The organism is Corynebacterium sp. MSK297 (genome assembly GCF_030232885.1).
GTDB lineage: Bacteria > Actinomycetota > Actinomycetes > Mycobacteriales > Mycobacteriaceae > Corynebacterium.
In genome coordinates, this window is record NZ_JASPGD010000001.1 from 261,399 (window position 1) to 319,069 (window position 57,671).

General features: G+C 56.5%; 51 protein-coding genes and 1 CRISPR repeat array (1 of these 52 only partly in view). Of the genes, 18 read left to right on the forward strand and 33 right to left on the reverse strand.

The genetic code is table 11. From position 1 onward, the window contains the following. On the reverse strand, nucleotides 1–531 hold a 531-nt coding region (locus tag QP888_RS01210), incomplete at its 3' end, for a hypothetical protein (RefSeq protein WP_284811606.1). A 447-nt stretch (nucleotides 532–978) separates the two neighbouring features. Between QP888_RS01210 and QP888_RS01215 the strand changes: the two genes are divergently transcribed. Further along, on the forward strand, nucleotides 979–2,238 hold the full coding sequence (locus tag QP888_RS01215) for an amidohydrolase (RefSeq protein WP_284811608.1): 1,260 nt from the start codon (nucleotides 979–981) through the stop codon (nucleotides 2,236–2,238). 18 nt (nucleotides 2,239–2,256) lie between these two features. Here the strand turns inward: QP888_RS01215 and pyk are convergent, their stop codons facing one another. The 16 genes from pyk to QP888_RS01295 form a co-directional block, all read right to left on the reverse strand. Further along, on the reverse strand, nucleotides 2,257–3,681 hold the full coding sequence (gene pyk / locus QP888_RS01220; protein ID WP_284811610.1) for a pyruvate kinase: 1,425 nt from the start codon (nucleotides 3,679–3,681) through the stop codon (nucleotides 2,257–2,259). An 11-nt stretch (nucleotides 3,682–3,692) separates the two neighbouring features. Next, nucleotides 3,693–4,610: a prolipoprotein diacylglyceryl transferase gene (gene lgt, locus QP888_RS01225; RefSeq protein WP_284811611.1), complete on the reverse strand. Its 918-nt coding sequence runs from the start codon at nucleotides 4,608–4,610 to the stop codon at nucleotides 3,693–3,695. Between the two features lie 22 nt (nucleotides 4,611–4,632). Continuing rightward, the gene (locus QP888_RS01230) at nucleotides 4,633–5,487 is read right to left on the reverse strand and encodes an indole-3-glycerol phosphate synthase TrpC (RefSeq protein ID WP_502869065.1); all 855 of its coding nucleotides are present in this window, start codon (nucleotides 5,485–5,487) and stop codon (nucleotides 4,633–4,635) included. Between the two features lie 122 nt (nucleotides 5,488–5,609). Next, nucleotides 5,610–6,317 carry a TIGR02234 family membrane protein gene (locus QP888_RS01235; protein WP_284811613.1) on the reverse strand — a complete coding sequence of 236 codons (708 nt, stop codon included), beginning with the start codon at nucleotides 6,315–6,317 and terminating at the stop codon, nucleotides 5,610–5,612. A 1-nt stretch (nucleotide 6,318) separates the two neighbouring features. After that, nucleotides 6,319–6,714 (reverse strand): phosphoribosyl-AMP cyclohydrolase, encoded by a 396-nt coding sequence (gene hisI / locus QP888_RS01240; RefSeq protein WP_284811614.1) that lies wholly within the window; start codon nucleotides 6,712–6,714, stop codon nucleotides 6,319–6,321. Then, nucleotides 6,711–7,517 carry an imidazole glycerol phosphate synthase subunit HisF gene (gene hisF / locus QP888_RS01245; protein ID WP_284811616.1) on the reverse strand — a complete coding sequence of 269 codons (807 nt, stop codon included), beginning with the start codon at nucleotides 7,515–7,517 and terminating at the stop codon, nucleotides 6,711–6,713. Before hisF ends, hisI begins: the two co-directional genes overlap by 4 nt. A 17-nt stretch (nucleotides 7,518–7,534) precedes the next feature. Continuing rightward, on the reverse strand, nucleotides 7,535–8,356 hold the full coding sequence (locus QP888_RS01250) for an inositol monophosphatase family protein (RefSeq protein WP_284811618.1): 822 nt from the start codon (nucleotides 8,354–8,356) through the stop codon (nucleotides 7,535–7,537). A gap of 12 nt (nucleotides 8,357–8,368) precedes the next feature. Beyond that, entirely contained in the window at nucleotides 8,369–9,130 is a 762-nt protein-coding gene (priA, locus tag QP888_RS01255) for a bifunctional 1-(5-phosphoribosyl)-5-((5-phosphoribosylamino)methylideneamino)imidazole-4-carboxamide isomerase/phosphoribosylanthranilate isomerase PriA (RefSeq protein ID WP_284811620.1), read from the reverse strand. Between the two features lie 58 nt (nucleotides 9,131–9,188). After that, the gene (gene hisH / locus QP888_RS01260) at nucleotides 9,189–9,821 is read right to left on the reverse strand and encodes an imidazole glycerol phosphate synthase subunit HisH (RefSeq protein ID WP_284811621.1); all 633 of its coding nucleotides are present in this window, start codon (nucleotides 9,819–9,821) and stop codon (nucleotides 9,189–9,191) included. A 15-nt stretch (nucleotides 9,822–9,836) separates the two neighbouring features. Next, a complete protein-coding gene (locus QP888_RS01265) occupies nucleotides 9,837–11,258 on the reverse strand; it encodes an MFS transporter (RefSeq protein ID WP_284811623.1) in 1,422 nt (473 codons plus the stop codon). A gap of 104 nt (nucleotides 11,259–11,362) precedes the next feature. Then, the gene (locus tag QP888_RS01270) at nucleotides 11,363–11,530 is read right to left on the reverse strand and encodes a CG2302 family histidine operon protein (protein ID WP_259816207.1); all 168 of its coding nucleotides are present in this window, start codon (nucleotides 11,528–11,530) and stop codon (nucleotides 11,363–11,365) included. Beyond that, complete coding sequence (hisB, locus tag QP888_RS01275; protein WP_284811626.1) at nucleotides 11,530–12,135, reverse strand: imidazoleglycerol-phosphate dehydratase HisB; 606 nt, start codon at nucleotides 12,133–12,135, stop codon at nucleotides 11,530–11,532. Before hisB ends, QP888_RS01270 begins: the two co-directional genes overlap by 1 nt. Continuing rightward, nucleotides 12,132–13,226, reverse strand: coding sequence for a histidinol-phosphate transaminase (locus tag QP888_RS01280; RefSeq protein ID WP_284811628.1), 1,095 nt, complete (start codon nucleotides 13,224–13,226; stop codon nucleotides 12,132–12,134). The genes hisB and QP888_RS01280 overlap by 4 nt, the downstream gene beginning before the upstream one ends. A gap of 3 nt (nucleotides 13,227–13,229) precedes the next feature. Further along, entirely contained in the window at nucleotides 13,230–14,606 is a 1,377-nt protein-coding gene (gene hisD / locus QP888_RS01285; RefSeq protein ID WP_284811630.1) for a histidinol dehydrogenase, read from the reverse strand. Between the two features lie 22 nt (nucleotides 14,607–14,628). Further along, the gene (locus QP888_RS01290) at nucleotides 14,629–15,210 is read right to left on the reverse strand and encodes a hypothetical protein (protein ID WP_284811632.1); all 582 of its coding nucleotides are present in this window, start codon (nucleotides 15,208–15,210) and stop codon (nucleotides 14,629–14,631) included. 3 nt (nucleotides 15,211–15,213) lie between these two features. Next, entirely contained in the window at nucleotides 15,214–15,984 is a 771-nt protein-coding gene (locus tag QP888_RS01295) for a hypothetical protein (RefSeq protein ID WP_284811634.1), read from the reverse strand. A 248-nt stretch (nucleotides 15,985–16,232) separates the two neighbouring features. On the opposite strand from QP888_RS01295, the gene QP888_RS01300 reads away from it, so the two are divergent. The 5 genes from QP888_RS01300 (at nucleotide 16,233) to QP888_RS01320 (ending at nucleotide 24,054) form a co-directional block, all read left to right on the forward strand. Then, nucleotides 16,233–16,895, forward strand: a complete 663-nt coding sequence (locus QP888_RS01300; protein ID WP_284811635.1) for a TetR family transcriptional regulator — start codon at nucleotides 16,233–16,235, stop codon at nucleotides 16,893–16,895. Between the two features lie 3 nt (nucleotides 16,896–16,898). Then, nucleotides 16,899–18,302: a DNA polymerase III subunit epsilon gene (locus QP888_RS01305; RefSeq protein WP_284811636.1), complete on the forward strand. Its 1,404-nt coding sequence runs from the start codon at nucleotides 16,899–16,901 to the stop codon at nucleotides 18,300–18,302. Between the two features lie 119 nt (nucleotides 18,303–18,421). Beyond that, entirely contained in the window at nucleotides 18,422–20,221 is a 1,800-nt protein-coding gene (locus tag QP888_RS01310; protein WP_284811638.1) for a BCCT family transporter, read from the forward strand. 75 nt (nucleotides 20,222–20,296) lie between these two features. Then, complete coding sequence (locus QP888_RS01315; RefSeq protein ID WP_284811639.1) at nucleotides 20,297–23,218, forward strand: FAD-binding and (Fe-S)-binding domain-containing protein; 2,922 nt, start codon at nucleotides 20,297–20,299, stop codon at nucleotides 23,216–23,218. Nucleotides 23,219–23,598: 380 nt separating this feature from the next. Further along, nucleotides 23,599–24,054, forward strand: coding sequence for a hypothetical protein (locus QP888_RS01320; protein ID WP_284811640.1), 456 nt, complete (start codon nucleotides 23,599–23,601; stop codon nucleotides 24,052–24,054). A 47-nt stretch (nucleotides 24,055–24,101) separates the two neighbouring features. Here the strand turns inward: QP888_RS01320 and QP888_RS01325 are convergent, their stop codons facing one another. From QP888_RS01325 to lspA, 9 genes are read right to left on the reverse strand one after another with little or no spacing between them, the layout of a single operon-like run. Further along, the gene (locus QP888_RS01325) at nucleotides 24,102–24,500 is read right to left on the reverse strand and encodes an RNA-binding S4 domain-containing protein (protein WP_284811641.1); all 399 of its coding nucleotides are present in this window, start codon (nucleotides 24,498–24,500) and stop codon (nucleotides 24,102–24,104) included. Between the two features lie 7 nt (nucleotides 24,501–24,507). Then, on the reverse strand, nucleotides 24,508–24,744 hold the full coding sequence (locus tag QP888_RS01330; protein WP_284811643.1) for a hypothetical protein: 237 nt from the start codon (nucleotides 24,742–24,744) through the stop codon (nucleotides 24,508–24,510). Nucleotides 24,745–24,750: 6 nt separating this feature from the next. Beyond that, nucleotides 24,751–25,407 (reverse strand): IMPACT family protein, encoded by a 657-nt coding sequence (locus QP888_RS01335; RefSeq protein WP_284811645.1) that lies wholly within the window; start codon nucleotides 25,405–25,407, stop codon nucleotides 24,751–24,753. Continuing rightward, entirely contained in the window at nucleotides 25,407–26,708 is a 1,302-nt protein-coding gene (gene ilvA / locus QP888_RS01340; protein WP_284811647.1) for a threonine ammonia-lyase IlvA, read from the reverse strand. The genes QP888_RS01335 and ilvA overlap by 1 nt, the downstream gene beginning before the upstream one ends. A gap of 59 nt (nucleotides 26,709–26,767) precedes the next feature. Then, nucleotides 26,768–30,346: a DNA polymerase III subunit alpha gene (dnaE, locus tag QP888_RS01345; protein WP_284811649.1), complete on the reverse strand. Its 3,579-nt coding sequence runs from the start codon at nucleotides 30,344–30,346 to the stop codon at nucleotides 26,768–26,770. A gap of 23 nt (nucleotides 30,347–30,369) precedes the next feature. Further along, complete coding sequence (locus tag QP888_RS01350) at nucleotides 30,370–30,561, reverse strand: hypothetical protein (protein WP_284811650.1); 192 nt, start codon at nucleotides 30,559–30,561, stop codon at nucleotides 30,370–30,372. Between the two features lie 11 nt (nucleotides 30,562–30,572). Continuing rightward, complete coding sequence (locus tag QP888_RS01355) at nucleotides 30,573–31,157, reverse strand: hypothetical protein (RefSeq protein ID WP_284811652.1); 585 nt, start codon at nucleotides 31,155–31,157, stop codon at nucleotides 30,573–30,575. Between the two features lie 21 nt (nucleotides 31,158–31,178). After that, on the reverse strand, nucleotides 31,179–32,114 hold the full coding sequence (locus QP888_RS01360) for an RluA family pseudouridine synthase (protein ID WP_284811654.1): 936 nt from the start codon (nucleotides 32,112–32,114) through the stop codon (nucleotides 31,179–31,181). Further along, nucleotides 32,104–32,643: a signal peptidase II gene (lspA, locus tag QP888_RS01365; protein ID WP_284811655.1), complete on the reverse strand. Its 540-nt coding sequence runs from the start codon at nucleotides 32,641–32,643 to the stop codon at nucleotides 32,104–32,106. Before lspA ends, QP888_RS01360 begins: the two co-directional genes overlap by 11 nt. Before the next feature lie 64 nt (nucleotides 32,644–32,707). On the opposite strand from lspA, the gene QP888_RS01370 reads away from it, so the two are divergent. Then, nucleotides 32,708–33,820, forward strand: a complete 1,113-nt coding sequence (locus tag QP888_RS01370) for a hypothetical protein (protein WP_284811657.1) — start codon at nucleotides 32,708–32,710, stop codon at nucleotides 33,818–33,820. Nucleotides 33,821–33,863: 43 nt separating this feature from the next. On the opposite strand, the gene QP888_RS01375 is transcribed toward QP888_RS01370, so the two are convergent. Next, a complete protein-coding gene (locus QP888_RS01375; protein WP_284811659.1) occupies nucleotides 33,864–35,669 on the reverse strand; it encodes an HNH endonuclease signature motif containing protein in 1,806 nt (601 codons plus the stop codon). 707 nt (nucleotides 35,670–36,376) lie between these two features. Here QP888_RS01375 and QP888_RS01380 point away from each other — a divergent pair. Continuing rightward, nucleotides 36,377–38,050: an L-lactate permease gene (locus QP888_RS01380; RefSeq protein ID WP_284811661.1), complete on the forward strand. Its 1,674-nt coding sequence runs from the start codon at nucleotides 36,377–36,379 to the stop codon at nucleotides 38,048–38,050. A gap of 64 nt (nucleotides 38,051–38,114) precedes the next feature. After that, nucleotides 38,115–38,288: a hypothetical protein gene (locus QP888_RS01385; protein ID WP_284811664.1), complete on the forward strand. Its 174-nt coding sequence runs from the start codon at nucleotides 38,115–38,117 to the stop codon at nucleotides 38,286–38,288. A 13-nt stretch (nucleotides 38,289–38,301) separates the two neighbouring features. Here QP888_RS01385 and QP888_RS01390 read toward each other — a convergent pair whose 3' ends face one another. Next, a complete protein-coding gene (locus QP888_RS01390; RefSeq protein ID WP_284811665.1) occupies nucleotides 38,302–38,928 on the reverse strand; it encodes a WKL family lipoprotein in 627 nt (208 codons plus the stop codon). Nucleotides 38,929–39,067: 139 nt separating this feature from the next. Here QP888_RS01390 and QP888_RS01395 point away from each other — a divergent pair, with 139 nt between their 5' ends. Further along, the gene (locus QP888_RS01395; protein WP_284811666.1) at nucleotides 39,068–40,054 is read left to right on the forward strand and encodes an asparaginase; all 987 of its coding nucleotides are present in this window, start codon (nucleotides 39,068–39,070) and stop codon (nucleotides 40,052–40,054) included. Here the strand turns inward: QP888_RS01395 and QP888_RS01400 are convergent. The 5 genes from QP888_RS01400 to QP888_RS01420 form a co-directional block, all read right to left on the reverse strand. Next, entirely contained in the window at nucleotides 40,051–41,490 is a 1,440-nt protein-coding gene (locus QP888_RS01400) for a DNA polymerase IV (RefSeq protein ID WP_284811668.1), read from the reverse strand. The genes QP888_RS01395 and QP888_RS01400 overlap by 4 nt on opposite strands. Nucleotides 41,491–41,570: 80 nt before the next feature. Then, nucleotides 41,571–42,284, reverse strand: a complete 714-nt coding sequence (gene cas5e / locus QP888_RS01405; RefSeq protein WP_284811670.1) for a type I-E CRISPR-associated protein Cas5/CasD — start codon at nucleotides 42,282–42,284, stop codon at nucleotides 41,571–41,573. Then, nucleotides 42,277–43,362 (reverse strand): type I-E CRISPR-associated protein Cas7/Cse4/CasC, encoded by a 1,086-nt coding sequence (cas7e, locus tag QP888_RS01410; protein ID WP_284811673.1) that lies wholly within the window; start codon nucleotides 43,360–43,362, stop codon nucleotides 42,277–42,279. Before cas7e ends, cas5e begins: the two co-directional genes overlap by 8 nt. 20 nt (nucleotides 43,363–43,382) lie before the next feature. Continuing rightward, a complete protein-coding gene (locus QP888_RS01415; protein ID WP_284811675.1) occupies nucleotides 43,383–44,024 on the reverse strand; it encodes a type I-E CRISPR-associated protein Cse2/CasB in 642 nt (213 codons plus the stop codon). Continuing rightward, nucleotides 44,021–45,598, reverse strand: a complete 1,578-nt coding sequence (locus QP888_RS01420; RefSeq protein ID WP_502869068.1) for a type I-E CRISPR-associated protein Cse1/CasA — start codon at nucleotides 45,596–45,598, stop codon at nucleotides 44,021–44,023. The genes QP888_RS01415 and QP888_RS01420 overlap by 4 nt, the downstream gene beginning before the upstream one ends. A 316-nt stretch (nucleotides 45,599–45,914) precedes the next feature. On the opposite strand from QP888_RS01420, the gene QP888_RS01425 reads away from it, so the two are divergent. The 8 genes from QP888_RS01425 to QP888_RS01460 all read left to right on the forward strand — a co-directional run. Next, nucleotides 45,915–46,601 carry a type I-E CRISPR-associated protein Cas6/Cse3/CasE gene (locus QP888_RS01425; RefSeq protein ID WP_284811678.1) on the forward strand — a complete coding sequence of 229 codons (687 nt, stop codon included), beginning with the start codon at nucleotides 45,915–45,917 and terminating at the stop codon, nucleotides 46,599–46,601. Further along, complete coding sequence (cas3, locus tag QP888_RS01430; RefSeq protein WP_284811680.1) at nucleotides 46,598–49,273, forward strand: CRISPR-associated helicase Cas3'; 2,676 nt, start codon at nucleotides 46,598–46,600, stop codon at nucleotides 49,271–49,273. Before QP888_RS01425 ends, cas3 begins: the two co-directional genes overlap by 4 nt. 1 nt (nucleotide 49,274) lies before the next feature. Continuing rightward, entirely contained in the window at nucleotides 49,275–50,210 is a 936-nt protein-coding gene (cas1e, locus tag QP888_RS01435; RefSeq protein ID WP_284811681.1) for a type I-E CRISPR-associated endonuclease Cas1e, read from the forward strand. Beyond that, the gene (gene cas2e / locus QP888_RS01440; protein WP_272722830.1) at nucleotides 50,211–50,522 is read left to right on the forward strand and encodes a type I-E CRISPR-associated endoribonuclease Cas2e; all 312 of its coding nucleotides are present in this window, start codon (nucleotides 50,211–50,213) and stop codon (nucleotides 50,520–50,522) included. It begins immediately after the preceding gene. Nucleotides 50,523–50,543: 21 nt separating this feature from the next. Continuing rightward, a CRISPR array of direct repeats spans nucleotides 50,544–53,440; the repeat unit is 29 nt; unit sequence CTCTTCTCCGCGCATGCGGAGGTAATTCC. Between the two features lie 548 nt (nucleotides 53,441–53,988). Beyond that, nucleotides 53,989–55,026 carry an HtaA protein gene (locus QP888_RS01445; protein ID WP_284811682.1) on the forward strand — a complete coding sequence of 346 codons (1,038 nt, stop codon included), beginning with the start codon at nucleotides 53,989–53,991 and terminating at the stop codon, nucleotides 55,024–55,026. 773 nt (nucleotides 55,027–55,799) lie between these two features. Continuing rightward, complete coding sequence (locus tag QP888_RS01450) at nucleotides 55,800–57,068, forward strand: hypothetical protein (protein WP_284811683.1); 1,269 nt, start codon at nucleotides 55,800–55,802, stop codon at nucleotides 57,066–57,068. A gap of 22 nt (nucleotides 57,069–57,090) precedes the next feature. Then, nucleotides 57,091–57,663, forward strand: coding sequence for a hypothetical protein (locus QP888_RS01455; protein ID WP_284811684.1), 573 nt, complete (start codon nucleotides 57,091–57,093; stop codon nucleotides 57,661–57,663). Nucleotides 57,664–57,666: 3 nt separating this feature from the next. After that, on the forward strand, nucleotides 57,667–57,671 hold the beginning of the coding sequence (locus QP888_RS01460; protein ID WP_284811685.1) for a hypothetical protein. 574 nt of this gene lie beyond the right edge of the window; only the first 5 of its 579 coding nucleotides appear in the window; it begins with the start codon at nucleotides 57,667–57,669; its stop codon lies off the right edge, out of view.

A 57,671-nucleotide genomic window follows, 5' to 3' on the forward strand; every position in this document is an offset into this window, starting at 1 on the left:
CGACGGAGCAAAATACTCCGGATACAGCTCACGCTCTTTCTCCGAGACTAACTGACGGAACTCAGCCTTCCACGCATTTTCATTATTAACACTAAGAAGGCCACTTCTTTTCAGTTCGGCAGCATATTTCTCCACTACTTCATCAGGTGACAGTCCTTCAGAATCATTAGCCGGGCGTAAAGCAGCTGCAATTCCTTCTTCATGAGACTCGAAATAGTCTTTGGCAGATGGGAGGGAGTATCCAGGGGCTAGGTCAACTTCATCGTTTGCAACCAGAGTGGCGAATTGCTCCTTCACTTTCCGCTCAAGCTGCCATTCAAACTGATTAAAAGCTCCTGCGTCACTACCAAATTGAGATTTGAACTTGCCTGCGACCTCTTGCGCAACTGTGACTGGATCCTGGGTCTCTTTTAACCGTACGTTGATAGTCGTCTTTTCAGATTCGAATACTTCATCGACGTTAGGTGCTTTACGCTCTACCTCTTGCGATTCGTTGTCCGCCTCCTGCGCAAATGCATAATTTTCGGGCATGAACCCACTTCCGGCAACTGCAACAACGGTCGCAATCGCAAGTCCACTGCGTTTAACGGATCCTATAGTTGGCTTTGGCTTAGAAACTGTCGTCCCTCTCAATAAAGCTCAGCGCCACCAGGGTAGGTAGGCGCTATGATCTGCTTAAAAGCTACTCGGTTGAAACGCTTTCTGTATAATTAAATTCAGCAAGCTCAGAATTATTTTCGTATCTCGGTGGCGAGAAACAAGAAATTACATCTTCGCTCACTTATTGAAATCCGGTCTCAACCATATCTACCTGGAACTATAGAATCGGCTCGATAGCGGAGTGTATCCCCAAACTAAAACCTTCTAGTCTGACTTCACACTGCAGGGGTAAACATTCATTACCCCTACTTACCATCAAGTTTCACATCATTTTCACGTACTTATCCCCTCCAGTCCCATGTAGATACCATTGTCAGCATGTCGCATCAGCCAACCGCTAAAGAACCCAAATACCAGCCACAGTTTCAACCAAGCGCCCAGCACATCACAGACTTGCTCGCCACCCACACCGCAGATCTTTCCTGGCAGCACCCCTTTTATGACGACCTCCACCAACACCCAGAGCTTTCCCACCAGGAAGAACGCACAGCCGCAGCAATTCAGGCCGCACTACAACGTTTCGACGTAGAGGTCACCACCGGCATCGGTGGGCACGGCATCGTCGCGGTTATGCGCAACGAAACAACTACCAATACTCCAACAGCCTTGATGCGCGCAGATTTCGATGCGCTTTACGTCGATGGGAAAAACCTGCACGCCTGCGGGCACGATATGCATACCACTGCCCTGCTCGGAGCACTCGCAATTCTGGATAATCTCCGCGAGCACTGGGCAGGCACCGTCATCGCATTATTCCAACCAGCCGAAGAATCCTCCATCGGTGCCAAGCTCATGATCGAAGACGGCCTCGTCGACAAAATCCCGGCCCCAGATGTGTGCCTGGGCCAGCACGTCATGCCTGGGCGCGCCGGAGAAGTACAAACCCGGCGCGGCCCTCTGATGGCTGGCTGCGATTCCATCAAGGTCACTATCTTTGGAAAATCCGCGCACGCGTCCATGCCGCATAAATCGATTGACCCGACCTACACCGCGGCAATGATCGTCACTCGTTTACAAGCAATTGTAGGCCGGGAGGTCGCACCCGATGATTTTTTCGTAATCTCCGTGGGCACCCTGCGCTCTGGGGATACCAACAACATCATTCCGGATCGCGCAGAGCTAGTGCTCAACACCCGCTATTACGACGAGGAATTGGCAGAACGCGTATACACCGCGCTCAAGCGCGTGGTACAGGCCGAAGTGCAGGCGTCTGGTTCCACGAAAGAACCGGAGTTTCACTTTTATGCCCATGGGGAGGTAGTCGATAATAACGAGGATGTTTTTGACCGTGTGCGCGGGATTTTTGATGCGACCTTCGGCGAGTACAGCGTGACTGCGCAGCGCTCCACTGTCTCGGAAGATTTCACCTATTTGCCGAAGGCGTGGAACACCCCCTATTTGTTCTGGTTCGTGGGTTCGACGCCACGCCAGCTATGGGATGAGGCCGCCGCGCGCGGCACCATAGACACGGATGTGCCGGTCAATCACCAGGCCAACTTCGTACCTGAATACGAACCAACAGTGCACGCCAGCACCCTTGCGGGCGCGGGTGCACTGTTGGGCTTCGTCGCAGTCTAGGGCGTACCGTTTCTAATCTTATGGCGAGATGCGCACGTCTTCGCCAATCGCGTGCACGTGCACCATGTTGGTATTGCCTTCGACCCCCGGTGGGGTGCCGGCGACCAGCACAATCACATCGTCCCGGTGGTAACCGTCGACCTTCACCAGCTGGCGGTCTAGCACGTGCAGCATCTCGTCGGTAGAGGCAACCTCTGGGCACAAAAAGGTTTCCACACCCCAGGTTAGTGACAACTGGGAGCGGACATTTTCGTGTGGCGTGAACACCAACAGCGGCAGTTGAGAGCGCAGACGCGACAACCGCTTCGCGGTATCACCAGAAGTGGTAAACGCCACCAGTGCCTTAGAATTCAAACGCTCCGCGATATCACGCGCGGAATACGCAATCACCCCCCGCTTGGTGCGTGGAATATGCCCCAGATCAGGCAACTCACCAATGGTTTCAGCTTCCAGCACGATGCGCGCCATGGTGCGCACCACGTTGTGCGGGTCCACTCCCACGGACGTCTCGCCGGAAAGCATCACGGCATCCGCACCATCCAACACCGCATTGGCCACATCCGAGGCCTCCGCGCGCGTCGGACGGGAGTTTTCAATCATGGAATCCAGCATCTGGGTAGCCACGATCACTGGCTTCGCGTTCTCACGGGCAATCTGGATCGCCCGCTTTTGCACCAAAGGTACCTGCTCCAGTGGGACTTCCACGCCCAGATCACCGCGGGCAACCATGACCGCATCAAAAGCCAGAATGATCGATTCCAAAGCGTCCACAGCCTCCGGCTTTTCCAGCTTCGCGATCACCGGCAAGCGGCGACCTTCTTCATCCATGATCTCATGGACCAAATCCACATCAGCTGGCGAGCGCACGAACGACAGCGCGATGAAATCCACGCCCAGTCGCAACGCGAAACGCAGATCTGCAATATCTTTTTCCGACAGCGCAGGAACGGAAATATCCATTCCGGGCAGTGACACGCCCTTGTTATTCGAGACCGGGCCGCCCTCAGTCACACGGCACACAACATCAGTGCCGTCGACCTCGACGCATTCCACGGCAACCTTGCCATCATCAATCAGCAGACGATCACCCGGGCGAGCGTCGTCGGCAAGATTTTTATAGGTGGTTGATACCCGGTCATGGGTACCTTCCACATCATCGACGGTGATGCGCACCGTCTCACCGGTTTCCCAATAGGTCTCATTCTCGGTAAACCGGCCCAGGCGAATCTTGGGGCCTTGCAGATCAGCCAACACACCAACGGCCTTACCGCTTTCTGCGGAGGCTTGGCGCACCCATTCATAGTTGCGTTGGTGATCTTCGTGTTCACCGTGTGAAAAGTTCAGGCGGGCAACGTTCATCCCGTCAGCAACCAGGCCCGAAATGGCTTCCTGGCTGGCGACGGCTGGTCCAAGTGTGCATACAATCTTTGTTCGTCTGTCCACGCCTCCCAAGCCTACCCGGTTGCCGCAGCACTAGTCAGGGGTTTCGAAGCAGCCGGTGCCTCCGGGTTCACAACACCATCTTGGACTTGCCTGCGGAAACGCTTGCCCAGAACCACAAACGCGGCAATCGCTAACACGAACGCCACCACAGATACCACCGCGTTGACGCGCACCGCATCAAACAACAAGGTGGCTTCGTCGGCACGCATCAGCTCGATCCAAAAACGGCCCGCGGTATAGCCTGCGACATAGAGCGCGAATACCTGCCCACCGCCTAAACGGAAACGCTTGTGCGCCCACAACAAGAACGCAAAAACCGCGAGATTCCACAGCAGCTCATACAGGAAAGTCGGGTGCACCGTCGCGATGATTTCCCCCGTGGAGCTACCAGCAACCGGCGCATAATCACCGCTTTCATCCACACGACGATAAATTTCTAACGCCCATGGGACATCAGTAGGTCGACCATAGAGCTCCTGGTTGAACCAGTTACCCAAACGCCCGATGCCTTGTGCCAACACAATGGCGGGCGCAGCCGCATCGGCAAAAGCGGCTAGGCGGATCCCGCGGATTTTACACATCACTGCCACGGCAATGGTGCCCAGCGCAATCGCGCCCCAAATGCCCAGACCACCATTGGTAATGCGCAACGCATCAACCGGATCGCAGTCGGCACAAAAATACTTATGATGATCTGTCAGCACGTGATAGACTCGCCCGCCGATCACACCAGCGGGAATCGCCACAATTGCCGCATCCCAGACCACATTCGAATCACCGCCAGCGCGGACATACCGAGCTTGGGTGATATACAGCGCGACAATGATGCCAGCTATGATGCACAGTGCATACGCACGCAGCGGGAGCGGACCTAGTTGCCACACGCCTTGCGGTGGCGAGGGAATATTAGCCAAAAAATCTGTAGCCATGCCTTAGGATTCTGCCATAACCCTAGCCACGCACAGCCGGGCAGGCTGGGTGCCGCCCCGCAGCTACCAAGGCTCGGGCAGTCGCAGCCGGATTCGGTGCTGACATTAACGCCTCACCAACCAAGACGGCATCAGCACCCCACCCGGCATAACGCCACAACTCGCGGGCACCGAGCACCCCGCCCAACCCGATACGGATCACGGATTCCGGCAGGTGCGGCACGATCGCAGCGAAACGATCCGGACTCAACGTGCGCGATTCCAACCCACGGGCATTAATTCCCACCACGCTCACCCCCGCTGACACCGCGCGACAGGCTTGGCCTGGGCTGCGCACCTCGGCCAACACTGTCATACCAAGGCTTTCAATGCGATCCACGAGTGCTTCCAACCGGGCCTGCTCCAGCAGCTCCACCTGCAGCGGAACCATATCCGCGCCGAAAAACCGAGCTTCGTGGATCTGATAAGGATCGACGATGATATCCCGGCACAGCATCGGCACGGAACTAGCAGCACGGGCAGTAGCCATATCCTCCAACGAACCACGGAAACGCAGCTGCTCCGTTTGGCAAGCAATCACTGCCACACCCGCAGATTCAAAATCGTGCGCCAAGCTGGCGACGTCGGCAAGCGTATCCACCGCCCCGAAATCAATAAGAGAATCTGTCTGGCTAGCGCCTGTGGCACACGTGCCGAAAGCATCATCATAGCGTGCGGCAGGTTTCGCCCGTTTAATTTCGGCGATCACGCTACAGCCGGACTGGGACAGCAACGGTAACACTGGACGCGGCGCGGGCACCGCGCGCGACAGAGCCTTGATGTCGGCAAAAGGCAAGCGGGCTTCACGGGCAGCGACATCTGCGAGGATACCTGCCACGATATCCCTCGCTGTCAGTGTCGTGGTGACCACTTGCTCACCCTTCTCTTTGCTGGTTAGGGGCTATGCTTTCTCAGTTTCTTTGAGTATTTCACATCACTATTCAGAAAACCAAGGCGCACCTAATTTTTGGGGCTCTCATTGGAGCCCTGATTGTGGCTTTCCTTGGAGCTTTTATCTGAGCGTTCGCGTGACGGCCGACGATCCTCACTGGGGTCAATATCAGCATCCAGCGCATCCCACAGCACACGGCCGGAATCCGGGCTTTCTGCCAAATCCTGCTCAATTTTGTCCTCACGAGCAGCCTTGCGTTCATACTTATTCGCCGCAACGAGATCAGTGCCAGGCCGCATCGCGAGCAACACCGAGGCAAACAGCACGAGAGCGCAAGCGACCAAGCTCAGCACTGGGCCCACAATCTGCGGTTCCACCGCGACCACGGACGCCCATTCACTGATGCCTTCCGCATTCACCGCGGTCTCATTCGTGGCAGCCGCGCGCAGCACATTGCGGGCATGCTCTGGATCCGGGGTTCCGGCGAGCATGCTCAGCCCCGACCAACTTGCCCCGATCGCAGCCAGCGCAGAAATAATCCCCACCACGCGACGGCCCAGGCGTCGCAAAGCCAACCCAGCGACACAACCAGCGAGCATGACCAGGGCCAATGCGGTGATCTCCATGGACCACTGCCCGCCACTAATCGCAATCGAGCGGCCACCTGCCAGGTCATCTGCGGTATCAGCTATGACCCAATCCATGCGGGAGGCACCCCACACACCGGCAGCACCCAGGCCTATTAACAGCGCAGAAACGCGATGCGAAAACATCATTTTAGGCTAGCAAAACGTCGGCATCGAAACACGTGCGATCACCCGTGTGGCACGCTCCCCCGCGCTGCCGGACGCGCACAAGCACCGTATCGCCATCACAATCCAACGCCACCGATTCCACGTGCTGCGTGTTACCGGAGGTCAAGCCTTTGATCCAATATTCCTGGCGCGAGCGCGAATAATACGTGCCATGCCGCGTCGCCAGCGTGTAGGCCAGCGCGTGGGTATCCATCCACGCAAGCATGAGGACTTCCTCAGTATCAGCAGCCTGGACCACAGCAGGCAGCAGGCCAGCGTCGTTGAGTTTCAGGCGCTTGCCGACGGCTGGGTCCAACTCGTAATCGGCGGGATTATCGCTCGCTCCGCTGCCGGTCTGGCGGTTGTCGGTGGTACTCATTGCCGCACCGTCAATCCTGCATCCTGCATGGTTGCTTTCACCTCATCGATGGCTACTTCTCCAAAATGGAAAATTGAGGCTGCCAACACCGCATCAGCACCAGCCTCAATTGCGAGTGGGAAATGCGCGGCCGCCCCGGCCCCACCAGAGGCAATCACCGGAAGGCTCGTGTGCTCCCGAACCGCGGCGATCAGCTCCAGATCAAAACCTGCCTTGGTGCCGTCACCATCCATGGAATTCAGCAAAATTTCGCCCACCCCGAGTTCTTGGGCGGTGCGTACCCACTCAATGGCATCCAATCCCGCGGACTTCGAGCCACCATGGGTGGTGACCTCAAACCCCGACGGAGCGTAATCTGCTTGCGTTGCTTGGCTTGGTTTACCTGCTTGCTCAGGAACCACTCGGCGCGCATCCACCGAAAGCACAATGCATTGAGAACCAAAGCGGCGGGAAAGTTCCCGCAGAAGTTCCGGACGGGCAATCGCTGCGGTATTAATCGAGACTTTATCCGCACCAGCGCGCAGCAATTCGTTCACATCATCCGCGCTGCGAACTCCGCCGCCGACAGTAAGCGGGATAAACACGTGCTCGGCGGTAGAACGCACCACTTCCAGCATGGTCCCGCGGCCTTGTTTGGAGGCAGAAACATCCAAAAACGTCAACTCGTCGGCGCCTCCTGCTTCATACCGGCGCGCTAGTTCCACCGGGTCACCGGCATCGCGGAGTCCTGCAAAGTTGACTCCTTTGACCACGCGGCCATCGTTGACATCCAAGCACGGTATCACCCGTGTTGCCAGGCTCATGACACTGCCTTTCTTATCTAATTCTCGCGCACCAAACGGTGCAGACGGTGGTGAATATCCGCGCTTCCGGCAATAATGCCATGCGACCGCGTCGTCCACGGCCGACCTTCCAGGTCAGTGACCACCAACCCGGCCTCGGAATTCAGCAGAGCACCAGCGGCGTTATCCCACGGAAACGGCGAGAAATTCATGATGCCATCAAAAACACCTTCGGCGGCAAACGCGAGATCCAACCCCACCGAACCGGTAATACGGGTCGAAAGCCCCTGCGAGACAATATCTTCCAGCATTTGTGCACGCCGGTGTGCGGATACCTGATCTACCGCAGCCGAGCCCACATTCGAAGCACCAATGTGCCCGTGCGGGCGGTGGCGAACAAAATGCTCACCATTGCGCAGCACTCCCCCGCCAGCCACAGCGCTGATACGTTTATGCAACAGTGGCAACGCAATCATGCCGACGACAGGACGGTAATTAGCCACCAGAGCCACATTGATCGCGCACATCGGATTACCCGCCGCGAAATTGGCCGTGCCATCAATCGGATCAATCACCCACGCGGGTTCCTCACCAATCTCACCGCCATGTTCCTCACCGCACACCGTGGCACCGGCAATGCCGTGCAACGTTTCCCGCAAATATTCCTCAATGCTGAAGTCGACGGTCGTCACCGGCGATCCACCGGATTTCCGGCGCGCAGGCGCGGTGCCGAAGCCAGCACGAAACATCTCCTCGGCGTGACCAAGGAGTTTGTCCAACTCAGCTAAATACTGCAGCGACTGTCGTGTCGATAAGCCGTGCGCATGTGCCTCTCGTGCTGTGCTCTCGGATGCATCCATTACACACCGATCCTAGCCGCGTGTGGCCTTGCTTACTAGTCCATTCACCATCTCCAGCGCCGCAGACAAGCTAAAGCGGTCTTCATACAGGGCTTTGCCGATGATCACCGAATCAATTCCTTCATCTGCATGCTTCGCGACGGCGGCCACATCATCCAAACTCGAAATCCCGCCCGACGCGGTAATTTTCGCTTCTGTAGCAGCGCTAACATCCCGCAAAAGCTCAATATTCGGCCCCGCCAACGTGCCATCTTTCGACACATCAGTAACCACAAAACGCTGGCAGCCCGCAGCATCCAACCGCTCAAGCACTTCCCAGAGATCACCACCATCGGTTTCCCAGCCGCGCCCACGGGTACGCCATTCACCGTCACCGTCGCGCAGCACCGCGAGATCCACCGCCACCACGTCGGCATGCGAAGCAAGCACCTGAGCAATCCACTCTGGCTTTTCCAACGCGGCAGTACCGATATTCACCCGGTGTGCACCAGTAGCTAGCGCGCGTTCCAGGGAGGCGTCATCACGAATACCACCGGTTAGCTCAATATTGACGCCGACCTCTGCGACAATCTGCGCCAATAACTCGTGATTGGAACCACGCCCAAAAGCAGCATCCAAATCGACACAATGGATCCATTCCGCGCCCTGGTCTTGCCACCGGCGCGCAGCAGCAATGGGATCGCCGTAAGATTTCTCCGTTCCGGCAGCACCTTGATCCAAACGGACGGCTTTGCCCTCCACAACATCGACGGCAGGCAAAAGACTAAAACTCATGACAGATTCCTTCTCGTTTTGTGTCCCACACGGATTCTTATCTCCCAGACGCGGAACGCTAGAGCGTGTTAATCCAGTTGTGCAGCAACTGCGAACCAGCAGCACCGGATTTTTCTGGATGAAATTGCGTCGCCCACAACGCACCATTGTCAACAGCGGCCACGAAACGATCGCCATCATGCACCGACCACGCTACTTTCGGTGGGGCCGCAAAATCCGTGCTGTCGAGCTCCCAGGTGCGCACCCCGTACGAATGCACGAAATAGAAACGCTCGTCGTCGGCAAGCTCTGCAAACATCGGCGAATCCGGTTGTTGCACGGTATTCCACCCCATGTGCGGCAACACCCGAGCCTGCAAGCGTTCGACGGTACCCGGCCATTCACCGCAACCATCCGCGGCTTCGTCGTGTTCCACACCGTGCTCAAACAACACCTGCATACCGACGCAAATGCCCAGCACCGGGCGTTCACCAGCCAAGCGCTGGCCAATAATGCGGGGGCCGTGCACCTCACGCAACCCCCGCATGCAGGCTGCGAACGCGCCGACACCGGGCACAAGCAGACCATCAGCGTTCAGGCACGTGTGTGGGTCATGAGTGATTTCTACGTCCGCACCGACGTGTTCAAGGGCACGGTAGGCACTGCGGATATTTCCGGAACCATAATCAAGCAGGGCGACAGTCGGGCTCATGCCTGACAGTCTAGGCTATGGCTTCTTACCAAACCGCAAACGGGAAGCACTACGGCGCGAGACCCGCCACGCCCGGCCCGCGGTGCGTGCACCCGGAACTTGGCGCAAACGGCCACGAATATGATGATAATCAGTGGTGCGATGCTTCCCGATATAGGCATCCATGCAGGTCAAGATGATCAGTGCAAAGACGATGCCCGCGGCTGCAAGGTAAGTTCCGCCGTAGCCATATCCGGCGACCAAAGCCCCCAGGGCCAGTGAACCCAAGCCAGTGCCTGCATCATAAAAAATATTCCACACCGCCGAGGCCTCAGAGAATTTGTGCCGTGGCAGGCGATCAAACATAGACAACAAGGCTTCGTTTTGCATGCCGCCGAAAGCAGCACCGAACAACAATGCTGACAAAACCAACCACCAGATGGACCAACCGGCAAAAGTGGCGGTAGCCATCAACAGCATGCTAAACAACCCCAGGAACTGCATGGGGATCATCAACATGCCCGGTTTGCCCGTGCGGTCTGCCACGGTGCCAGAGACCAGGCGGAAGATGAACGTCATCGCGCCAATGAGCGAGAGCATGAAACCAGCCAACACGGCACCGGTTTCTGGGTCGGCTTCACGCACCGAGGCCGGCAAGAAGGCCGAAACCACACCGTAGCTCATAGAAATACTGGTCATCGCCAGCGCAGGCACCAACACCAATTTCCACATCGATACCTGCACTACACCGGAGCTTTCCTCATCCGCGGTGGCTGGGAAAAGCTTCGGTAAACGGATAATCATCGCTACCGCAATCAGCGCCGTCGTGGCTGCCAGGTAGAACACCGTGTGATATCCCCAGGTATCCCCCATCATCAGGCCGAGGGGCATAAACACCATCTGTGCACCGCCAACGAAAACGCCCAGGATGCCAGTGGCTTTGCCTAACAGGCGGATCGGGACGAGCTCCGCGATCAACGCAGACTGCGCCACCGTGAGTGCACCAAACCCAGTACCGCGCAGAGCCGAAAACAACAGCACAACCCAGGGCTCCATGCCTAACAGGTGGCCTAGTGCCGGAACGCCGAGCATGAAAGCCGACGCCATCATCACGGGGTTATAACCAAATTTGCGCACCAACTGCGGGGTGACAATCTGGATGGCCACCGTTGCGGCCATAAAAGAACCGGTAGCACCACCGGCCAAGGTGGCAGAACCACCAGAATCGAGAACCGCCAACGGCAGCACAGGAAGCAACAAAGAAAAAGCACCGAAGGCGGCGGCGATGGCCACCATCGTGGAGGTAAAACCGGGTACTTTCCAAATGGATATCGCCTGCGACTGCACTACCCGTGCGGGTTGCACGTCGACAGACTGTTCTGCAGATTGTGCAGGCTGTATTTGAGGTGCCGATTGTGCAGACTGGTTATTGTTTTCATCACCATGCTGTTGACTCATTGCCGCCATCGCCTCCTCACTGGTACTTCCGTGCGTGCATTAAAACTACACGAACCCCAGGCTTAGTAAAGCCATTGGGCGGGCGGACTACCAAGTAAACACGGCTACGGCATCTGCATCGTCATCATCCACACAGCCAGCACCGCAACCAAGACGGCGGCTACCGCAGCGATAATAGTCCATGCCTTCGCTCCTGCCCGATACGCACTGACCGCACCACCGGCAAGCATTCCTGCGACCAAAAACGTCACCAGTACCGAAAGATTCGCCATTACAGCGCACCCTTCGTCGACGGGATATGACCGGCCTGTTTCGGATCAATGAGCACCGCGGTGCGCAAAGCCCGGGCGACCGCCTTGAATTCCGCTTCGGTGATGTGGTGCGGATCACGTCCATAGTGACAACGCACGTGCAGGGTCAACCCTGCGTGCTTGGCGAAGGTATCAAAAAAATGCTCATTCATCACCGTCGCATAGTGCCCGCCAATAATCTGGTGCACCATGTGCTCTGGCTCGCCGGTAAAGACGCAATAGGGGCGACCGGAAATATCCACCACGGCCTCAACCAACGCTTCATCCATGGGTAACTGCTGCTGCCCAAACCGGGTAATTCCAGCCTTGTTTCCCAATGCTTTCGCAAAAGCCTCGCCTAACACAATCGCGGTATCTTCCACGGTGTGGTGGGCATCAACCTCGATATCCCCACGCGCTGCGACCTGCAGCCCAAATCCGCCGTGCACAGCAAACGCAGTAAGCATGTGATCAAAAAACGGCAACCCTGTCGAAATATCGGCGGCGGCTGGGCCGTCTAGGTTGATCTCTACCGAAATATCGGATTCGCTCGTGCTCCGCTGGTGTGTGCCAGTGCGCAAACTCATCGCTGCACCTCCCGTGCTGCTTGGAGAAAGGCTTCATTTTCTTCTGGTGTACCGATCGTCGCCCGCAGATATCCGCCAACGCCCACGTCGCGGATGAGCACCCCACGGTCCAAAAATTGCTGCCACACATCGTGCTGATCAGGAAAATCGCCGAAGAACACGAAATTCGATTCGCTCGGCATCACCGTATAGCCCTGTTTCTCCAGCTCAGCGACGACACGGTGGCGGCCTTCAATCAGCTTGCCGACGTCAGCCAGCGTCTCATCAGCATGGCGCAGCGCCGCACGTGCGGCCGCTTGTGTTAGCACTGACAGGTGATACGGCAAGCGCACCAGTTGCACGGCCTCCACGAAGGCGGGATCGGCAACGAAATAGCCCAACCGCACCCCGGCAAAATCGAAAGCCTTCGACATCGTGCGCGAGACCACCAGTGTGGCAGGGTATTTCGCGATCAACGTGGTCGCCGACGGGCTTTCGGAAAACTCCGCGTAAGCCTCATCGACAATCACGATGCCGTCGACCCCATGCATGGCGTGGCACAATTGTTCAATTTCGTCCAGGCCGGTCGGAGTGCCAGTCGGGTTATTCGGCGTGGTAACAAACAGCACCGACGGCTGATGCTCAGCAATTGCAGCCAGTGCGGCATCGATGTCAACGGTGAAATCCGCGCGACGCGGAACGTTGATAAATTCTGTGTGCGTACCAGCCGCCAAAATCGGATGCATGGAATACGACGGCTGGAAGCCCAACACGCTGCGGCCCGGACCACCAAATGCCTGCAACAGTTGCTGCAGGATCTCATTGGAACCATTCGCTGCCCAGACGTTTTCGCCGGTGACGTCTACCCCAGTGCGTCGGGTGACGTAATCCGCCAAATCCGCGCGCAGCTGCACAGCATCACGGTCCGGGTATCGGTTCAAGCTGGTAGACAGCCGCTGGATCTCCGCCAACAGCGATTCCACCAGCGCCGGTGATGGCGGATACGGGTTTTCGTTGGTGTTTAACGCAACCGGAACGTCCAGCTGTGGTGCACCATAGGCACGCTGGCCTCGGAGTTCTTCGCGCAGCGGCAAGTGCGAAATATCGACCATCACTTAACCCTCCGGAGTCTCTGTACTGCTGGTATCCGTGTTTGCTGGATCCTCAGCAAACCGCGCCCGGATCGCCTCACCGTGAGCGGGCAACTGCTCCGCCTGCGAAAACGCAATGACGTGTTCCGCGACCGCGCGCAAACCCTTCTGGTCATAATCAATCAGGTTGACTGGGCGCAGGAACGTGTGCGTCGACAAGCCAGAAGAAAACCGTGCCGTGCCCCCGGTGGGCAACACATGGTTGGAACCGGCAACATAATCACCCAATGGCACCGGAGAATACTCCCCGACGAAAATTGCACCGGCATGGCGCACGCGTTCAGCCACCTCGCGCGCATTGTCCGTGTGTACTTCCAAGTGCTCTGCCGCATAAGCATCGGCGACGCGAATGGCTTGCTCGATGTCGTCGACCAGCACAATGCCGGATTGCTGTCCGCGCAGAGCCTGTTCGACGCGCGTGTGGTTGGCGGTGACACCATAACGCTGCGTAATCTCGTCGTTGACGCGTTTCGCAAATTCTTCGTCGGTGGTAATAAGCACGCTAGCGGCCATCTCATCGTGTTCTGCCTGCGAAATCAGGTCATAAGCCACCCACGTTGGGTTCGCGGTGTGATCGGCAATAATCGCGATCTCGGTAGGGCCTGCCTCCGAGTCGGTCCCGACCACGCCCTGCACCAAGCGCTTGGCGGCAGCGACATAAATATTGCCTGGTCCGGTGATCATGTCGACCGGTTCACACGCCACGCCAGCACCATCAGCAGAATCAGAGGCCTCAGAGCCGTACGCCAGCAGAGCAACAGCCTGCGCGCCACCGACAGCCCAAACCTCATCAACCCCGAGCAACTGGCAGACAGCCAGAATCGTCGGGTGCGGCCAACCGCCGCAATCTTCCTGCGGTGGGCTTACCACCACCAGCGATTCCGCACCGGCTTCTTGCGCCGGCACCGCATTCATAATCACCGACGACGGATACACCGCCTGGCCACCCGGAACATACAATCCAACGCGTTCAACGGAACGGAAAACTTCGGTCACCCGCGCGCCGTCGGCAAGAGTGGTGGTGTGGCTGGACGGCTTTTGTTCCCGGTGCACCCGGCGTGTGCGCACAATCGCCTCGTTAATCGCGGCGCGCACATCCGGGTCCAGCCCACCGACAGCGCGGTCCATGATCTCCGCGGGCACACGCACCGAACGCGGACGCACGCGATCAAAGCGCTCACCAAATTCCAAGGCAGCGTCGGCCCCGCCCGATTTCACCGCATCAATAATCGGCGCAACCGTCGGCAAGACCGACGTGATATCAGTTCCGCCGCGCGGCAGACTGCGCCGCAACTGACTGGTGGTGGGCACCTGGCCTCGCAGGTCGATCGTGCTTAACACCGTGGTGGCTCCTTAATGCTGGCTAGGCGTCTTTTAGGTCTTTTTCAACCTTATGGGTCTGCTGGATCTTTTGAACCTTCTGACCGTTATCGTCTGCAGGTTCTGTGGGTTCTGTCGCAGGGCTAAGAACCTGTAACGACCAATACACCAGCATAGCCACGAACGGGGCAACCAGGTAACCCGAAATACCTGGCTTTACAGCAGCCACCGTGGTGATCGTCGTCCCCGGAGCCAGCTGATCAGTCGAACCAATGCCGTGCACACTCATGCCCACGACATCGCCAACCGCCAAAAACGACACCGCCCCGGCCAAGGCCACCACCCCAACCCACAACAGATCCACAAATTTCCGTGAACCTTGCGTGAGATACGCAAAAATCGCCAACACCACAGACAGCACAATGGCGGCTATCACGAAAGAAGCAAAAGCGATGAAGTGGCTGGAATCCGAATAATCCGGAATCATCCGCTCGGCACTCACCACTTCCGCCGGAAACGTTGGGCGCACAAGCCCCCACACTGCCCCGCCGAGGGAATAGACAATCAGCCCCAGTCCAATTAGGCCAGCACGATCACCGAGCCATCGCGGAATTTTCTGTTGCATAAATTACTTACAGAACTTCCACTGTCCGCCTTCGTGCTGAAAGCGATACAGAGCTGTATCAGGGCCCTGCTGGTTGCGTATCGTCACCGTTGCAGAGGCACGATCACCGTTGCGCTGGACGTCAGTGACTGATTCGATGTGTGCGTTAACTGGGGCAACCTGGAAGAGGTTGTCCATCGCCGCACGGGTTGCCGGATCCACGTTTTCTTCCTTGAAAGCATCGGCTCCACCATCAATCTCATCCAAGACGGCACTGCAGCTGTTTTTCGGCATATAGGTGAAAAAGTCTATCGGATTAGTCTGCTCGAATTGGCCGTCGAGCAGACTGCGAATCTCGGCAACCGTCTGCTCGTCAGCAGGCTGACCACCCTCCACAGGCGCGACGTTGATGTCCTGGGGGTTTCCGCCTGCAAAAGGGTTCACCGGCTGGCCGTAATGTCCACCCTGATCAAGGGGGCCACCGTTTGCGGCTTGATCCTGTGGCTTTGGCTGATTTTCGGCAGGCTGATCTTTGGCTTTTTCTTTTTCAGCTTTCTCTTTTTTCTCTTTGTCTTTGTTGTCTTGGTCTTTGTTGTCTTTGTGGTCTTTGTTTTTATCGTCTTTGTGCTCTGGGTCCTCGGTAGAGGTTTCGGTAGCGGTCTGGGAGGTGCTGGTAACCGTTGAAGTATTTTTCGCAGCGGTCTCCTCGTCGGCCGACGAGCACCCAGCCACGATCAGTGGGGCCAGCGCGGCGACAGCCACAATGGCTTTTTTGGGTGTCAGGGACAAAGACATGGATGCTCCTTGCATACTCGGGAATAACACGCCATTCGGCAAAAATTGACTTCTCAGATATAACGTCACGTAATGCTAACAGCCGGAACGTACGGTAAACATGAGAACTCCCTCGGAATATGCTGTGAGCGAAACATGGTGTGCGCGCTGAGCTTTCTCGCATACATTCCAGCCTGCGCACATTAGCGTTTTCTGCAGCATGAACCCGTGAAAGTTTGCTCGAATTAATTACCGTAAACTATGCAGTTGTGCAGCTATTCCGTGAGACCATCATCGACCAGGCCTTAGAGCTTCTCGACGCCTATGGACTGGCTGATATGACGATGCGGCGGGTAGCTAGCTCCCTGGGCGTTGCCGCGGGAACTCTCTATTGGCATATCGCAAACAAACAAGAACTAATTACAGCAGTAGCTCACAAAATCATCGCACCCGTTTGTGAACTTGCCGACGAGCTTGCTAGCGCTGTCGAACCTGTGCCCGCACACCTACTGCCCAGCCCGCAGGAATTCTGCACCACCCTGCACGCGACGCTGCTAGCCCACCGCGACGGTGCCGAACTCGTGCATGCGGCGGCTGCTCAACCCAGCTCACCTGTGTGGTCACAATTGCGCGATAGCTTGTCCGCCACGATCACCCATGAATTAAATCTGGCTGGACACGGCCTTAGCAAAGCCCACACCACCGCGGATATTGCTGCTACTACTTCTTCTGCATTGCACTTGGTCTTTGGCGCGAGCATCATGGAGCAATCGGCCAAACAATTTCTGGAAGCCACCCAACCGGCCAATAAGCCGACACTGCCCGGGACCGCAAGAAGCACGAATCTTCCCGGCAGCGACGACGTCGAACGCGGCATTACCGTGTTATTAGCTGGCTTGCACGCCCGGTTACATGATCAGGAAGGAACTTAAGTCGTGACTCAAGCCCATAACGCCACGTTGACGGTATCGAATGAGGAAATCACGGTGATGCGCAGCGAATTGTCCGCGGCTTTATACCGTGGTTCGCAGTCACGCACCGTGTCCACCATCGCGATTTCCGAGATCACCAGCTTATCCGCAACCGAACCCACCGCTTTCAATTGTGGCAGTGTACGACTGGGTGGCACCGGCGAAGAGATCGTCTTTCCCCCTGGTGACAACGGCCGCAAAGCACTGCAGTCATTCATCACCGATATCCGCGACGCGCAAAAAGGCAATGCCCCGGCGGAAGGCGCAGTAGCAGGCTTGAATTTCGTAGCCTTCGCCGTTACTACTGGCAATGGCGCCGCTGATGCTGGAACCGCGCCGTTGGTCCACGCCACCGAATACACCGATGGCCAAGCCGGCGAAGCGCAGTCTTTCAGCGCAACAGAATTCGCCGAGTATCTACAGTCCACAGATTCGCTTGCCGACGGCTCCAGCCCGCTCATCACACACAACGGATTCGCCCACGCTGCATTGTTACACCGAGCGCTCGTGGACGCCGGTACCAGTGCACCGGAATTCACCTACGGCTGCACGCTCGCACTCGCCCGCGAAGCCAGCACCCGGGCAGTCATTGATGTTCGCGAGCACGATCTGGCCACGGTAGCCCGAGCACTCGGGGTCGCTGACAGCGCAGATGGTGCAGGCTCATCCGGAATCCAATCCCAGGACCGCTCCCAAGTTAGCCCCCAGGCTCGCTCCCAGTCCAAGACTCAGGACACAGATCCGGCCACAGCAGCACGCCTGACTGGCGACGTCCTGGTGCAACTGGCCTTGCGCGAACACCATCGTGGAAGCGTTTCTGAGTTGTTCTCCGGCATAAATTTCGCGCTGGGCCGCATCTCCAACGGCACCCACCGCCCGGTGTTGCGCACCGATCTTAGCCAAACTGCCGGCGGCGGTGCCGAAAAAACCGCCCGCATACATGCCCGGGCAAGCAACAAAAACGAGGACCAGGCGTCGTCGGCAAGCAAAAAATCAGGAAAGAAAGCAGGCAACTCCGGCGGGGGCCAACCCGCCCCATGGCAGGCCGTGGCCACCCCAGATACGGTGCCGGAAGCCAACGACGATGCCGATGCCGACCACCCACTTTTTGGCCAGCACGTCACGCTCACCGGCGAATTCGAGCCCTATGATAAAGGCCGGTTGTGGTCCGATATCGCAGAATGCGGCGGCCAGGTAGGCAAAAACGTCACCAAGAAAACCACCGTGCTGGTGGTCGGTGAATGGGCGAAAAAGACCTCCAAGGAAAAACGCGCCGAAGAGCTCAACGAAAAAGGCCACGATATTGTCATCTGGCCGGCCTCAAAATTGCTGCACGTATTGGGGCTGGACGAACAGCCGCCGTTCTAGGGCTGGCGCAGTGAGTCTAGGGCTGGCGCAGTAAATTACCGGTTGCAACTCTGCCCCTGACGAGGTGGAGCTGAGTATAATCCCAGCTAGACCATTCCCACCTAGCTAGCAGGACACTCATGACAGCACCTTCTACCTCCTCAACTGGGTCCCCGACGGATTCCGCGCATAATAATCGCAGATTCCGGCTGCAGACCGACCCCTTCGTCTTTTTCACGGCCGCCATCTTCGTGGTGGTCTTCGTCGCAGGCACGGTCGCTTTCGGCACCCGGGCCCGTGATCTCTATGGCGCTGTCTCGGATAGTTTGCTAGAAAATTTTGCCTGGTTGTATATCGGCGGATTTTCGGTCATCTTCGTTTTTTTAATCGGTATCTTCGTCTCGAAGTTCGGCAATCTGCGTTTGGGTGACGACGAAGACGAACCTGAATTCTCCCTGCCCGTCTGGTTCGCCATGCTTTTCGCCGCTGGCCTCGGCGCTACCCTGCTATTTTGGGGTGCCGCCGAACCAATCCACCACGCGTATAACCCGCCCCGTGGCGACATGGACTCAATGAGCCGTGAAGCTATCGTCCAGGCTTTCGAATATACCTATTATCACTTCGCCGCACACATGTGGGTGATTTTCGTGTTACCAGGCTTAGCCATGGGATATTTCATCTACAAACGTAAGATGCCCGCCCGCATTTCTTCAGTATTTTCGCCATTTCTGGGAGGTCTAGTTTACCGCTGGCCAGGCAAATTGATCGATGCCATGTCAATCATCGGCACCATCTTTGGTTTGGCAGTTTCTGTCGGCCTTGGTGTGCTGCAGATTAACGCTGGGCTGAACATCATGTGGGGCGTGCCCCTAGTCGGCTGGGTCGAAGTGTTGATTATCGTCGGCATTACCGTAATCGCGTCAATGTCGGTTGCCACCGGCCTAGACAAAGGCGTGAAGATCCTCTCCAACCTGAACATCGTCGGCGCCGTATTACTCATGCTGTTCGTCCTGGCCATGGGACCAACCCTGAAAGTCATTAACCACACCACCGAAGCTTTCGGTTTGTACGCCAGCAGCCTCCCAGAACTAATGTTTTGGGTGGACTCGTACAACGAAAACCCAGGCTGGCTGAATTCATGGACTGCGTTCTACTGGGCATGGACGATCTGTTGGTCTCCATTCGTTGGCATGTTCATCGCACGTATTTCGCGCGGACGCACCGTACGTGAATTCATCGGTGGCGTATTAGCTCTGCCGACAATTTTCGTCATCGTCTGGTTCTCTGTATTTGGTCGCTCCGCCATCGAGATGGAACTGGATGATCCCGGTGTACTCACCGGCCCAGTCGTCGAAGAAGGCAATACCCCAGTTGCACTGTTCGCACTATTAGAGCAGTACCCACTGTATGCCGTATCCGGCACGCTAGCTTTGGCTGTCATCACGATTTTCTTCATCACCTCTATCGACTCCGCGGCTCTTGTCATGGACACTTTTGCCACCGGTGAAGAAAACAAATCCCCTACTTATTACCGCGTGGCGTGGGCAATTGCTGTGGGCGTCGTCACCGCCGCTCTGCTGTTCATCAACGACGCAGGCATTCAAGCGATCCAAGAAGTAGTCACCATCGTCGCGCTGCCGTTTTTCATCATGCAAGGCTTCATCATGGTCTCGCTGCTGAAAGGCATGGGCGATGACTTCGCCGCCGAAAAACGCTTGCGTACCCGCCGCTGGGAAAAAACCGACACCGCAGAAAAACTAGAGAAAGCAGAGAACAAGCCCGCGCCGGGCTACGACAAGTATGGCAACGAGCTGGACACTCCAGAATTCGAATACCAAGAAGGCGATGGGTGGAAGCTCACCGGTAACGTCACCGTGGAAGGTGATGTGGATTCAAATCCTGGAACAGAAAATGACGGAGCAGATGCTGGCAAGAACTAACCGGTTTTCTAGCTTAAGATAGCCAAATTCGTGCCCAGCCCTAAGCGCCAACTCAGGCAATATAAGGTATGGGCTATGAAAAAGCTCCTCACGCCCAACCCACGCAGCTACGGCAGGCCAGAAAACTCCACGCCACAAAGCGATGCCGTGCCCACCTCCCACCTGCGCGCCGATAAACAGCAGCTCGTCGACGATATGAGCGCGATCGTCGGCGCCGAAAACGTGCACGCACGCATTAGTGACGTAGTCCGCTATGCCTCGGACGGCGGCCCGTACCGCTTGCTCCCGCAGGTCATCGTCGCACCCCGCAACACACAGGATCTCTCGCGCGTGATGCGCTATGCCACCGATCATGGCCGTAATATCACGTTTCGGTCTGCTGGCACTTCACTCAACGGCCAGGCACAGGGTGATGATCTACTGGTCGATCTGAAAACCCACTTCACCGGCATGGAAGTTCGCGACGGCGGCAAGGTGTTGTGGTCGCGCCCAGGCGTGATTCTCGGTGATGCCCAGGCGGTACTCGGCCGCGATGGTTTCATGCTGGGGCCGGACCCAGGATCAACGTCGGTGTGCACCATCGGTGGTGTGCTCGCCAACAATGCCGGTGGCATGCGCTGTCGGCTGGAAAACGATAGCTATCACAGCATTCGCCAGGCGGAATTCGTGTTGCCATCCGGCACGATTGTCGACACGCGCGCCGGTGACGCGAAATTCCGTTCCCAGGAACCGGAACTGCACGCTGGCCTGCTGCAACTGCGCGACAAGATCCGCAGCGACGAGCAGTTGGTTACACACTTGCGGGAGAAATTTTCTATCCGCAACACCAACGGACTGCGCTTGGACGCGTTCTTGGACGAAGAAGAACCAGTACGCATCCTGATGCGCCTGTTGGTCGGGTCCGAAGGTATTTTCGGCGCATTCACCGAATGCGAACTTGCTACCGTCGCATTGCCGAAGAAGAAGGCTGTGGCCTGGGTGATGCTGCCCGACCTTTTCCAGGCTGCGAATTACGTCGCCCCGCTGATGGAGACCGGCGCGTGGGCCTGCGAACTATTGGTGGCGCCGGTGCTGAAGAAATCCGTGGAGAATTTCGACCAAGCACCAGACGAGTGGGCAGATATTTCCGACGAGTCCGCTGCCCTGCTGCTAGAAGTCGGTGGCGCCGATGATGACGAGCTTGCCGTGGCCATGGATCGCGTCAAAGATGTGCTTGCCGACGCCGAGCTGGGCGCCGAACTGGAATTTCTCACCAGTGATGCGGACATCCGCGGTGCCTGGGCTATCCGTAATGGGTTATTCGGTCTGCTGGGCGCCGACCGCCCGCAGGGATCGGCGCTGATCACCGAGGACGTGTGCTTCCCACCAGCACAGATCGGTGCAGCTGCTGCCGATTTGCTGCATTTACTCTCACGCTACGGTTACCCGGAAATGGTCATGGGCCATGCCGCCTTCGGTAATCTGCACTTCTTCCTCATCCCGGAATTCGATGATCCGAAAGAAAAGGATAAATACGCCGAGTTCCTGCGCGAACTCGCGGATCTGGTGATCGACAAATACAACGGCTCACTCAAAGCCGAGCACGGCACGGGCATCAACATGGCACCGTTCGTGCGCCAAGAATGGGGTGATGCCGCCTGGAATCTGATGTGGGAGGCCAAACAACTGATCGATCCCACCGCGATGCTGGCCCCAGATGTGAAGCTAACCCACCGCACGGATAACCACCTGCATAACTTCAAATCTTTCCCACGTGTGGAAGCAGAGATCAACCCATGCGTGGAATGCGGTTTCTGCGAACCAGTCTGCCCTTCCCGGCACGCAACAGTCACTCCGCGCCAGCGCATCGTGCTACGCCGAGAGATGGCCCGGCAAGCTCCAGAGTCCCCGGTGTTGCAGCAGTTGCAGAAGGAATACCAGTACGACGCGGTCGATATGTGTGCTGCCGATGGTACGTGTGCTATCCCCTGCCCCATTAGCATTGATACCGGTGCGGTGATGAAGAACCTGCGCGCCAATCAGACCACCCCGCGCGCGGAAAAGGTCGCTTTGACTACCGCCGAAAAATGGGATGTGGTGGAAAAACTGGCCCGGGCGGGCATCATCAGCGCGAACAAGGTCGGCGAAAAAGCTGCTGGGTGGGCTGCCAACGTGGCCCGGAATGTGATTAACCCGGATCTGGTGCCGTCGGTGCCTGGTGCCTTGCCGCAGGCGGCGGACCGTTTGCCAGCTACCGAACGCGCCGGTGCCAGCGCAGTGTATTTCCCGGCCTGTGTGAACCGTATTTTCGGTCGGCCGGCTGGTTCGGATCCCGAATCCGTCGACTTGCCGCGCGCCATGGTGGAACTTGCTCGCCGCAGCGGCCAGTCGCTGTGGATTCCCGACGATGTCACCGGTTTTTGTTGCGGCACGCCGTGGTCGTCGAAAGGCTACCAGGATGGCTTTAGCCACCAGGCGCACGCGATCGTGCGGAAATTCCACGACTGGTCCGATGGGGGCACATTGCCGATCATCATCGATGCCTCCAGCTGCACTCACGGCTTGTTGTCCGGCGTACCCGAGGTGCTGGATGCCGAGACGAAGCAGCTCTACGACGAGCTGCGCATCATCGATATCGTCGAGTGGCTGCATGATGATGTCATCGACTATCTGCCAATCCATCACGACATGGGCACCATCGCGGTGCACCCGGCCTGTTCTACCCAGCACATGAACCAGACTGACGCGCTCGTCGCCGTCGCCAATCGTGCGGGAAGGGCGACTGTTCCGTTCGGTGCGATGTGTTGCGGCACCGCTGGTGACCGCGGGTTGTTGCACCCAGAGTTGGTGGAATCTGCCACCCGCGAGGAACGCACCGGCTTGGATGCTCGGCATTACGACGCCTTCGTTTCATCGAACCGTACCTGCGAGATGGGCTTGGACGTCGTCGCCGGTTATCAGTTTGATTCTGTGGCTGTGCTGCTAGAAAAGGCCTCGCGTCCGGTGGTGACGCCGTAACTTGCCGGTGTTTTTGAATGTGCTGATGTTTCTGACTTTGCTGATGTTTCCGGGAACCCGCGCTGGGTTATGAGAGTCCAATGGTGTGACACTCCAGCGAAAGGGTTCCTATGACGGCAGCTACCATTTCACCAGTTGGACCTGCACCAATTGCACCACCATCAGTTGCACCAACTCCAGTTCCGGCGAATGCACCAGCTCGACCACCAGCTCCCACAACTGCATCGACGCCCAGCCCTCCTGCTTTAGCCGAGTGTGTGCCTGTTATGCGGCCAACTTCGTGGATAGACCAGCGCGGATTAAGTGACGATGGTTTTTGCGATTCCCTGGCTCACCTGCCCTTATCACGCTCCACCGCTGTAACGCTCAGCGTCGATGAGATGACGCTGAGTCACCGCGCATTAGCCGAATTCAATATCGCGATGCGCCGCGCCTGGGATGTCGCCGCCGATAATGTCTTACGCGCAGCGCATACACCGCAAGGCACCGAATTTTGGACGCGGCCAGCAGCGGATCTACTGGGGCCTTCTGCCCCAGCAGGCATTCAGTTGCGTTCCTACCCAGTGCCCGCGACCTGCTGGCTGGCGCATCCACGGTTGCTATCGGTAATGCACGATCATCTCGCGCGATTACTCGGCACTGATGCCCTGATTTTTCTAGCCCCAGATATCACAACATTAGTGGCAGTCACGGAATGCACCATTCCGGCTGCTACCGGTTGGCTGCGGGTGGCAGCAGAAAATACGCAAGCTGTATCCAGAATTGTCGGCCGTCCTGAGTTATTATGCGAATCTCCGCTGGTGGCTGCGCACGGCTTTCCTACCGAATTATGTTGAGCCAGTTCGTCCGCTGTGCGCCATGTGCGCTCTACCCTAGCCCCGACCTAACCGCGGCGCTTACCAGTAAATTTCTCCATGTCGCGGCGTTCCTTTTTCGTCGGCCGCCCCGCCCCCGGATCACGCTTCGGCAGACTTGGTTGCAGTGGTTTCGGTGGGGCGGGTGGCGAATGGTCGATATAGCAATGCTCCGCAATTTTCGCGCCCACGCGCTTGGATACCGTCGCGTTGATTTCTAAGCGGAATTCGCGGTCGTCTTTCCACACGGTAATCCGCAGGCCCGGGACCACCGGCGATGATGGTTTTGCGACCTTGTCACCAATCAACACGTGCCCGGCTTTCACCGCCTTAGTAGCTTCGGCGCGGGTTTTGAAAAAGCGCGTCGACCACAACCAGGCATCGATGCGCACTGGTGCAGCCGAAGGCTCATTGGGTTTCGCAGTCATAAAAACTTTAGTAATGGTCTTTGTGGTTGATGATCTTGCGCACCTTGCTGTAGTTGTAGACGCCACCAACAACGGCCACGATAAAACCCAAAATCAACCAGAACGACGAACTAGAAAACAAAAACGCGAATACTATGCCGCCACCGATGCCTGCGCCCACGCTGATCACACCGTTTTTGGAGTATTTGCGCACGGCCGCCTTGCGCCGTTCAATCGGGTTCTGCGAAGTTGGTTGCATGCTCATGGACGTCTAGTCTACCGCCTTTTCTACCCAGGCAGTCCCCGCTTCGATTAACTGCGCGGCACCTGAAGTCAACGCAGCCAGCTGCGATTCGAGCTGCTCCACACCATCCGGGTCCACCGCCAAGGTATAGGTAACATCAGCCCCGTATTCCGTGTCGGTGATCGTGATATTTTTCGCGCGCAACTCAGATTCGTATTTCTGTGCGTCGGTATGCGAGAAGCGCACGGTATACAAATTGCGCAGGCACCGCCAGCGTCGTTGCACCTGTTCTACTGCCAGCCCCGCGGTCTGCGAATACGCGTGCACCAGCCCGCCTGCACCCAATTTGATGCCACCGAAGTATCGGACGACGACGCACGCGAGATCCTGCATCCCGGAACCATGGACAACATCCAAGATAGGTTTACCGGCCGTCCCGCCTGGTTCGCCGTCGTCAGAAGAACGCTCCACCGGGTTTGCCTGTTCCACCCGGTACATATAGGCCGAGCAATGATGCCGGGCGTCCGGAAATTCTGCCCGCACACGGTCAATAAAATCTCGAGCCTGCGAATCGTCTGACACACGCTCAATGATGCCGATAAACCGTGAACGCTTGATCTCAATCTCGGCGCGAAACGATTCGCCAGCCGCGGGCAATTGATAACAATGATCGTTGTCAGCCATTACTTCACCAAATAGTCATATTCCGCGGTACCCGGCAGCAAACGCTGGCAGTCAATAGACGATTCCTCCATGCGTTCCAGCAATGGCCCCAGATCCGTGGCAGCACCCAATTCCACGCCCACCAGCGCCGCACCAGTTTCGCGGTTATTGCGCTTGAGGTATTCAAACAATGTGATGTCATCATCGGGGCCGAGGATTTCCATCAGGAAATGCCGCAGCTGACCTGGTTCTTGCAAGAAATTAACCAGGAAGTAGTGCTTCAGTCCGCGGTCCACCAAGCTGCGTTCCATGATCTCGGCATAGCGCAGCACGTCATTATTACCGCCAGAGATGATACACACGACCACCGAACCTGGCGCGATATCCATCTGGCCCAATGCAGCCACCGACAACGCACCGGCTGGTTCGGCGATAATGCCTTCGTCTTGGTACAAACTCAGCTGCGCGGTACACACTGTGCCTTCGGAGACCTTAAGGTTCTGGATACGCTCACGGTTGGCAGCAATTACCTGATACGGGTGCGCGCCGATGCGTTTGACTGCGGCACCGTCCACGAACGGGTCGACGTCTTCCAGCGTCACCGGCTCCCCTGCCTCAAACGCGGCATCCAGAGAGGCAGCACCGCGTGGTTCAGCGCCGACGAGACTGGCGTGCGGTGCCATATCCGCGAAATAGCTGGTGATTCCGGACAATAGTCCACCGCCGCCGACGGGTACGACGACGGTATCAAGGCTGTGGCCGCGAGCAGAAAGCTGCGAGAGGATCTCGGCAGCTACGGTTCCTTGGCCGATGATGGTATCGCGGGCATCGAATGGCTCGACGACGGTGGAGCCGTATTTTTCCGCTTCCGCACGGGCAGCAGCTGCCGCCTCGTCGAAGTTTGCCCCAGTGACCACGAGTTCGATGGCATCACCACCGTGGACTTCGATGCGGTTGCGTTTTTGCTTCGGGGTTTTCGTCGGCACGAAAATGCGGCCTTTAATTCCCATGGTGCGGCAGGCATAAGCCACGCCTTGGGCGTGGTTTCCGGCGGATGCGGCCACGATTCCGGCCTCGCGTTCTTCCTGGCTCAGCTTCGCGATCGAATAGTAGGCGCCCCGGATTTTATAGGAACGCACATCCTGCAGGTCCTCGCGTTTCAGAAACACCTCAGCGCCGGTTTCCTGGGATAGCCGGGGACAGTATTGCAGCGGGGTGGGCGCAATGACACTGGAAATTCGCGACTGCGCAAGCTGAATATCAGCAGCCCGGATGGGCTCGAAATGAGCAGGGGAACTAGCGGCAGTCTGCGAGGTCGTCATAGCAACTTATTGTAACCACCCCACACTAGGTCTGCGTCATAACTAGGTCTCCAGCATCACTAGGTCTGTGCCATCACGATGCCGGGGCCCATCGTGGCTTTCAGATCCCCCATCAAGTTATTCGAGCGCTCCACTGTCAAGTGATCTCCCAGTACCAAGACTTCCTCGGCCTCGCCGTGGCTCAGCGTCAAGTACACCTCGGTATCACCCGGGTGATCCAGCAGCACAGATTTCAGCGCGGCAATCGCTTCCATCGAGCACTGCTGCGTGCTCAGGTGCAGGCGCAACGGTAAGCCTGCTCCCCCACCACGTCCCAGTTCGGGCACGCGCATATCGTTACCGATGACTTTCTGGTCACCGTCACCCCAAACCTGGATCTGGGCTTTGAACAGGACGATATTGTCCTCGACGATGTCTTCGGCGACCAGCGAATAAGCCTTGCTAAACACCCACACATCCACCTGCGCGCCATGGTGATCCTCAATGGTGACAATCGCCCAGGGCGAACCGTCCTTTTTGGAAAAACGCCGGTCAACATTCGAAATAATGCCGCCGATGACGACATTTTGCTTCGGCCGCAGCTCACCGGAAACCACCGTCGTCAGCGCGGTATCGGTATAGGCAGCCAGTGCTTGTTCGAAGCCGTCGAGCGGGTGACCAGAAACATACAACCCCAGCATTTCTCGTTCAAGCGCCAATTCGTGCTTGCGCTCCCACGACTCGTCCGGGACGGTAATCGTAAACGCGTTTTGCTCGTTATCATCGCCACCCATACCTGCGAACAGGTCAAACTGACCTTTATCCGCGGCCTTCTTCGTCGATTGCACCGAGTCGACGGCATCTTCCTGGATCAGCATCAACCCCTTACGCGGATGCCCCAACGAATCAAAAGCACCGGCTTTGATCAAGGCTTCGGTAATCCGCTTCGAGCACGGCAACAGCTCAATCTTGTCCAGATAGTCGCCGAACGAACGGTAGGCACCTTTTTGCTTGCGCGTTTTAATAATCGAGTTGACCACTTCCGTACCGACGTTGCGCACCGCGCCCATGCCATACCTAATATCCTTGCCGACAGCCATGAACTCGACATCCGACTCGTTGACATCTGGCGGCATCACCTTGATGCCCAGGTGGCGACAGTCTGCCAGGTAAATCGCGGATTTGTCCTTCTTATCACCCACCGAAGTCAGCAGCGCAGCCATGTACTCCGCGGTGTAGTAGGCCTTCAGGTATCCCGTCCAGAACGAGACCAGCCCGTAGCCCGCCGCGTGCGATTTGTTGAACGCGTAGGACGCGAATGGCTCGATAACGCCCCACAAGGTATCGCAGGCATCTTTGGAATAGCCGTTTTCTGCCATTCCGGAAGAAAACTTCTCGTACTGCTGGGCCAATACTTCCGGTTTCTTCTTACCCATGGCTTTTCGGAAACCATCCGCCTCACCAGCAGTGTAATTCGCGAGTTTCTGCGAAATACGCATGATCTGCTCCTGGTACACGATCAAACCATAGGTTTCTGCCAGAATCTCTTCCAGTGGTTCCGCCAGTTCCGGATGAATCGGGGTAATCGGTTTCCGTCCGTTTTTACGGTCGGCATAATCCAAGTGGGCATTAACACCCATCGGGCCTGGCCGATACAGCGCAAGCGCGGCGACGATGTCTTTAAAGCCCGTCGGGTTCATGCGTTTCAGCAGCTCTTGCATACCCGTGGAGTCCAGCTGGAACACACCCAAAGTTTCGCCACGCGACAGCAGCCGGTACACCTCAGAGACGGCGTCGTCGTCAGGCGTGAGTGTTTCCAGATCAATTTCTTCGCCGCGGTTCTGCCGGATATTGCGCAACGCATCACCGATCACCGTCAGGTTACGCAGCCCCAGAAAGTCCATCTTCAGCAGGCCGATGGCCTCACAAGCCGGGTAATCCCACCCAGTGATGATCGCACCATCCGCGTTGCGCTTCCACATCGGGATGTGTTCCATCAGCGGCACCGACGCCATAATCACCGCACACGCGTGCACGCCGGGTTGGCGCACTACCCCTTCCAACCCGCGGGCGGTGTCGTAAATCTTTTTCACGTCCGGGTCGGATTCGATGAGGTTGCGCACCTCGGTGGCCTCGGAATAGCGCTCGTGCTCCGGATCCATGATGCCCGACAGCGGAATATCTTTCGCCATGATCGGTGCTGGCAGCGCGCCGTTGATGCGGTCGGCCATCTGGAAACCGGGTTGCCCGAAGTGCACCTTCGCCGAGTCTTTAATCGCCTGCTTGGTTTTCACCGTGCCGAAGGTGATCACCTGCGCGATCTTGTCCTCACCCCAGCGTTCTGCGGCATAGGTGATCATTTCTCCGCGCCGGCGGTCATCGAAGTCGATATCGATATCGGGTGCCGACGGACGCTCCGGGTTCAAGAAACGCTCGAACAACAGCCCGTGCTCGATGGGGTCGATATTGGTGATCGTCAGCGCGTAGGCCACCAGTGCGCCCGCAGCCGAACCACGACCCGGGCCCACCCATATGCCCACAGAGCGGGCATATTTGATGATCTCGGCGACGATCAAAAAATACGACGGATAACCTTTGCCGTCAATGACCTCGATTTCATATTCTGCACGCTCAATGTATTCACGAGGCACCTCCTGGCCCGGGAATCGTTCTGCCAGGCCCTCCATGACCTCGTGATGCAGCCAGGTAGTCGGTGTATAGCCTTCTGGCACATCCGCCACCGGCATGCGGTCATGCGAGTGTTCTTCCCACATGGAGGAATAATCACCGACGCGCTCAGCAATCCACAACGTGTTATCGCAACCATCGGGAACCATATGATCCCAGGTTTCGCGCATTTCCGCCGCGGATTTGATGTAATAGCCGTCGCCATCGAACTTGAAACGATCCGGGTCCTGGAACGTCTTGCCGGTCTGCACACACAGCATCGCCTCATGGGCTTTTGCTTGCGATTGCAACACATAATGGCAGTCGTTGGTCACCAGTGGCGGCAAGTCCAGGCGTTTGCCGATCTCTAGCAGCTGATCCCTGGTGCGCTTTTCGATGTCCAGACCGTGATCCATCAACTCCAGGAAATAATTTTCCTTGCCGTAGATGTCCTGCCACATCGCCGCGGCTTCCAAGGCCTCGTTAAATTGGCCCAAGCGCAGGCGGGTCTGTACATCACCCGACGGGCAACCGGTGGTTGCGATGATGCCGTCGGCATGCTCGGCGATCAGCTCGGCATCCATGCGTGGCCACTTACCAAGCTGGCCCTCATAGGATGCCAGCGAGGACAGCTTGAACAGATTTTTCAAGCCCGTAGCGTTTTCCGCGAGCATCGTCTGGTGCAAATAAGCACCGGAGGCGGAGACGTCGTCACGTTTTTGATCCGGGGTTCCCCAGCGCACGCGGTTTTTATTGAAGCGGGATTCCGGGGCCATATAGGCCTCGATACCGATAATCGGCTTGATGCCTTTCGACGTCATGCGACGATAAAACGCATCGGCACCGAACATATTGCCGTGGTCGGTCATGCCGACGGCAGGCATTCCTTGCCGGTTAACCTCTTCCGAAAGCAAATCCACCTTCGCCATACCATCCAACATGGAAAATTCGGTGTGATTGTGCAGATGAACGAAAGAGGAGTTTTTAGCCATGGAGTTATTCTAACGCCAATCGGCTAGGACTCCAGTGCCTGTTCTGCACGCGCGTGAGCTCGTAAAACATAAAAAGCAGCAACCGCACCCAAGAGTGCCGCAAGAAGGCCTGGCCAGGCAAAAGAGCCGTTAAACACGCCAATGACCAAGCTGAAACAGCCCGCAAAAATCGCCAACAGTGCGACGCTAAACGTGATCGATTCTCGCTTCTTCATAGCCCTGAATTCTAGCCGACGTTCGCGGACGGATGGAAGGTAACCTGCGGTGGGCTGATGCCGAACTGCCCGAATACTGCATCAGGCGGCAATACCTCGACAGCATAGACATGCTGGGTGTGCACCAGCGGTGCTAGGCGGCTCGGAGTGTCATAGGCAACGATGGCGATGACACCCGGTGTTGTCGCACCTGAGGAGGCAGCGAGAACATTCGCAAAAACCTCGCCACGAGCGCCTGCCGCACTGTGTGTGCTGGCATCGGTGGGTTCCGGCAGGGCTAGGATCTGTAAATCCTGCGTGATGACAGTGCCAACACGGTGGAGATCCGCGACGAGTTCGCCTGCTTCTGCACTGGTGAGCGGTTCGGTGAAAGACACCATCGCGAAAGCATTATGCCCTGGCGCGCCGGCGAGTGCTGCGGCCAGGGAGTCGTCGGCAAGCGATTGATACTCGGCATCGGTCTGCTGTGCGTGCTGGCCCAGGTGATCGCCAGCGAAAGGCCGCGGGCGGGTGTAATCATCGCCGCCGGCCAACCACAGCAGCCCCGCAAGCAGCGAGGTAACGACGAGCAGTTCGCCGAGAGTGCGGGTAAACATCGTGTGCCCATTTCCCCGCAACTACTGCCGCAGCTTGCCGAGGGCGTCGGCAAGATCATCCGGGTACGGCGCCTCGATTTCCATCCAGTGCCCGTCGGCAGGATGGTGAAAACCAACCTTGACCGCGTGCAACCATTGCCGGTTAAGCCCCAGGCGCTGCGCAAGATTCGGATCGGAGCCATACATAGGATCACCACAACACGGGTGGCCAAGCGCGGACATGTGCACGCGAATCTGGTGGGTGCGCCCAGTTTCCAGGGAGATCTCCAGCAGGCTGGCCTCCCGGAATGCTTCGAGCAAGCGGTAGTGGGTGATGGCTCGTTTGCCGTCGTCGGTGACCGCGAATTTCCATCCGGAACTCGGGTGGCGTCCGATGGAACCGTCCACGGTGCCCTCGATCGGATCCGGCAGCCCTTGCACCAGCGCGTGATAGGTTTTGGAAACAGTGCGCTGGCGAAATGCGTTTTTCAGGCTGCTGTAGCCACGCTCTGAGGCGGCGACCACCATCACCCCCGAGGTGCCGACGTCAAGGCGTTGCACAATTCCCTTGCGTTCCGGCGGGCCGGACGTCGAAATGCGGAAACCGGCCGCAGCTAGGCCTCCCACGACAGTCGGGCCTTCCCAGCCGACGGTGGGGTGCGCAACCACGCCGACAGGTTTGTGCACGGCAATCAGGTCATCATCGAAATAGAGAATCTCCATGCCTTCGACGAGTTCTTCCTTCGGCACCAGTGGTTTCGCCGGTTCCGGGAGCGTGACCTCCAGCCAGGCTCCTTCGTGCAGGCGGTCAGACTTGCCGACGATCGTGCCGTCGACAAGCACGTCCCCGTCCGCGCTCAAGCTGGCCGCGACTGTACGTGAGAGCCCAAGCAACTTGGCCAGCGCGGCGTCGACACGCATGCCGGCTAGGCCTTCCGGCACCGGAAGTGAGCGGGTTTCGCGAGAATTAGTGCTCATCGTCGGCCTCCTGAGAATCAGCCTTACGTGCGCGGCGTTCTTCGGTGAATACCGCGATCAAAAACAGTGCGACGCCGACGGTAATGAATGAGTCCGCAACGTTGAAGATGGCGAAATCACCCACGGAAATGAAATCCACCACGTGGCCGAACCAAAAACCGGGTTCGCGCAGTAGCCGGTCCACGAGGTTGCCACCCGCGCCGCCAGCGACCATGGCCAGCGCGATTGCTTGGAATCGGTCGTCGATGCGCGGTGCTGCGATGAGCACACCGACGAGGAAGACCAGTTGGAAGGTGGTAAACAGCCAGGTCGATGATTCACCGCCCAGCGAGAATGCCGCGCCCGGGTTGTAGACCAGCAGGAAGCGGAACCAGTCGCCGATGATGTGGAGTGCTTGACCGGGTTCTAGTGCAGCTTCGATGGCGATTTTGCTGGCTTGGTCGAACGCGACGACGGCCGCGATGATCAGCAGCATGAGCCGCAGGTAGGGTGCGCGTCGTCGAGTTGGCAACGTTTTTAACCTAGTCACGAGTTTTATTGTTCCTGAAAGTGGGGTTTTACGTGAAATCGCGGCGCTGGTTAGACTGGCGTTCGTGATTTCTGCTGCTGCTATTGTTCGATTCGCTTCCGCCGGACGGACTTCTTCCGGACGGAATTCTTCCCGACGCTCTGGCGCTTCCCGACGCGTCACTGCTGCCTCCTTGCTGACCGCTTCTGCACTGGTGTTGGCTGCGTGCGGTGATGACGGGGCTGGTGCTGACGGTTCCGGTAACCTCGGCAGCGCTAATAGCGCAGGTAGTGCTGGTGAGCGTCGCGGTGCGGCCCCTGCCACAGAGCAAGCGATCGGCTTGCCTATTGACCCTCCACGCATCGAAGTTGCCTCCACTGGTGAGGGTGAACGCGTGGCCTTGGAATATGACGATGTCGACGCCGAGCAGGCAGTTGATGTCGAGGTGTCGGAGGGGTTTGAGCAACTGGTGATGCGTAATGAGCAGTTGGTCACCGAGGCCCCCCAGGCTAGTGAGATGGTGACTACTACCCTGCCGGTTGCTGGTTCCGTGTTGGTTCCGGAGGGATTTGATGAGTCCACTCCGGGCGCGGATTCTTCGCGGCATGTGGATTTCCGGGTACGGGACCCGAAGATTTCTGGTGATTCGGCAGACATTACCTCTGCTGATGGTTTTGGTTTCGGCTGGTTGGCTGAGCCGAATGGCCAGTTGAATACGCTGTTGTTGGCTGCCCCAGAGCGAGCAAGCGATGAAGCCCGCGCGATCATGGAGCAGTCTTTGACGAAGTTGGTCTCTACTCCGGTGGTATTTCCGGAGGAACCGGTTGGCGTGGGTGCGGAGTGGTCGGTGGATTTGCGCGTCGCTGGCGAGGCCACGATGTTGCAGACCACTACGTTTACCGTCACCGAGATTTCTGGCGATGAGGTCACGTTGAATGTTGCCGTCGAGCAGCGCCCTGCTTTGGGTGCATTGTCGTTGGAGGGCCACGCTGGTGCGGAAGGGTTTGCTGATGACACGTTGAACGTAACCAGTACGGATACGCGTTCGACGGGTTCGCTGACTGTTAATGTGCATAAGCCGTTGCCAGTTTCCGGCGAACTCGACTTCACCACTCGCGTGGTGTACGGCAATGACAGCGGCAAGGCCAGCGTCGTACAGGATTCCTCGACTCGCTTGCGCTTTATCAGCGCAGAGTAGGCAGCGAAGTAGGCGGATAAGAAATAGGCGTACGCGCGAATCTTTAGAATGGTGGCTCATCAGAGGCGCTATAGGTTGTGCTAGCCGCAGCTTTCTCCTTGTCCGCGATATAGTCATCTATCCCTTCCGGTCCGAGTGCTTCCAACCACGCTTTTTCTTCCAACAACTCCAGCCGCTCCGTAGCACAGGATTTATCTGTACCCATCCGAGCACGACACCGCGCCAACGAAATATCCAACCAACCCAGTGCCTTATCCCATAACGCTTGCCGACGCTGGGCTTGTTGTTTTTCTTCTTCATTCCGGTACTGCCGATATGTGCTGTCCTGGGCTGCTTCAAACGGATTAATAATCGGACCGGATACAGCACCAAAGCCCGAACCAGCACCAACACCGAAATAGGTTCTCCTCGAAGACTTGCCGTTGTGGGCAGAATCTTGTGCCTGCTCGGTTTTTCGCCGCGCATCACGCTCACGCATCTTCGCCATCCGGTCGGCCTTATGTTTTTCTTGCCGAATCTTGTCCGCTTGGGCTTGTTCCCGGCGCTCTTGCCGGTAGCGTGCAGCCTGGTCCGCCACCGTGCACACCCACTTCCGCTGCGAATTCGCCAGCGGACCATTGGGCTCAGTTGATGACCACGAACCGTCAGCAAACAACCACACCACAGTTCCTGAAGCCGGTTCAAAAATAGGCCGGGCTCGACGATCCGTTTTGATGTTGTGGTGATGCTGGCACAGCGCCACCAAATTCGCAGGTGTAGTTGGCCCGCCCTCGTCGTATTCAATGACATGATCCAACTGCGATGTTGCTGCAGGTTTGCTACAACCGGGATACCGGCACGTGCCATCCCTGCCGACTACTGCCGACCGGATCGCGGGACTAACCCTATAACCGGCCATCTGTAAGGTCAGTGCATCATCGGCATCCACAATTTTGGTTGCCTGACTAGCAAGATCCTCAGCTTGCTTGCCGAATACCACCTCGTAGCCTGTACCAGTCGCAGTCGCTGTATCCGTGGAAACAAACACTGGGGCACCGGGAACATCACTAGCCCGATAGCACTGCAGGCTCACCTTCGGCCCACTAGCGCCAAGGAGTAATTCCACAGTGGCATCACGCATCGAAAGCCCTGTGTCTTTCGCGTGCGCCCGAATCCGCGCATCGATTGTGGCGAATGTTGCCACATCTGTATCGAAGCGGAAACACCGCGCATTATCACCGCTACGCTGACTAATGGGAATATCGAAGTGCTCAAAATCTTTCCGGTCAGCCTGTCGCGGTTTGTCAGCGACCGTAGAATCCAGTGCTTCGATTTCTTTGCTGATTCTTCGCGCAATCGCATTTTTTGTGGGCATCACCTGCCCTGGTTTCTTTGGGCAAAGGTATTTCACCAGCATTGCGTCAATATGCCGGTAAAGGGATGCGTCGGCATCGCCAGCTTTATCCATCGCCCGGTCAATAGAAATCCAGCGCTCTAGATCGATATGCCACATCCGAGTCGCTATCTCATACAACTTTGGCAATTCTCGCATGCGTACAAAAGCATGCACGAGTTGTTCGACCCGGTACGGCGAGAGCCCGGTATCTGCTACCAGGCCGGTAAAAAGCTCATCAACATCACTGTGGTTGGTATCTATCAGTCCATGCCAGAAATAGAATTCCTGCCGCCGCAGCTGTAATCCAGATAACGCTTGCTGGTTATCAGGGTTGCAGTGAGAATAAAACGGTTCCGGAAACCGCGGCAAAGCCGCAACGTCATCGTCACAATCATTGTTGTTGTCATCGCTGCGATTGTTTCTGTGATTGTCACTGTGGTGATCTTTGTGGCTTTCGCTATCGCGACTATACATAATCCCCTCCCCCGAAATCATTTTCTACAAGTAGTAACTTCAGCCTATTTAATGGACTTAGATTAAGCAATAGTGTTCGAAAACGTATTGAGCCCCTAGAAGCAGGACTCAACCGAAGTCTGCACCAAACACTAAAACCATCCCCTCACACCCACCGTCGAAACCATGCACATATATTCGAACGACGTATGTCCGAACAGGAAAAACAAACGAGCGCTCGAATCCACCCATTCGTCGGCAAGCACCCCGTGCCCATGCACCAGCCACGCACACCAGCCACGCATATCAATCCCAGATATCAATCCCTAAGAAGTGGGTTTTGCAGGCAATTCAATTTCGTGAATTACGCTGTGTTAACGTCATTTTCGTGACTTGAATTACCGCTTCAACCCCAGCATCGGGATAACTGAATCGATTTAGCCACAAGCAGTATTTCGAAAGCAGAAACGGAATTCCCGCGTGGCAAGCCTGTTTCTGCTACCAAAACAAATACCTGCCCCCTGGGCTTCAACTACATATCTGATTACGTGCCGGTCGCACACTGCATGCGCTGCTGCATACGCCGCTGTTGCCGCCACCGCATTCGCGTCTCACCACGTAAAACTTCGTACGGAGAGGCCCCAAGGCCCGTTGGCCAGCCTCAGCGCTACGGCCTTACAACCTCACTACGAAGCTTTTTATCCACCTCACAGTTCGGAGTGTCTCCCATGAACCAATTTATGGTTAATACCGAAGCGATCGGAGGAAGCCTCGGGCTCACAGCGCTCGTCTCCGCCGTTCCACTGGTGACCTTCTTCGTCATGCTGTTGTTCGTGAAAGCACGCGCACACACCTCCGGCGCCGCAGCACTGCTGGCTGCCCTGCTCATCGCAATCTTTGGCATGAGCATGCCTGTCGACGCCGCGATTTCCTCGGCATTCCGCGGTGGCCTCTTCGGTTTGCTGCCTATCGTCTGGGTCATTATGATGGCGATCTGGTTCTACCAGGTCACCGTGGCGTCTGGCCGGTTCGAGGATCTACGTCGCACATTCGACGCCCTCGGCAACGGTGATATCCGCATCCAGGCAATCCTCATCGCTTTCTGTTTCGGTGGCTTGCTGGAAGCACTCGCCGGATTCGGCGCACCGGTAGCTATCACCGCTACCATGATTCTGGCCTTGGGAGTCAAGCCGCTCAAGGCTGCGACCACCGTTTTGCTGGCCAACACCGCACCGGTAGCTTTCGGCGCCGTCGCCATCCCGATTACCACCGCAGGTAACGTCGGTGGCCGTACCATCGAGCAGACCGAAAACATCGCCGCTATCGTCGGCCACCAGGCACCATTTTTTGCCTTCTTCGTGCCATTCATCCTGCTGTTCATCCTCGACGGGACCCGCGGTATGCGCGAAGCCGCCCCAGCCGCAGCAGTCATCGGCGGTGCCTTCGCCATCGCACAGTGGTGGGCGTCGAACTTCTTCGCCTACCAGCTCACCGACATCGTCGCCTGCCTGGTCTCACTGGGTGCCGCCTTCGCCTTCCTGCGTGTCTGGCAGCCGAAGGGCATTGCCGCGATGCGCAAGCGCCTCGACATCCCAGAGCGCGAAGACGATGGCGAAGTTCTCACCAAAAACCGCGTGTGGATGGCCATGATGCCGTACGCCGTCGTGACCGTCATCTTCGGCTTGGCCAACCTGGGAGAAACCATCCCAGGAATCCTGGACAAACCAAAGATTTCCTTCGCCTGGCCACTGCTCACTGACCGCCTCGTCAGCGCGACTGGCAGTGTCATCGACACCTCATATACATTCAAGATCATCAACAACCCGGGTACGCTGTTGCTGATTTCTGGCATCATCGTCGCCGTTGCATACGGCATCTTCAACCACAACGGCAAATTCCGCGTGAAAGCAAGCGACGTCGTCAGCGAGCTGACCAGCACCGCATACAAGATGCGCTGGACCGCTCTGACCATCGTGCTGGTCCTAGCACTCGCGTACGTCATGAACTACTCCGGCCAGACCGTGGCTATGGGCACCTATGTGGCCTCGCTCGGCGCAGTGTACGGCTTCCTCGCACCGGTTCTGGGCTGGGTCGGTACCGCGATTACCGGTTCCGACACATCCGCCAACGCGCTATTCGCCAACCTGCAGGTCACCGCCGCAAATAACATTGGCCTGAACCCAGACCTGCTGCTGGCAGCGAACACCACCGGTGGTGTCGTCGGCAAGATGATCTCGCCACAGTCGCTGGCCATTGCCGCTACCGCCGTCAACCTGGAGGGCAAAGAAAGCGCAATCTTCAAGTCCGTCGTCGGCTACTCCATCGTGTTGCTGATCGGACTCTGCACCCTTGTCTTCTTGCAGACCAACATTCTGTCCTGGATGGCGCCCGTCGTGAACTAAAAATCACACAACCAGCAACTGGCAGGCAACAACCAGCAGGCAAGACAATGGCCGCCCGCACACCGTGTACTTGGTGTTGGGCGGCCTTCCGCATATCGGCGTCGCACTTATCAGCGTCTCACGTATCGGCGTCGTGCTTGCCGACGCCATGCGGCAGATTGCCCTGCCGCACGAGCCACGCAAACCGCGTGAGCCGTGTGGCCGTGTGGCCGTGTGGCCTACTCGCCACAAATGCTAGTCCGGAAAGCTAGCTACTGCGCAGGCTGCTCTGCCGGTTGTTCTGCGTGTTCATCGTGCCCCTCAGGATGGCCAGGGTGGCCTTCTTCGATAACTTCTGCCTCGTTTGGTGGCACGTCGACGCCGTCATGCAGACACATCTCCGGCACCTGCTCCGGTTCCACGGTGTTGGTGACCAAGACACAAGCCCATTCGCGCGAGAGCTTCCACTGGCCGTCTTGGTGGATGAACTCGACGTTGTCGGCGGTCTGTGGTTCACGATCCGGCATGGTGTAGCCGACGATGGTCAACGCGGTGTCATCGGTGTATCCAGGGAAAACAGATTGCACTTCGAAGTTAGCCCCAGATTCGACCTTCGCGGCTGCCAACGTGTCAAACAGTTCCGGGAAATTTTCGCCACCTTCGACAGTCTTGGTGCGCTCTTCTGCCGGGAGATTCGGATCAGATGCACGCTGCAAAACGCCGTTGAGCTCTTCTGCAGTTGGCAGATCAACCGGGGCGCTTTCCGCCTTGGTGCTCGATTCTGCGTTGCTGGTGGTTTCGGCGGCGGTGTCCGCATTTTCGGCGTCGTCAGAGCACGCTGCAAGGGTCAATGCCAAACCAATAGTGGCGGCGGTGATGCTCGTTTTCGTGAATTTCACGGTTTATCCTCCAAAATAGACATCGGCGTTATCGAGTACGAAGCCGGAGCGTGCACGCGACAGCGTATGCAGGGGCCACAGCGTTCAGACTCGGAGCGCTCGAAGAAATCTTACCCGTGCGCCTTTTATACTTAAATTTATGACTCGCCAGATCGCCATCATCTGCACCGGAGGCACCATCGCCTGCACCGCCGATAACACCGGGGCTCTCGTGCCGACGGTCAGCGGCAACCAGCTTGTCGACGCCACACGAAATTCGCTTGCCGACGACCTGAGCTTTCGCATCCACGATACGCTGCAGTTAGATTCATCATCGATTGGCCTACCGGAGCTGGACACACTGCTAACCACAATCGCGGAGCAAGTAGCTGATTCGGAAGTCTCGGCGGTGGTGGTTACACATGGCACCGATTCCATGGAGGAATCCGCTTTCGCCACGGCTCTGCTGGTGCACGGCGCCCCGGTGGTTTTTACCGGCGCCCAGCGTGCTTTTGATCACCCGGAGACTGACGGCCCAGCGAACCTGGCAGGCGCTATCAACCGCGCGGTGGAACTGGTAGGAACCAGTGCAGCCGAGGTGCATTTCGCCGGGAAAAACTTGCCTGCTACAGCTGTACACAAACGGCACACATCGGAACTCGAAGCCTTCTCAGCCCACGGCCCCGCGGTGTCACTAGACACAGTGCCACTAGAAATAGTGCCAGCAGAAACCTCGCAGCCGTCTCCGCTGACTTCTACTTCCTCCCCTATACTCCCTGCCCTATCTGGTTATTTTGTGCCCATCATTGCTGGTTATCCTGGTGCCACCCCGGAATTGCTGGAGCACGCTGTGGCAGCCGGGGCCGATGGTCTAGTCATTGCGGCACTTGGTTCCGGAAATATGTCGGCAGAGCTCGGGCATGCCGCCCGGCGCGCTGTGCAGCAGGGCATCCCGGTGGTCGTAGCCACGCGAGTGCCACAGGGTTCGGTGACGTTGGCCTACGGCGGTGGCGGCGGCGGTGCGACCTTAGCCGAGCACGGCGCGGTTTCTGCGCGCACAGTGCACCCAGGTCAAGCCCGCCTGGCACTGATTATTGCCTTGGCTACTAAGACCAACCCGGAAGAATTATTCCGTCGTTTCGACTAAAGCTGACTTTCTGCTAGCCAGTCCTCCCACGCTAGTGAATCGAGCGGGTCCGCCGGCACCAGCTGCGGGTCATCGGCGGCGAAGGTGCGGGTTTTCCCGGGCCCAGTAGCTCGGGTTTCAAAACGCACAGAAACCACCCCGTGCCCGCTGCCTTGGATCCAGCCATGGCCGAAATCCGGGTGGAACACATCCTGAGTTGCGCGCCAGTGGCTGCCGGGAAGCTCAGGCGCACTGGCTTGTTCGGCCGCCGCGTCTTCTACAACCCCCGGAACCGCTCCCCCGTCTGCGCCTGGGATACCGGTGACCATGGTCGGCTCTTCCATACTCAGGCCACCACTCGCGCTTGTTGTGACCTGTCGTTGTGCCGCGCGGTCGAGTTCCGGAAACAGCACGTCTTGCCGGGCGGTTTCTAAGCCGGAGTACCCGACACCGACCAACCGCACCGGCCCGGTTTCTGCCGGATAGCGCACGACCGTCCCGGCGACCGCGCGCAAGGTTTCCGCATCATCGGTGGCATACGGGAGGGTGGCCGAGCGAGTTTCGGTGCGGAAATCCGCCATCTTCAACTTCACCGTGACCGTGCGCGCGCCCCGGCCGTCGGCAAGCAAGCGCTTATGCGCTGATTCTGCGGCCCACCCGACGGCTTCGTCCACCTGCGCGGCGGTGGTCAGGTCTTTGGCGAAGGTTTGTTCCGCCGAATGCGATTTCGCCTCTGCGCGCGGGGCCACCGGGCGCTCGTCGATGCCGCGCGCCAGATGCCACAAGTCCATGCCGACGGTGCTGCCCAATGAGATTTTTACCTCGCGCTCGCTCATATTCGCCAAATCCCCGATCGTCGTCACGCCAATGGACTGCAACTTCGACGCCGTGACTGGCCCGACACCCCACAGCTTGCCGACGGGCAGCGGGTGCAGAAATTCCAGTTCTTCGTCGACAGGAATGATCTTGGAGCCATCCGGTTTCGCCTGGCCTGAGCCGATTTTCGCGAATTGTTTTCCGGAGCCCGCGCCGATCGACGACGGCAAACCGGTGGTATCTTTGATTTCTGCGCGCAGGCTATCCGCCCAGTCTTTGACCTCTGCCGCGGTGGCTCCGATGAGTTCGGCAGGTTCCATGAACGCTTCGTCGATAGAGAGTTGTTCCACCAGGTCCACGCGCTGGTGAATCAGCTCGAATACGCGCTTGCTGGCAGCCGAATACACGGCCTTGCGCGGCTGGATTTGTACCGCACCAAAGCCGATGAGTTGCAGTGCCCGATACGTGGGCATCGCAGACGACACCCCGAATTTGCGGGCTTCATAGGAAGCTCCGGCGACGACTCCCCGGCCATTCATGCCACCGACGATGACGGGGCGGCCGCGCAGAGTGGGCCGGGTCAGCTGCTCGACGGAAGCGAAAAACGCGTCCATGTCGATGTGAATGACCCAGCGCTGCATATACTTCAGTCTAGTGACTGTGCTCGAGTAAGGGCTGACCGTGCGGCGGTTTCTCCTAGCTTCTCACTAGTGGCTTGTCACTAGTGCTGCGTCTGTCGACGGACCAACTCGAATGGACGCAGTTTATCCATCCATTCTGCACGGCTTCGTGCTGCAGGCACCATGGTCTGTGCCGGTGCGGCTGCCTGTCCGAGTGCGTGTTGGTAGAGCTTCACCGAAACTTTTCCATTAGTTATTTTTTGCTCATTACGAGTCAACGCGGGCAGCTGGGTGAGCAAACTAGCATCACCGACTCCCAGATAAAACGGAAAGGATGCTGCGAAAGCTTTGCGCCCCAAATAAATGGAGAATTCGGGGTGTGACAAGGCATAATCGAGTTCCTCAGTGTGTGCTGGCGCTGTTGCCTGCACAAGAAACTCAGCATCGGCGAGGTAGGTGCGCTGGGAAATGACGGTGGCGCCTACCCCAGGTTTGTAAGCTAGTTTTTTCGCCGACCGTGTCGGCAGACCTTGGGTGATGGCCAGACGTCGTCGAAAATCCCATTCGTCCTCACGCGAGCCGATGGTGTGAAAATCATCCACGAACTGCGGCGGGTGATCTTCACGGACTCGGAAATCAATCTCACTGAGCCACGCTGGCCACTGCCCGCGCGGTGCGCCTAAAGCCGCGGCCACCAGTCCTTGCAATGCCGATTGCGTCGGTACTGGATTAGTGCGTACTAGGTTGCCAGTTACCGCTGGTTTCGCCCAGGACTGCACGGGCCCGGCTAGCCTGAGGTAGACAGAACTAGTCATCGTAAACCCATTCAGTAACGGTATCGATAAGTTGATCCAGCCCTACTGGTTCCACACCTGGAAGTGCCCCTGCCAGCTCAGGATAAGTACCCGATAACACCTCGACCGGCCCAAAGTTGCTGGCATCGAAGGAACGTGCCCGTTGGTATTGTTCACCCAACGCGTTCACCGTGGATTCCAGGAAGCCGCCGTTTTCCGCGGCCACCACGGGGGATTCAAAATCATAAGCGGTGCGGTATCGCTGTTCTTCGGCGAGAACGAGTGCTGGCAGCGTATAAGGTGCAGTGGAATTTTCTTTACCACGAGGCTGGCCGTAGACAATGCTGCGCACGAGTTCTTTGACGTTGTCGCGCGAGTCGGGATTATCGAACGCTGCCCAGCTCCGGCGTAACTGAGCTTTATCGATGGTCACTGTACGGTAGAAAACCCCACTGGTGTATTGGCTTACTCCCAAGAAGGTAGCACCAGTCTTGTTTTGTTCTTCGTAGCGGTCGTCGACAGTCGAAAAATAGTCTGTGTCGATGCTTGCAGCGTGTGTGGTTACCGCCGGGGATACGCTCAGCGCAGCTTCTGTGTTGTTTTGCGGAGAGTTGGCAAACATACGGCCAAAAGCAGAAATCGCCAGTGAACCAGTCTTGGTGCCGTTGATGAAATCCTGTACTTCTGCCTTTTCAGCGTCTTCCTGAGGGGTGAGAATATCGACCACGGTCTGTGCGGCGGTCTCAATTTCTTCTTGCGATAACCAAATGGAGCGGTTCGATTCTTTATCAGTCGATTCCGCTTTCGTCAGCTTGCCGACGATTGCTTTCGCTTCTTTTGCGACCTTTTTCTCCTCCAACTCTGCATCGATCTGTTTGGCACGTTCGGCGATGGCTTCGCTGAGTTCGCCGGAGCGCACCGACAAATCCAAAGAAGCGGTTTCATAGGCCTTCCGAATTCCGCGCTTGATGGACTGCGAGGAATGAAGAGCGCGCAAGGCATCTCCTTGGTTCACGCGCTTCGGGGTCCCAGTATCGTCACGGTTCAAGTTACTGAACGGGATGGGTGAAATGATGTGCAGGGTCAAGTGATGAGACATAGCGTGTACCTTTCAGAGATTTAAACAGTGTTTTTCGGTGTTTCGCTGGTGCTGTCAGGGATAACAGAAAAATATTCGCGCAACACTTTGCGTCGTATAGCCTGAGATTCTGGACTGAAACCATTGCCCCAGCGCAGCATCGTATGGAAGAGGTCGAAATAATCCAGTACCGGGACATTATTTTTATCTGCAGCCAGTGCCATAATGCGCCCGATATTGGTGATGGCTTCTTCTGCATCAAGTGCATGAAGAAATTGCAAACGCTTGCCGACAGCATCCATTTTGTCGGGATCAAGGGCAAATTTTTGGCCATTGCTGCTGGCAAGTACAGCAGAAACCCGCTGGGCCCACGCACCCAAGCTGTATTGTTTTCCGCGCTGCTTGGATTTTTCTGCGGCCGGAATCTTGTCGTATTCCGCCACTAACGCGAATAAACGGATGAAGGTAGTTTTCTGTTTATCGTTCGTGTCAGCCGGCAGATACGGCAACACGTGTGGGTAGGCGTAGTACTCGGTAAAAGGAGACAACCCACGGCGTAATTCGGCTCGTTTGCGACGCCACTGCGGCTGGTGTATCTCTCGTGCTGCCTGACGTTGCCGCAAAATTGCGCTTAATTCCTTTTGCCACATTTCCGGTTCGCTATGTGGTGGGTATTCGGTCATGATTTCTCCTGTGAAGTATTTCGGTGCTTATTCGATATCCCCCATAAGCGCCGCTGCAGGTTGCTTCGGACAAAAGCAATTCGGGCTGGTTCTTGCAGGGAATGTGGGTTGACTACTTCATCAAAGGCCTCCAACCCCGCTTGCACGCACCGTTCTGTAAGGTTGTCCGGCAGCTCAAACGGAGATGGTTCATCATCACTACTCTGATGGTTTTGATCACTACTCTGATGGTTTTGCCGGATTTCTTGCAAGATATCAACATAGACAGCGCGAATCTTTCGCCAAAAAGCTTGTTCGATATCACCTCGGCGGTCCGCGAGATCGTCGAGATATACCGATGCCGCTGTAGAATTTGGCTTTCGTCCAAATGGTGCCCGGACGGCGGCATTGAGTTGTTGAATATATTTCGCTTGTGTTTGCACATCACGCCGCAACCAAGGATCGATAGCAAAAGCCCACAGGTTTTGGTTGGTCTCAAAAATTTCACTGGCGCGGATATTGGGTGAACTTGCAGTACCTGCGATGTAGTGACGCACGAAGACAACCGGAACTTCGTCCGGAGCGCGATCCAGGACTCGCGGAAGCCGTGGTTCCAATAACGCTCCGGTCTTACCTTCTGCTGCCCACTCGACTGCTAGTTCTGTGCCATCCCGACCAAAATCGAGGCGTTGTACTTTAAGCTGGCCTTGCTCATCGGACATATACAGATAAAACGGATCATCCTGGTTGCGCGTATCCCACCACTGTTTTCGGGTTTCCTTAGTGGTTCCCATTTCGGATTTGCGATACCACTCCTCCGGGATACCTCCCGTGCGAACGCCGTGGAGTTCTTCGCCTTCCCAGTAACAAGCCGGCGCATTCGAACTCCAGGTAGCACTCCACAGTGGATGGGCCATCTGCATCTCGCCCTCATCAACCAGCGATTGTTCACAGGTACGGTCTGCCCAAGCTGGCAAGCCAACACCTACGACCCATTGTCTGGGGATTAATCGTAACAGCGTTGCGAGATCGGATTCGCCTCGGATAAACGCTTCAGTTGCGGTGTAATCCGCCCCCACATAGCGCATCGCTGGTGAACCCATTTGGCATTTATCACCGTCATAGGAATTATTGCCCGCCATCGACATGTGGTGATACGTCACCAGTTCCAGCACCGCTGCCTCCAGCGGCAATGAGCTCGGTGCGCCCACACCGAGGTTCCAGTACGTCTCTGCTTCATCCGGCGGCATGGACGGCGAAAGCTTTTTCACGGGGTGCTGCTGCGGACCCAGAGCCCGCGCGGTATCTTTTGCCCCTTGAGGCGTTTTTGCCGGACGCTGCATAAATGGCTGCCGTTCAGCAAACAAGTCACTTCCCGGTTCCACGTCCTGCAATGCGGCATCGACGGCATGCTCCGGCAAACCAGACTCAAGCAATGCCCCTGAGCGCACCTTCCGGGGTAGGTTGTCAACGTAACGCAGCGCCACTGCCGCAACGGACGCCGCTAGTCGAAGTTGGGCGGTATAACGAAACCCAGCGATGTCTTTATGCAGCGCCCACTCTGTGCGATGGCAATTCAGTAAATACTCACGCAAGCTTGCGTGCGATTCCTGCGTTACAAGAAACCGCACATCCGTTAAGGCGTTTATCCCCATTTCAGAGATCTCATTTCTTCCAGTTTTTCTGTGAAACACTTCAAGCTTTTCTGATAAACATAAGACTAACAGGATCATAGCCTATCATGAAACTATGAACTATAAGTTACAATAAACGTACCCGGATCTTCCTCCGGTATTTACCTCCGCTAACGCGGAGAAGTAAGTTCAAACCATGAACTATAACGAAACACCTCCGCAGACACGGAGAACTCTTTAAGTATAACGCCAGAGCTCGCCACCAAAAAAGGAAAACATGCCAGCCGAAGTTCACCTCTCAAAAATTCCCGCCCATTCCCTCTTAAGACACAACAATGATCATGGTAGACACGCCTGGGACATCAATTCACCAACATTTCGGCACAGAGCTGTCATGTCATTATTTGGCGCACTGTCAGGAAAATCCGTCCGGAAAGATGCCAACATATTATTCCGCCTGGACACACTGCCAGGTCAAGCCCCATTCTTCCTGGTGCAGTCCTCGGTGGCTCCGGAAAATATCGAGAAATTCGACGGTGCCCTCACCAAACACATCACTCTGCCAAAATTACAGCCCGGTACGACGGTCAGTTTCCGGATTACCGTCAATGCCGTTAGGCGCCGCACAGTTGAAAGTAATGGTAAAAAGCGTGTGCAAGTAACCCCTGTTCCCATTGAAATCGACAAAGACAGCAAGGACACAACCGTCGGCTCGCAGAATCTAGAGATGTGGCTGAGCAACAAACTTGCTGGTGCATTAAATGGAGTGGAGATCACGAACCATGTGCGGGAAGTCTTACAAGACGCCCCGCGCGCACAATCCGGAATGACGCTTCAGCTCGACACAATTGATGGCATCGGAATCGTTGAAGACCCCGAAAAACTTGGTACTTTCCTGTTAGAAGGCGTCGGACGCGAAAAAGCCTATGGCTGTGGTTTCTTAACAGTACGGGCGTTGTCATGAGCACACAATCAGGCGACACCATATGGGCTAAGAGGTACGGACTAGATTCCAGTTATCCGCTTATCCGTCATTTGCTGGACACCGCGGCTATCGCAGAACAGTTGTTTTATACCTGGCTTCGCCCAGGGCTGCAGGAGCAAATTACTCAGGCATTGGGTACAGAGGCGCCACGGATCGTCGCGGCGATAGCGGGTATCCACGACATAGGAAAGGCAAATCCGCTTTTCCAAGGCCAGCTAGCCCAATCTGGAGAAACTTGGCAGGCTGTCCGCGAACAGATTGCACGGGAAGAGAACGTAGATTTTCCTCCCGCCGCGCGGAGTAACAGATGGGCAAAACTTACTGCGCTCCGCAGGCACGAGCAGGTCTCTGCTTTATCGCTGTCGGATATCCGTTTAGACGAGCTGACTACTGGTGAGGCCTGGCACATCCTGCCTGCGCTGGGCCACCATGGATTCTTCCGGCTTCCGTTGAGCAATTCGCGGGACCGTAGGCTGGATAGCGCTACCATCGATGATTGCCTGAACTTTCCAGGGTGGAAGGATAAACGGGAGGAAATTTCCGCTCAGTTTTATAACGCTTTAGGCACCGATCGCGACACTTTCCCGGAACAAGCACCAGTTACGGTGGGTTTATTGCTCAGCGGTTTGACTGTTCTTGCGGACCGCCTGGCCTCCCAAACCAATTGGGTACAACGCTCACAAACCGATCTGCAGCAAGCTACCATTCCAGCAGACGACTATGCAGGCTGGTTCGCCGCACAAAAATCGCATGCACCAGCGCATATTAAACAATTTCTCGGCATTTACGAAGGCTGGCCCAGCCAAGCAGCTGCCCAGGACGCTATCCTCGGTCCAGGCCGTGAGCCATACGAGGTGCAGCGGCTAACACGTGACAATGACGCTGGTCTCGTTGCCGTCATGAGTGCAACCGGCAGTGGCAAGACGGAAGCTGCGCTGCTCCGTCATGCTCGGCGCCACGAACGGCTACTGTTTTTACTTCCGACGCAGGCCACCACGAATGCGCTCATGCGACGTGTGCAAAAGGCGTATTCCAGCACCAGCAACGTCGCTTCACTGGCCCATTCACTGGCATCGATCGAAGATTTCTACACAACTCCCGTAACCACATTCGAGGATGCCACGGATCATGCAGAGCCCTCATTGCAGCACAACGAAGGGCTTTTCCCGTCATCTTTTGTTCGTTCCGGCATCTCGCGACTGTTGGCGTCGGTAAGCGTTGCCACCGTCGACCAATGCTTGAAAGCGGGATTACCCATCAAATGGCTGCACCTAGTGCTGCTCGCACTAGCAAATTCCCACGTTGTCATCGACGAGGTGCACACCCTCGATCATTATCAGATGAAATTGTTGGGCCCCGTGCTCGAATGGATGGGGGCAACCAACAGCCGCGTCACTCTACTGACAGCTACTATGCCGCGATGGCAGTTACGCGAAGCATACCGTGCTTATACCGGAACAGATTTCACCGACGATTTCACTTTTCCAGCCATCGCCTCATCAGCTTCGCCAGCGTCATCAACTCCAGTTCGTAGTAAGTCCACACAAAGTTTTTCCAGCCCTGCCTCGAAGGCTCTACTCGAAGTTGAAAATTCCGGTGCCAACAGTACTGTCGCCGAGCACGTGTCGTGGGCACAGCACCAACGCCAGTCCCACCCTGATGCGCGTATCGGGATTATCTGCAACCAAGTCGCCTGGGCACAAGAGGTCGCACGCGAGCTGGCTGCCGACGGGCACGATGTCATTCTTCTACATTCAGCTATGACGGCCGAGCACCGACGCATCAATGCTGAATGCCTGACCCGCAGCTGCGGACCAAATGGCGTCGGCAAAGGGCTCACTGTGGTGGGCACCCAAGCCATTGAAGCTTCTTTAGATATTGATCTGGATATGCTTTCCACCGACCTGTGCCCCTCCCCGTCTTTGCTCCAGCGTCTCGGGCGCTTATGGCGCCATGCAGATGATCATCGCTGGTCTCGAATCCCGAAAACTCCACATAAACTGGTGCGAATCGTCACTATGGATCTCACCAAAGGCGGCGCTCTTCCCTATTACGAGGCAGAGATGGAAAAGACTCTGCACTGGCTGAACAATCATGAGGAAATTTGTTTCCCCGATGATTGTCAACCGTTCGTCGAAGCCGCCACCGTGAGCATGAAAAACCTAGAAAGCGCAGACGCCACTGCTGCCGAGTACGAGCAAAACGCTGCCCACCTTTTACAACGCTCGAAAGGCAAACAGCGATCGTACTCAATGTCGCAGCTTCTGGATACGGAGCAATGGCTGGATGATTTGTCCCGACAGTTGCGCGCGGAGGAAGGCATGCTTAGCCCAGATGCGGATGAATTACGCACCCGAGATATTGAAGAAGAATCTGTGCAAGTGATCATCGGAAGCAGTGATTCCCAATTACCTGGGGCATGGTCTGGCACCCCAGAAGAGTTATTGAGCGTCGATGGATTCGATAAAACTGCCATCAGGCAAGCGATGAAAGGCTCGATGCCTATTCGTTCTCGTAAATTTGCGCAGATTAGTGAGCATTCGACTTCGCTTGCAGGGGCAAAAACGATTCTTAGCCGTTACGTGTTTGTGCCTGCTGACGGGCTTTACGACGCCTTCCTGGGATTTATCGGCCCCCAGCCGGAGGCATAACATGGCGTATTCGGAGCAAGCGCTCACATTTGCGCAAATTCCCGCTGACCATCAAATCCGTTTGGAAGACCGCGTCAGTTTTCTGTATTTGGAATATTGCCTCATCCGACAAAACCGCACTGGTGTCATAGCGTATTCGCAAGATAATGAGAATAAGCGTGAACAGGCTATTCAGATACCAGTCTCTGGAATCGCGGTATTACAGCTAGGGCCTGGTACTAGCATTTCCGCGGCGGCGATGACCTCGTGTACTCGTGCAGGTGCCACTGTACTTTTCACTGGCGGCGGAGGGATCCCGTCGTATAGCTATTCTGTCCCCTTGACGCAGTCGGCCCGCTGGGCAATCGCACAAGCTAAGCTTGTATCTTCAGAAACGAATCAGCGGAAAGCGGCTGTGTATCTTTATCGTAAGCAGCTTGGTCTTGAACTTGACCCCGAAGAATCCAGCATTAAGGTGATGCGTGGCATCGAGGGACGCATGATGAAAATGAAATACCAAGAACAAGCTCGCAAATATGGCATCAAGAATTTCCGGCGCCGCACCGATGCTGAAGATCCTGTTAATCAGGGTCTTAACCTCGCCAACTCTCTGCTTTATGGTTGCGCTGTGGCAGCGTGTAATGCCATCGGAGTTAATCCTGCTCTGGGTGTGATTCACCGCGGTAATATTCGTTCTTTGTTGTTTGATCTTGCGGATCTTTATAAACCGCAGCTATCAATTCCCGCAGCGTTTGCTGCTGCACAGGAAGACAACCCTACTGAGGCACTACGCCGTCGTGTCAGAACGGAAATTCACCAAAATCAAGTTCTCAAAGAGATGTTGTCTACGCTCATGCATATTCTGGAGCCGCACTTGCCCGCTCGCGATGACGACCGGTTAGTAGCAGGGCGCGGTGACGAGGTTTCGGGACATACTCAATATGGAAAAGATGAATAAGTGTTTTTAGTATTGACTTCTACCTATCTTCCTGACCATTTGCGAGGATATTTGAGCAGATTCCTTATTGAGGTTGATTCCGGTGTTTATGTCGGCAATATCTCCCGCAGGGTACGCGACAATATTTGGAAGCGTTGTGCCGAAGCAATAGATCGCGGCAGCTTAACCATGATCAATAGCGATTCCAGTAGAGAGCAAGGATTCGCTGTGAACACTCTTGGTCCACAGCGCAAAAATATAATAGACTTGGACGGCATGTTGTTACCCGCGACCTTATCGGCTGTAGCGTCGCAAAACGACGCTGACCGTTAAAGTTTTCGCAGGTAACGCAGTCTCTTCTCCGCGCATGCGGAGGTAATTCCTGTTCAAAGCTTTCGTCTGCCAACTGAATTACCTCTTCTCCGCGCATGCGGAGGTAATTCCGGATATCTTGAGTTGCGGATGTGTGAAAATTGCTCTTCTCCGCGCATGCGGAGGTAATTCCCAGCACAGCTGTTTGAACACGGGGGTCGGCAGCTCTTCTCCGCGCATGCGGAGGTAATTCCATCCCTAGCCCCAGCCGATACATACCCGCTGCCTCTTCTCCGCGCATGCGGAGGTAATTCCACAGTAGACCTGAATGGTTTACGGCTTGACAACTCTTCTCCGCGCATGCGGAGGTAATTCCTGTGAGTTCTATGGAATTGAGCAGGACTTAAACTCTTCTCCGCGCATGCGGAGGTAATTCCGGATAAAGACATGAAACTAATCCATGAACTCGCTCTTCTCCGCGCATGCGGAGGTAATTCCAGAACGTAAGCCTTGAGGCCAAAGAGTTCAACCTCTTCTCCGCGCATGCGGAGGTAATTCCGCGTAGGCCCGGCACCAGCCAGCACCGGCAACCTCTTCTCCGCGCATGCGGAGGTAATTCCACGGGTGCAGCCACATCAGTGACAAGCCGTAACTCTTCTCCGCGCATGCGGAGGTAATTCCCAGCGGTTGCGCCGTGGGTGAAGCGTGACAAACTCTTCTCCGCGCATGCGGAGGTAATTCCAGTTTGAGATGCCGTATGATGCAGATCGGTGTGCTCTTCTCCGCGCATGCGGAGGTAATTCCTTAGCGCGTAATTGCTTGGCCGCCTCGGGGTCCTCTTCTCCGCGCATGCGGAGGTAATTCCTTCGGCTGCACAGGCTGAGAACCAGCACCACCCTCTTCTCCGCGCATGCGGAGGTAATTCCTGCTTTTGGTGTACGTAAAGTCACTTACCCAGCTCTTCTCCGCGCATGCGGAGGTAATTCCGAAGCCTACTATGAAGTATCCAATCACGGACGCTCTTCTCCGCGCATGCGGAGGTAATTCCCGATACTGCGTTGGTTCGCCCACTGATTCCCCCTCTTCTCCGCGCATGCGGAGGTAATTCCAAGAAACGTACCAAGTCCACCCCGGCGCCGGTCTCTTCTCCGCGCATGCGGAGGTAATTCCGGAAAGCAATCCAATCTTCTTGACTTTCTGGTCTCTTCTCCGCGCATGCGGAGGTAATTCCCAGCGCCAACCGCAACGCATTGCTCGGCAATGCTCTTCTCCGCGCATGCGGAGGTAATTCCGCCGACACGCCCGATGAGGTTGACGCGCTCAACTCTTCTCCGCGCATGCGGAGGTAATTCCTACGCCGCGGTAACCGGGCGCGTGCACCCTCACTCTTCTCCGCGCATGCGGAGGTAATTCCAAGGTACCGGCGGTGCTCAAGGTCACGGTTGACTCTTCTCCGCGCATGCGGAGGTAATTCCGGGACGGTGTCAGGAATCGCCGCCGAAATGGGCTCTTCTCCGCGCATGCGGAGGTAATTCCGAGTTTCACTGTGGGCACTTTTGAGTCGGTGCCTCTTCTCCGCGCATGCGGAGGTAATTCCCAGAGCTGGTTTGTGCGTCGTAAGGATACTATCTCTTCTCCGCGCATGCGGAGGTAATTCCGGCTGCGAGGAATTCATAGCCGTATTTCATGGCTCTTCTCCGCGCATGCGGAGGTAATTCCAAGCGCATAATCAGCACCCGGCGCGGCCAATCCTCTTCTCCGCGCATGCGGAGGTAATTCCAAAAACACTTTCTTGCCCTTCGGCTTCGACGGCTCTTCTCCGCGCATGCGGAGGTAATTCCACGGTGGTTTTGGCAGACCTCGCGTCCACCCACTCTTCTCCGCGCATGCGGAGGTAATTCCCTGTGGAGCGGGCGCACTGTTGGCAGCTTTCCCTCTTCTCCGCGCATGCGGAGGTAATTCCCCTTTTTAATCACCATGATGATCGTGGAGATCCTCTTCTCCGCGCATGCGGAGGTAATTCCTCTCACTGCAGCTGTCACTGTTACTGCAACAGCTCTTCTCCGCGCATGCGGAGGTAATTCCTCGTGATCCAATTCCGGGGGATCGACCCCATCCTCTTCTCCGCGCATGCGGAGGTAATTCCTGGGAGGAAAAGTGACAACACTTAAGACCACCCTCTTCTCCGCGCATGCGGAGGTAATTCCCTCGGTAAGCAACGCGCTGCGGAACCAATCGTCTCTTCTCCGCGCATGCGGAGGTAATTCCTGGAACCCACAACCCAACGACCCGTGGAACAGCTCTTCTCCGCGCATGCGGAGGTAATTCCCCATCTTTGAGGGCAATATCGAGTATCTGTGCCTCTTCTCCGCGCATGCGGAGGTAATTCCTCTCACTGCAGCTGTCACTGTTACTGCAACAGCTCTTCTCCGCGCATGCGGAGGTAATTCCGCGTCTATTCCGTCCTCGGTTACGCGTGTAAGCTCTTCTCCGCGCATGCGGAGGTAATTCCGTTTTCGCCTATCTGGATAAGTATGATCTGCCCTCTTCTCCGCGCATGCGGAGGTAATTCCTCTAATGAGGGGCACGAAATCTGGAACACCCCCTCTTCTCCGCGCATGCGGAGGTAATTCCCCATATTTGACCCACGCAGATCATCCAGCTTCCTCTTCTCCGCGCATGCGGAGGTAATTCCAACGGATACCTAGGGGCATACGGCAAGCCCGCCTCTTCTCCGCGCATGCGGAGGTAATTCCGGTTGATCATACCGTCGGCGGTTTTAATATCGCTCTTCTCCGCGCATGCGGAGGTAATTCCAAGCAGGAAGCCGCGCGTATGTACTTGCGTAGCTCTTCTCCGCGCATGCGGAGGTAATTCCTGGGCCCTTTCTTGCATTACCCTGATTTGCCGCTCTTCTCCGCGCATGCGGAGGTAATTCCGACCCAAGCCAATCAATCCCAGCCTCCAACAGTTCTTCTCCGCGCACGCGGAGAACTAATACCTGTGTTTGCAGCTTGTCAAATGCTTCCTTAAGTGTCTCGACATACTCTTGGGTCTCCTCGGAACTGCTGCCACGGAGTATTGAGACATCAACTCCAAATTCATGAGCACTCTGGACTCGTTTTCCCACAGCTGAAGCTTGTGGTTTTCCGAGGTTGTCTTCGGAACGATGATGATCGGGCCGGGTTAGTGGTGAATCTTGCGAGTTAAGCGCTCACCTTTTGCTACTTAACCCGGTGTGTCGGCTCCACCATTTTGTCCCGGAAGCTTTCTAACTCCGTGTCCACGCACTGGGAAAGCGATTTTAACTCTGTCTCTTCTCCCCTCATGCAAAGCCACCTCTAGCGTTGGAGCTCGAGCACGCCAGGACGCGCGACGCCGAATGACACCCACAATTCAGTGACCCCCAATCAGATCATCACCCAAGTGATACAAACCATATAAAAATTAAGAATGGCAACCCTGACCATCAATTAACCTAAGTTATATGAACACTCGTCTTTCATTACGCACAACATCAATTTCCGCCGCCCTGCTCACGCTCGCCCTCGGAGCCAGCACGCTTGCTCCCGATACTTTTGAGACCACTCCTCAGGCCCACGCCGCCACCCCAGTGATCCCGGACGACCTACCTATTTTCCCGAAAGTTACCGAAAATCCACAGGTATCCGTGACTTTCGAAGACGGTACCCCCGTCGAAGGCGCGACCGTCCACCGCGGCGACGTGCTCCTCGTGCATGGCACCGGATTCTCCCCCGAGGCTAACCAAGGCGGCTTCCCCCTCCCCGTCCCGCCGGGCGTACCCAATGGCCTCTACGCCCTATACGGAGCGTTCCCCGCACACTGGAAGCCCAGCGAGGGCGCAGATCCAGCTACCCGCACGCACCCACATGACCGCATGGCCTGGGTCATGCCCGAAGGCACTCTGGAACGCATTCCGTCAGGTGTTATCGACATGCGCCGCTCCATCGCACGGCAAGAACAACCAATGAATGCCGACGGCTCTTTCACCGCCCGCATTGTGGTAGACCCGCCGGAAACCACCCCAGGCGATAACTGGGGCGTATATGTTTACCCAGGCGCGGGCTCTATCAACGCAGCCGAGGAATTCTACATTCCCCTGAACTATTCATCCGAACCTGGCCCAAACACCCCTGCACCACCCCAACCTGATCTTCTTCTCAACGCCGACCTTGCCTTCCGTTTCGCGGAGATCACCAAGGGCGGGGTAAACGCCAAAAATGGAGCATCTAAGGTAGATGCAAACCGCGTAGCATTCACCCGAGATGCGGCCGCAGAAAACGGTGATGGCGTGCGCAAATACAAAGGCACCGTGATCACCACCGCACGATTTACCCTGGCGGAAGTCGCGGTGGCCGATCCGTGGCTCATACCGCAACCAGACGGCAGCTACCTGATTACGGGGCTGATCTCACGCTCCTACAACGTAGGTGCCGACGAGATGGTGCGCGTGCCACTCGGGCTGATCACTGCCAACCAGGCCGCACATCAGGTACGTGGCTAGTACTGGCTCACACGTTCGCGGAACCTGAAAAGCTCACCCAGCGTGCAAAAACTTAACTGGGTGGGTTTTCGCCCCAACGGGGGGACGTATTCGCCATCATAGATTCCTCATATCGGTTCTAGGTAGTGGTGTATCTGGTTTTCAAATCGCTACATTGAAAATCCATTTTCTGCACCAAACGAGTAAGCGAGATATAACGCTTTTGCCAAATCCATTCATCCTGATGCTCAGCAAAAATCACACCAACAAGCCTGATAGCAGCCCCCTGATGCAGTTGATTCTGTGGTAGCAACTTGCATGCCTAGCAATTCGCTAGGTAGTCACCAGCGTTGACACCGGCGGCAACAAGCACACTGGTTGTGAGCACCCGGTCGCCAGTTCGAGTTCTTTGGCCATGTCTGATGCTGGTACTGGAGACTTCAACGAATTCGTAATCCCAAGGATTGCTGTTGATATATATCTACGCAAGGTTTATCGCGGGCTACTAATACACCACGCTAACGGAAGCAACCCACACCGAAACAATCCTGTGCAAGGGATCCATCTCAGCTGCCCTACCCTCGAGGTGGACAACCTACCCCCTTTACAGGGGTAGACTGAATTGTCATTTTTAGCTTTCCTTACAGGTAAAAAGCGTTTCCCAGGCATCGGCGACAAATTTTCTAAGGAAAGATAGCCACAGCTATTGAAGAGCTATGACAAAAAGCTTAATGTAGGCTGCGTCTTCATAAATAATTTCTTGTCTTCTTAACAACCACAAGGACGGTCTTCTGGTGATTTCAAAGGGCCTGAAACTTGTCGCGCCGCTTGCCATAGCGACACTTCTCACACCCGCGGCACATGCACACAATATTCCCCCGATGCCACAGGCGTACCCCATTACTAACCTCTATAAAAGCTGCAGCGCCGCCGGAGATAACACCGAACGCGAATGGAGATTCGCTGAAACAGGCCGTCGCTACATGAACGATGGCACACTGCAATTCAAAAACACCACCGACCAAGAAGTGCCGTACACGGCCGAGGTAGAAACCGGCACCAACCACGAAATTGATGCCAATTCCAAGGCCAAATTACCCTCCGGCTGGGACACCACCGCCAAATCCGATATTGGCCTAAAAATGACCAATGGCTGGCGAGACAAAGAAACCTTCGGGCCTATCAAACTCAAGCCCGGTGAATCCTTCCGTGTGGAATACGGCGTGATTGAAAAGGATTTTATTTCCATGTTCGTCGGCTGCAATGACGGCCGTCTCGAAAATATTCCCGGTGCCAACGTCATCCGTGGTAAAGGCCCTGCAGAACGCTACGCCTTTGCCTACATCATTAAGGCCGATGGATCCGTATCGGACCTAGCCATGGAAATTCCATCTCGTTCCGGCAGCACTAATTCTAAACCTATCGAAGGAAACTACACTGCGGTTTCCGGACCCAGCTTGGAAAAGATTGCTGACCCCGACAAAGACGAAATCATGCAACCAGCCGCCGAATTCCAACGCGATGCTGCTTGGCCCAAAGAAGGCGAAAACTGCGAAGCGAACGATAACTCCTGGTACCCGTTGGATATCACGGCGGTCACGCCCACCTTCCGCAAGCCCGGCTATTCGACCGACTTCCTCAACTGGTCCCAGGGCGACTACGAATTTGCACCCGTAACGGACTTCGTAGTCGGTGCTCAGCACGATCCGTATACCAATTGGCGGGGAAATAGGGGCGACATTCCACAGGGCTGGCTTGAGTCCGTCGGCGCCATAAAGCGTGCCTATATGCCGGTCGGTACTGAACTCAAGCACGTAAATCTTGAACCCGGAGAACGCGTTCGCGTAGAGTACGGCACCACCATGACCCGCATCAACTATCGTGAGTTGCACTGCGGAAAATCCGGTAAGTACGACTTAACCTCGAACTACAAGCAGACCACCGCGCCGAGCGGTTTCTGGGCAGAAGCCGTAATCACTTCCAAAGACGGCAGCACCCGCACGGTAGACGTCACGCCTGACGAGTACCGCGAGCTCCCCGTTCCCACCCAAACCATCTACTAACTACTTTCTAGGAGTATCTCTAATGCGCTTTTCTAAGATTGCATCTACCACCGCGGCTTTGGCCGTTGCCACAGGCGTCCTTGTAGCCCCAGCAGCCAACGCATTGCCGCAGCGTGACCTGGGCCCAGCAAATCCCACCACCATCGGTGAGCGCTGCGCTAACCCTGGCGATACTGGCCAGACCGTTGATATTAAGCGCACCTATTTCGACGGTTCCGCAGGCACCTGGACAGTTTCCAACTACAACGATGAGCCGCTTCCAGTAACCCGTTCCATCAGGGAAACTAAGACCAAGACCTGGAACGTTTCTGCTGGTATAGACTTCAAGTTGTTGGATCTCATTAACTTCACGTTCTCCTCCAGCTACACTTCAAGCCAGACCTATGAGGTAGGCGAGCAGGTAGGCCCATACGATATCGCTCCGGGCAAGACCGCTGTGCTGAAGGCTGGCTGGGTAGTTTCTGATTTCGAGGGGCAAAAGACCGTCTGCGGTTCTGACCACACCTGGCAGGCAAATGGCGGTACATTTACCGCAACTCTGCCCAAGGAACGCCACGTCGCGATCTCCACGCGAGATAACAACGATTGGGGTTAGACGTTGAA

Excerpts from the sequence above, each read along its gene's own strand:
- QP888_RS01215 (WP_284811608.1), top strand. The coding sequence starts at position 979 with ATGTCGCATCAGCCAACCGCTAAAGAACCCAAATACCAGCCACAGTTT.
- lgt (WP_284811611.1), bottom strand. The coding sequence starts at position 4,610 with ATGGCTACAGATTTTTTGGCTAATATTCCCTCGCCACCGCAAGGCGTG.
- QP888_RS01235 (WP_284811613.1), bottom strand. The coding sequence starts at position 6,317 with ATGATGTTTTCGCATCGCGTTTCTGCGCTGTTAATAGGCCTGGGTGCT.
- hisI (WP_284811614.1), bottom strand. The coding sequence starts at position 6,714 with ATGAGTACCACCGACAACCGCCAGACCGGCAGCGGAGCGAGCGATAAT.
- hisF (WP_284811616.1), bottom strand. The coding sequence starts at position 7,517 with ATGAGCCTGGCAACACGGGTGATACCGTGCTTGGATGTCAACGATGGC.
- QP888_RS01250 (WP_284811618.1), bottom strand. The coding sequence starts at position 8,356 with ATGGATGCATCCGAGAGCACAGCACGAGAGGCACATGCGCACGGCTTA.
- priA (WP_284811620.1), bottom strand. The coding sequence starts at position 9,130 with ATGAGTTTTAGTCTTTTGCCTGCCGTCGATGTTGTGGAGGGCAAAGCC.
- hisH (WP_284811621.1), bottom strand. The coding sequence starts at position 9,821 with ATGAGCCCGACTGTCGCCCTGCTTGATTATGGTTCCGGAAATATCCGC.
- QP888_RS01265 (WP_284811623.1), bottom strand. The coding sequence starts at position 11,258 with ATGAGTCAACAGCATGGTGATGAAAACAATAACCAGTCTGCACAATCG.
- QP888_RS01270 (WP_259816207.1), bottom strand. The coding sequence starts at position 11,530 with ATGGCGAATCTTTCGGTACTGGTGACGTTTTTGGTCGCAGGAATGCTT.
- hisB (WP_284811626.1), bottom strand. The coding sequence starts at position 12,135 with ATGAGTTTGCGCACTGGCACACACCAGCGGAGCACGAGCGAATCCGAT.
- QP888_RS01280 (WP_284811628.1), bottom strand. The coding sequence starts at position 13,226 with ATGGTCGATATTTCGCACTTGCCGCTGCGCGAAGAACTCCGAGGCCAG.
- QP888_RS01290 (WP_284811632.1), bottom strand. The coding sequence starts at position 15,210 with ATGCAACAGAAAATTCCGCGATGGCTCGGTGATCGTGCTGGCCTAATT.
- QP888_RS01295 (WP_284811634.1), bottom strand. The coding sequence starts at position 15,984 with ATGTCTTTGTCCCTGACACCCAAAAAAGCCATTGTGGCTGTCGCCGCG.
- QP888_RS01310 (WP_284811638.1), top strand. The coding sequence starts at position 18,422 with ATGACAGCACCTTCTACCTCCTCAACTGGGTCCCCGACGGATTCCGCG.
- QP888_RS01315 (WP_284811639.1), top strand. The coding sequence starts at position 20,297 with ATGAAAAAGCTCCTCACGCCCAACCCACGCAGCTACGGCAGGCCAGAA.
- QP888_RS01320 (WP_284811640.1), top strand. The coding sequence starts at position 23,599 with ATGACGCTGAGTCACCGCGCATTAGCCGAATTCAATATCGCGATGCGC.
- QP888_RS01325 (WP_284811641.1), bottom strand. The coding sequence starts at position 24,500 with ATGACTGCGAAACCCAATGAGCCTTCGGCTGCACCAGTGCGCATCGAT.
- QP888_RS01330 (WP_284811643.1), bottom strand. The coding sequence starts at position 24,744 with ATGAGCATGCAACCAACTTCGCAGAACCCGATTGAACGGCGCAAGGCG.
- QP888_RS01335 (WP_284811645.1), bottom strand. The coding sequence starts at position 25,407 with ATGGCTGACAACGATCATTGTTATCAATTGCCCGCGGCTGGCGAATCG.
- ilvA (WP_284811647.1), bottom strand. The coding sequence starts at position 26,708 with ATGACGACCTCGCAGACTGCCGCTAGTTCCCCTGCTCATTTCGAGCCC.
- dnaE (WP_284811649.1), bottom strand. The coding sequence starts at position 30,346 with ATGGCTAAAAACTCCTCTTTCGTTCATCTGCACAATCACACCGAATTT.
- QP888_RS01350 (WP_284811650.1), bottom strand. The coding sequence starts at position 30,561 with ATGAAGAAGCGAGAATCGATCACGTTTAGCGTCGCACTGTTGGCGATT.
- QP888_RS01355 (WP_284811652.1), bottom strand. The coding sequence starts at position 31,157 with ATGTTTACCCGCACTCTCGGCGAACTGCTCGTCGTTACCTCGCTGCTT.
- QP888_RS01360 (WP_284811654.1), bottom strand. The coding sequence starts at position 32,114 with ATGAGCACTAATTCTCGCGAAACCCGCTCACTTCCGGTGCCGGAAGGC.
- QP888_RS01375 (WP_284811659.1), bottom strand. The coding sequence starts at position 35,669 with ATGTATAGTCGCGATAGCGAAAGCCACAAAGATCACCACAGTGACAAT.
- QP888_RS01380 (WP_284811661.1), top strand. The coding sequence starts at position 36,377 with ATGAACCAATTTATGGTTAATACCGAAGCGATCGGAGGAAGCCTCGGG.
- QP888_RS01395 (WP_284811666.1), top strand. The coding sequence starts at position 39,068 with ATGACTCGCCAGATCGCCATCATCTGCACCGGAGGCACCATCGCCTGC.
- QP888_RS01400 (WP_284811668.1), bottom strand. The coding sequence starts at position 41,490 with ATGCAGCGCTGGGTCATTCACATCGACATGGACGCGTTTTTCGCTTCC.
- cas5e (WP_284811670.1), bottom strand. The coding sequence starts at position 42,284 with ATGACTAGTTCTGTCTACCTCAGGCTAGCCGGGCCCGTGCAGTCCTGG.
- cas7e (WP_284811673.1), bottom strand. The coding sequence starts at position 43,362 with ATGTCTCATCACTTGACCCTGCACATCATTTCACCCATCCCGTTCAGT.
- QP888_RS01415 (WP_284811675.1), bottom strand. The coding sequence starts at position 44,024 with ATGACCGAATACCCACCACATAGCGAACCGGAAATGTGGCAAAAGGAA.
- QP888_RS01425 (WP_284811678.1), top strand. The coding sequence starts at position 45,915 with ATGCCAGCCGAAGTTCACCTCTCAAAAATTCCCGCCCATTCCCTCTTA.
- cas3 (WP_284811680.1), top strand. The coding sequence starts at position 46,598 with ATGAGCACACAATCAGGCGACACCATATGGGCTAAGAGGTACGGACTA.
- cas1e (WP_284811681.1), top strand. The coding sequence starts at position 49,275 with ATGGCGTATTCGGAGCAAGCGCTCACATTTGCGCAAATTCCCGCTGAC.
- QP888_RS01445 (WP_284811682.1), top strand. The coding sequence starts at position 53,989 with ATGAACACTCGTCTTTCATTACGCACAACATCAATTTCCGCCGCCCTG.
- QP888_RS01455 (WP_284811684.1), top strand. The coding sequence starts at position 57,091 with ATGCGCTTTTCTAAGATTGCATCTACCACCGCGGCTTTGGCCGTTGCC.